62 protein-coding genes and 3 pseudogenes (1 of these 65 running past the window's edge) are annotated in these 56,849 nt (G+C 48.0%); 33 read left to right on the top strand and 32 right to left on the bottom strand.

Annotated features, from left to right (window positions below):
* The 5 genes from AB5062_RS06650 to AB5062_RS06630 all read left to right on the top strand — a co-directional run.
* Positions 1–436 carry the 3' portion of a DUF5119 domain-containing protein gene (locus AB5062_RS06650; protein ID WP_007571970.1) on the top strand. 593 nt of this gene lie to the left of the window's left edge, so the window shows 436 of its 1,029 coding nt (coding positions 594–1,029); the start codon falls outside the window, past its left edge; it ends in the stop codon at positions 434–436.
* Positions 437–494: 58 nt separating this feature from the next.
* The gene (locus tag AB5062_RS06645) at positions 495–1,523 is read left to right on the top strand and encodes a fimbrillin family protein (RefSeq protein WP_007571968.1); all 1,029 of its coding nucleotides are present in this window, start codon (positions 495–497) and stop codon (positions 1,521–1,523) included.
* Positions 1,524–1,668: 145 nt separating this feature from the next.
* Complete coding sequence (locus AB5062_RS06640; RefSeq protein WP_225719302.1) at positions 1,669–2,637, top strand: fimbrillin family protein; 969 nt, start codon at positions 1,669–1,671, stop codon at positions 2,635–2,637.
* 46 nt (positions 2,638–2,683) lie between these two features.
* A complete protein-coding gene (locus AB5062_RS06635; RefSeq protein WP_225719301.1) occupies positions 2,684–3,826 on the top strand; it encodes a fimbrillin family protein in 1,143 nt (380 codons plus the stop codon).
* A 160-nt stretch (positions 3,827–3,986) separates the two neighbouring features.
* Positions 3,987–6,206: a DUF4906 domain-containing protein gene (locus AB5062_RS06630; RefSeq protein ID WP_229108645.1), complete on the top strand. Its 2,220-nt coding sequence runs from the start codon at positions 3,987–3,989 to the stop codon at positions 6,204–6,206.
* A 389-nt stretch (positions 6,207–6,595) separates the two neighbouring features.
* Here the strand turns inward: AB5062_RS06630 and AB5062_RS06625 are convergent, their stop codons facing one another.
* From AB5062_RS06625 to AB5062_RS06590, 8 genes are all read right to left on the bottom strand, one after another.
* Positions 6,596–7,726, bottom strand: coding sequence for an acyltransferase (locus AB5062_RS06625; protein ID WP_007571958.1), 1,131 nt, complete (start codon positions 7,724–7,726; stop codon positions 6,596–6,598).
* 177 nt (positions 7,727–7,903) lie between these two features.
* Entirely contained in the window at positions 7,904–9,310 is a 1,407-nt protein-coding gene (locus AB5062_RS06620; protein ID WP_007571956.1) for an OmpA family protein, read from the bottom strand.
* Between the two features lie 52 nt (positions 9,311–9,362).
* Positions 9,363–10,820 (bottom strand): MobV family relaxase, encoded by a 1,458-nt coding sequence (mobV, locus tag AB5062_RS06615; protein WP_007571955.1) that lies wholly within the window; start codon positions 10,818–10,820, stop codon positions 9,363–9,365.
* Between the two features lie 222 nt (positions 10,821–11,042).
* Positions 11,043–11,885 (bottom strand): hypothetical protein, encoded by an 843-nt coding sequence (locus AB5062_RS06610; RefSeq protein WP_008654966.1) that lies wholly within the window; start codon positions 11,883–11,885, stop codon positions 11,043–11,045.
* Entirely contained in the window at positions 11,875–12,465 is a 591-nt protein-coding gene (locus AB5062_RS06605) for a hypothetical protein (protein ID WP_007571950.1), read from the bottom strand. The genes AB5062_RS06610 and AB5062_RS06605 overlap by 11 nt, the downstream gene beginning before the upstream one ends.
* Positions 12,462–12,860 carry a hypothetical protein gene (locus AB5062_RS06600; protein WP_171059043.1) on the bottom strand — a complete coding sequence of 133 codons (399 nt, stop codon included), beginning with the start codon at positions 12,858–12,860 and terminating at the stop codon, positions 12,462–12,464. Before AB5062_RS06600 ends, AB5062_RS06605 begins: the two co-directional genes overlap by 4 nt.
* Positions 12,861–12,870: 10 nt before the next feature.
* Positions 12,871–13,323 carry a hypothetical protein gene (locus AB5062_RS06595; protein ID WP_007571948.1) on the bottom strand — a complete coding sequence of 151 codons (453 nt, stop codon included), beginning with the start codon at positions 13,321–13,323 and terminating at the stop codon, positions 12,871–12,873.
* Between the two features lie 26 nt (positions 13,324–13,349).
* Positions 13,350–14,399, bottom strand: a complete 1,050-nt coding sequence (locus tag AB5062_RS06590; protein ID WP_007571947.1) for a hypothetical protein — start codon at positions 14,397–14,399, stop codon at positions 13,350–13,352.
* A gap of 234 nt (positions 14,400–14,633) precedes the next feature.
* Here AB5062_RS06590 and AB5062_RS06585 point away from each other — a divergent pair, with 234 nt between their 5' ends.
* Complete coding sequence (locus AB5062_RS06585; protein ID WP_007571946.1) at positions 14,634–15,281, top strand: recombinase family protein; 648 nt, start codon at positions 14,634–14,636, stop codon at positions 15,279–15,281.
* 335 nt (positions 15,282–15,616) lie between these two features.
* Positions 15,617–15,949, top strand: coding sequence for a multidrug efflux SMR transporter (locus AB5062_RS06580; protein WP_008654963.1), 333 nt, complete (start codon positions 15,617–15,619; stop codon positions 15,947–15,949).
* A gap of 100 nt (positions 15,950–16,049) precedes the next feature.
* Here the strand turns inward: AB5062_RS06580 and AB5062_RS06575 are convergent, their stop codons facing one another.
* Together AB5062_RS06575 and AB5062_RS06570 are read right to left on the bottom strand one after the other, a co-directional pair.
* Positions 16,050–16,286: a winged helix-turn-helix domain-containing protein gene (locus tag AB5062_RS06575; RefSeq protein WP_007571944.1), complete on the bottom strand. Its 237-nt coding sequence runs from the start codon at positions 16,284–16,286 to the stop codon at positions 16,050–16,052.
* Positions 16,287–16,496: 210 nt separating this feature from the next.
* Complete coding sequence (locus tag AB5062_RS06570) at positions 16,497–17,861, bottom strand: MATE family efflux transporter (RefSeq protein WP_007571943.1); 1,365 nt, start codon at positions 17,859–17,861, stop codon at positions 16,497–16,499.
* A 217-nt stretch (positions 17,862–18,078) separates the two neighbouring features.
* Between AB5062_RS06570 and AB5062_RS06565 the strand changes: the two genes are divergently transcribed.
* Positions 18,079–18,360 carry an HU family DNA-binding protein gene (locus AB5062_RS06565; protein WP_007571941.1) on the top strand — a complete coding sequence of 94 codons (282 nt, stop codon included), beginning with the start codon at positions 18,079–18,081 and terminating at the stop codon, positions 18,358–18,360.
* Positions 18,361–18,457: 97 nt separating this feature from the next.
* Positions 18,458–18,850, top strand: coding sequence for a hypothetical protein (locus tag AB5062_RS06560; RefSeq protein WP_007571940.1), 393 nt, complete (start codon positions 18,458–18,460; stop codon positions 18,848–18,850).
* A 59-nt stretch (positions 18,851–18,909) separates the two neighbouring features.
* Here AB5062_RS06560 and AB5062_RS06555 read toward each other — a convergent pair whose 3' ends face one another.
* The 4 genes from AB5062_RS06555 to AB5062_RS06540 all read right to left on the bottom strand — a co-directional run bounded on the left by AB5062_RS06555 (position 18,910) and on the right by AB5062_RS06540 (position 22,101).
* On the bottom strand, positions 18,910–19,224 hold the full coding sequence (locus AB5062_RS06555) for a hypothetical protein (protein ID WP_007571936.1): 315 nt from the start codon (positions 19,222–19,224) through the stop codon (positions 18,910–18,912).
* A gap of 469 nt (positions 19,225–19,693) precedes the next feature.
* Positions 19,694–20,383, bottom strand: a complete 690-nt coding sequence (locus tag AB5062_RS06550) for a hypothetical protein (RefSeq protein ID WP_007571930.1) — start codon at positions 20,381–20,383, stop codon at positions 19,694–19,696.
* Between the two features lie 426 nt (positions 20,384–20,809).
* Positions 20,810–21,337, bottom strand: coding sequence for a hypothetical protein (locus tag AB5062_RS06545; protein ID WP_007571928.1), 528 nt, complete (start codon positions 21,335–21,337; stop codon positions 20,810–20,812).
* A gap of 380 nt (positions 21,338–21,717) precedes the next feature.
* Positions 21,718–22,101 (bottom strand): single-stranded DNA-binding protein, encoded by a 384-nt coding sequence (locus tag AB5062_RS06540; protein ID WP_007571923.1) that lies wholly within the window; start codon positions 22,099–22,101, stop codon positions 21,718–21,720.
* 213 nt (positions 22,102–22,314) lie between these two features.
* On the opposite strand from AB5062_RS06540, the gene AB5062_RS06535 reads away from it, so the two are divergent.
* Positions 22,315–22,509 (top strand): hypothetical protein, encoded by a 195-nt coding sequence (locus AB5062_RS06535; RefSeq protein WP_080715528.1) that lies wholly within the window; start codon positions 22,315–22,317, stop codon positions 22,507–22,509.
* A gap of 349 nt (positions 22,510–22,858) precedes the next feature.
* Here the strand turns inward: AB5062_RS06535 and AB5062_RS06530 are convergent, their stop codons facing one another.
* The 7 genes from AB5062_RS06530 to AB5062_RS06500 form a co-directional block, all read right to left on the bottom strand.
* Entirely contained in the window at positions 22,859–23,074 is a 216-nt protein-coding gene (locus AB5062_RS06530) for a hypothetical protein (protein WP_007571920.1), read from the bottom strand.
* Between the two features lie 36 nt (positions 23,075–23,110).
* Positions 23,111–23,398: an LPD11 domain-containing protein gene (locus AB5062_RS06525; protein ID WP_007571918.1), complete on the bottom strand. Its 288-nt coding sequence runs from the start codon at positions 23,396–23,398 to the stop codon at positions 23,111–23,113.
* 472 nt (positions 23,399–23,870) lie between these two features.
* Positions 23,871–24,128 (bottom strand): hypothetical protein, encoded by a 258-nt coding sequence (locus AB5062_RS06520; RefSeq protein ID WP_007571911.1) that lies wholly within the window; start codon positions 24,126–24,128, stop codon positions 23,871–23,873.
* Between the two features lie 4 nt (positions 24,129–24,132).
* A complete protein-coding gene (locus AB5062_RS06515) occupies positions 24,133–24,429 on the bottom strand; it encodes a hypothetical protein (protein WP_007571910.1) in 297 nt (98 codons plus the stop codon).
* Between the two features lie 12 nt (positions 24,430–24,441).
* Positions 24,442–24,774, bottom strand: a complete 333-nt coding sequence (locus tag AB5062_RS06510) for a hypothetical protein (RefSeq protein ID WP_007571909.1) — start codon at positions 24,772–24,774, stop codon at positions 24,442–24,444.
* Positions 24,775–24,788: 14 nt separating this feature from the next.
* Positions 24,789–24,965 carry a hypothetical protein gene (locus AB5062_RS06505; RefSeq protein WP_007571908.1) on the bottom strand — a complete coding sequence of 59 codons (177 nt, stop codon included), beginning with the start codon at positions 24,963–24,965 and terminating at the stop codon, positions 24,789–24,791.
* Positions 24,966–24,983: 18 nt separating this feature from the next.
* On the bottom strand, positions 24,984–25,280 hold the full coding sequence (locus tag AB5062_RS06500; RefSeq protein ID WP_007571905.1) for a hypothetical protein: 297 nt from the start codon (positions 25,278–25,280) through the stop codon (positions 24,984–24,986).
* Positions 25,281–26,032: 752 nt separating this feature from the next.
* On the opposite strand from AB5062_RS06500, the pseudogene AB5062_RS06495 reads away from it, so the two are divergent.
* From AB5062_RS06495 to AB5062_RS06455, 9 genes and pseudogenes are all read left to right on the top strand, one after another.
* A pseudogene (locus AB5062_RS06495) lies at positions 26,033–27,337 on the top strand (RagB/SusD family nutrient uptake outer membrane protein); the annotation flags it as partial.
* 43 nt (positions 27,338–27,380) lie between these two features.
* Complete coding sequence (locus AB5062_RS06490) at positions 27,381–28,142, top strand: glycerophosphodiester phosphodiesterase family protein (protein ID WP_004308129.1); 762 nt, start codon at positions 27,381–27,383, stop codon at positions 28,140–28,142.
* Between the two features lie 971 nt (positions 28,143–29,113).
* On the top strand, positions 29,114–29,464 hold the full coding sequence (locus AB5062_RS06485) for a reverse transcriptase N-terminal domain-containing protein (protein ID WP_004308130.1): 351 nt from the start codon (positions 29,114–29,116) through the stop codon (positions 29,462–29,464).
* On the top strand, positions 29,442–29,639 hold the full coding sequence (locus AB5062_RS06480) for a reverse transcriptase domain-containing protein (RefSeq protein ID WP_008775183.1): 198 nt from the start codon (positions 29,442–29,444) through the stop codon (positions 29,637–29,639). The genes AB5062_RS06485 and AB5062_RS06480 overlap by 23 nt, the downstream gene beginning before the upstream one ends.
* 120 nt (positions 29,640–29,759) lie before the next feature.
* Positions 29,760–30,050: a helix-turn-helix domain-containing protein gene (locus tag AB5062_RS06475; protein ID WP_008771115.1), complete on the top strand. Its 291-nt coding sequence runs from the start codon at positions 29,760–29,762 to the stop codon at positions 30,048–30,050.
* A 336-nt stretch (positions 30,051–30,386) separates the two neighbouring features.
* A complete protein-coding gene (locus AB5062_RS06470; RefSeq protein WP_004308132.1) occupies positions 30,387–31,667 on the top strand; it encodes a fimbrillin family protein in 1,281 nt (426 codons plus the stop codon).
* An 81-nt stretch (positions 31,668–31,748) separates the two neighbouring features.
* Positions 31,749–32,201 (top strand): hypothetical protein, encoded by a 453-nt coding sequence (locus AB5062_RS06465; protein WP_004312652.1) that lies wholly within the window; start codon positions 31,749–31,751, stop codon positions 32,199–32,201.
* Between the two features lie 2 nt (positions 32,202–32,203).
* Complete coding sequence (locus AB5062_RS06460) at positions 32,204–32,695, top strand: hypothetical protein (protein WP_004318655.1); 492 nt, start codon at positions 32,204–32,206, stop codon at positions 32,693–32,695.
* 320 nt (positions 32,696–33,015) lie between these two features.
* The gene (locus AB5062_RS06455) at positions 33,016–33,228 is read left to right on the top strand and encodes a hypothetical protein (RefSeq protein WP_129585771.1); all 213 of its coding nucleotides are present in this window, start codon (positions 33,016–33,018) and stop codon (positions 33,226–33,228) included.
* A 36-nt stretch (positions 33,229–33,264) separates the two neighbouring features.
* Here the strand turns inward: AB5062_RS06455 and AB5062_RS06450 are convergent, their stop codons facing one another.
* Positions 33,265–37,230, bottom strand: a complete 3,966-nt coding sequence (locus AB5062_RS06450) for an ATP-binding protein (protein ID WP_004308134.1) — start codon at positions 37,228–37,230, stop codon at positions 33,265–33,267.
* A gap of 151 nt (positions 37,231–37,381) precedes the next feature.
* Between AB5062_RS06450 and AB5062_RS06445 the strand changes: the two genes are divergently transcribed.
* The 6 genes from AB5062_RS06445 to AB5062_RS06420 all read left to right on the top strand — a co-directional run bounded on the left by AB5062_RS06445 (position 37,382) and on the right by AB5062_RS06420 (position 40,585).
* On the top strand, positions 37,382–37,609 hold the full coding sequence (locus AB5062_RS06445) for a hypothetical protein (RefSeq protein WP_039849173.1): 228 nt from the start codon (positions 37,382–37,384) through the stop codon (positions 37,607–37,609).
* A gap of 523 nt (positions 37,610–38,132) precedes the next feature.
* The gene (locus AB5062_RS06440; RefSeq protein ID WP_004308135.1) at positions 38,133–38,567 is read left to right on the top strand and encodes a hypothetical protein; all 435 of its coding nucleotides are present in this window, start codon (positions 38,133–38,135) and stop codon (positions 38,565–38,567) included.
* Between the two features lie 4 nt (positions 38,568–38,571).
* Positions 38,572–38,916, top strand: coding sequence for an IS66 family insertion sequence element accessory protein TnpB (tnpB, locus tag AB5062_RS06435; RefSeq protein WP_074759520.1), 345 nt, complete (start codon positions 38,572–38,574; stop codon positions 38,914–38,916).
* An 82-nt stretch (positions 38,917–38,998) separates the two neighbouring features.
* Positions 38,999–39,943 carry a transposase gene (locus AB5062_RS06430; protein ID WP_004308137.1) on the top strand — a complete coding sequence of 315 codons (945 nt, stop codon included), beginning with the start codon at positions 38,999–39,001 and terminating at the stop codon, positions 39,941–39,943.
* Positions 39,940–40,131: an IS66 family transposase gene (locus tag AB5062_RS06425; protein ID WP_252199512.1), complete on the top strand. Its 192-nt coding sequence runs from the start codon at positions 39,940–39,942 to the stop codon at positions 40,129–40,131. The genes AB5062_RS06430 and AB5062_RS06425 overlap by 4 nt, the downstream gene beginning before the upstream one ends.
* Position 40,132: 1 nt before the next feature.
* Entirely contained in the window at positions 40,133–40,585 is a 453-nt protein-coding gene (locus tag AB5062_RS06420; protein WP_004318661.1) for a transposase, read from the top strand.
* 274 nt (positions 40,586–40,859) lie between these two features.
* Here the strand turns inward: AB5062_RS06420 and AB5062_RS06415 are convergent, their stop codons facing one another.
* On the bottom strand, positions 40,860–41,102 hold the full coding sequence (locus AB5062_RS06415) for a hypothetical protein (protein ID WP_010537621.1): 243 nt from the start codon (positions 41,100–41,102) through the stop codon (positions 40,860–40,862).
* Between AB5062_RS06415 and AB5062_RS06410 the strand changes: the two are divergent.
* The 6 genes and pseudogenes from AB5062_RS06410 to AB5062_RS06385 all read left to right on the top strand — a co-directional run.
* A pseudogene (locus AB5062_RS06410) lies at positions 41,032–41,481 on the top strand (DNA methylase); the annotation flags it as partial. The gene AB5062_RS06415 and the pseudogene AB5062_RS06410 overlap by 71 nt on opposite strands.
* Before the next feature lie 207 nt (positions 41,482–41,688).
* Positions 41,689–42,813: a helix-turn-helix domain-containing protein gene (locus tag AB5062_RS06405; protein WP_118496572.1), complete on the top strand. Its 1,125-nt coding sequence runs from the start codon at positions 41,689–41,691 to the stop codon at positions 42,811–42,813.
* Positions 42,814–43,159: 346 nt separating this feature from the next.
* A complete protein-coding gene (locus AB5062_RS06400; RefSeq protein ID WP_004308143.1) occupies positions 43,160–44,365 on the top strand; it encodes a hypothetical protein in 1,206 nt (401 codons plus the stop codon).
* 96 nt (positions 44,366–44,461) lie between these two features.
* Positions 44,462–44,668, top strand: coding sequence for a hypothetical protein (locus tag AB5062_RS06395; protein WP_224202417.1), 207 nt, complete (start codon positions 44,462–44,464; stop codon positions 44,666–44,668).
* A gap of 41 nt (positions 44,669–44,709) precedes the next feature.
* Positions 44,710–44,910 carry a transposase gene (locus tag AB5062_RS06390; protein ID WP_004318667.1) on the top strand — a complete coding sequence of 67 codons (201 nt, stop codon included), beginning with the start codon at positions 44,710–44,712 and terminating at the stop codon, positions 44,908–44,910.
* 130 nt (positions 44,911–45,040) lie between these two features.
* Positions 45,041–46,015 carry a transposase gene (locus AB5062_RS06385; RefSeq protein WP_224202418.1) on the top strand — a complete coding sequence of 325 codons (975 nt, stop codon included), beginning with the start codon at positions 45,041–45,043 and terminating at the stop codon, positions 46,013–46,015.
* Position 46,016: 1 nt separating this feature from the next.
* Here AB5062_RS06385 and AB5062_RS06380 read toward each other — a convergent pair whose 3' ends face one another.
* The 7 genes from AB5062_RS06380 to AB5062_RS06350 form a co-directional block, all read right to left on the bottom strand.
* Entirely contained in the window at positions 46,017–48,176 is a 2,160-nt protein-coding gene (locus AB5062_RS06380; RefSeq protein WP_004308145.1) for a BACON domain-containing protein, read from the bottom strand.
* 83 nt (positions 48,177–48,259) lie between these two features.
* Positions 48,260–49,150 (bottom strand): hypothetical protein, encoded by an 891-nt coding sequence (locus AB5062_RS06375; protein WP_004308146.1) that lies wholly within the window; start codon positions 49,148–49,150, stop codon positions 48,260–48,262.
* A 54-nt stretch (positions 49,151–49,204) separates the two neighbouring features.
* The gene (locus AB5062_RS06370; protein WP_004308147.1) at positions 49,205–49,711 is read right to left on the bottom strand and encodes a hypothetical protein; all 507 of its coding nucleotides are present in this window, start codon (positions 49,709–49,711) and stop codon (positions 49,205–49,207) included.
* Complete coding sequence (locus AB5062_RS06365; protein WP_004308148.1) at positions 49,712–50,620, bottom strand: fimbrial protein; 909 nt, start codon at positions 50,618–50,620, stop codon at positions 49,712–49,714.
* A gap of 47 nt (positions 50,621–50,667) precedes the next feature.
* Positions 50,668–51,534: a FimB/Mfa2 family fimbrial subunit gene (locus AB5062_RS06360; RefSeq protein ID WP_225680065.1), complete on the bottom strand. Its 867-nt coding sequence runs from the start codon at positions 51,532–51,534 to the stop codon at positions 50,668–50,670.
* Positions 51,535–51,829: 295 nt separating this feature from the next.
* Entirely contained in the window at positions 51,830–52,990 is a 1,161-nt protein-coding gene (locus tag AB5062_RS06355) for a hypothetical protein (RefSeq protein WP_004318672.1), read from the bottom strand.
* Between the two features lie 108 nt (positions 52,991–53,098).
* Positions 53,099–53,926 (bottom strand): hypothetical protein, encoded by an 828-nt coding sequence (locus tag AB5062_RS06350; protein ID WP_225693909.1) that lies wholly within the window; start codon positions 53,924–53,926, stop codon positions 53,099–53,101.
* Positions 53,927–53,999: 73 nt separating this feature from the next.
* On the opposite strand from AB5062_RS06350, the gene AB5062_RS06345 reads away from it, so the two are divergent.
* Positions 54,000–54,386, top strand: a complete 387-nt coding sequence (locus AB5062_RS06345) for a hypothetical protein (RefSeq protein WP_185981525.1) — start codon at positions 54,000–54,002, stop codon at positions 54,384–54,386.
* Positions 54,346–54,858 carry a hypothetical protein gene (locus AB5062_RS06340; protein WP_171033839.1) on the top strand — a complete coding sequence of 171 codons (513 nt, stop codon included), beginning with the start codon at positions 54,346–54,348 and terminating at the stop codon, positions 54,856–54,858. The genes AB5062_RS06345 and AB5062_RS06340 overlap by 41 nt, the downstream gene beginning before the upstream one ends.
* A 7-nt stretch (positions 54,859–54,865) precedes the next feature.
* Here the strand turns inward: AB5062_RS06340 and AB5062_RS06335 are convergent, their stop codons facing one another.
* Together AB5062_RS06335 and AB5062_RS06330 are read right to left on the bottom strand one after the other, a co-directional pair.
* Entirely contained in the window at positions 54,866–55,432 is a 567-nt protein-coding gene (locus AB5062_RS06335; RefSeq protein WP_004318675.1) for a DUF3575 domain-containing protein, read from the bottom strand.
* Positions 55,433–56,020: 588 nt separating this feature from the next.
* Positions 56,021–56,849 (bottom strand): annotated as a pseudogene (locus AB5062_RS06330) (hypothetical protein); the annotation flags it as partial.

The following is a 56,849-nucleotide window of genomic DNA, read 5'->3' as shown; positions in this document are numbered from 1 at the left end:
GTTCGAAAGCGGACAACAATACGTGGCCTTGGCACGCGGAGCCTTGGCAGGCATGGCCGAAACGGTCTATCTGAACGATGGGCATACCGGAGAAACCGCAGCCACGGTAATGTTCGACTGTACGCTGGAAGATTACGGAGCGGAAGCGCTGGTACAGTCGTTCGGCGTACCCGACTATCCGGGTGAACATTACGGACGAAACGGTACGGACGGGCGAAGGTACAGCCTGAACTTGGAGGTGAGAATGGTGAACGGCAAGTTCAAGACCTTCGAGTTCGATGTCACAGACCAAGTGAAAGGACAACCACGGGGTGGCGTTATCGTCGTGAGCGGGCTGTCGATTTCCAACGACGAGGGGCTGGAAGGCGGAGGCAGCTTTGACGTAGATGTGGACGGCTGGGGAGAATGGGTGGACATACCGCTGCCCATTGACTGAAACGAATAAAACAACAGGTACTAAATAACCAAATTTTTAATTTAATTTTTTACATCTTATGAAGAAAAGTTTTTTTGTGCTTGGAGTGGCTGTAGCAGCACTGGCAAGCTGTACGAACGAAGAAGTTGTGGATATGCCGCAGAGCCGGGCGATCCAGTTCGGAACTTTCGTGAACCATTCAACGAGAAGTAGTGTGACTGAAACAACGGAGCAGAATCTTCAGAAGTTCTTCGTATTCGGAAACTATGATGATTCATGGACTTCCGTATATACCAATGTTCAGGTAGACGGAGGCACTGTAGGAGCGGAGGGGACGGTTTGGAATCCCACACAGACTGCTTATTGGATAAATGGCAAGAAGTACCGTTTTGGCGCTTACTCCAATGGTGGTAATAAAATTGAGAATGCAGAGTTTAATGCAACCTCTCGAGTGTTGACATTCCCAAATTACTCGGTAGACAATACGAAAGATTTGATTGTGGCTATACCCCAAGAGGTGACTGCAAAAGAAGCTAATAATGGTCCGGTAAACTTATCTTTCTACCATATGTTGTCGCAGGTGAAGTTCACGTTCAAGAACACGGACGCTTATGACTACACCATGAAAATCTCCGACATCAAGGTGAATGCAGTAAAAACAACTAATGTTACAGCGACTTATGCCGAAAGCGGGAAACCAGATATCAATTGGACTACTCAAAGTGTTTCAACAGAGGACTATGATTTCGGAGCATTAGGGGATATTGCCGAAGAATTTAAGGACGCTACCCACACTACGACCTGCTTTGTCATTCCACAAAGCAACGAAAATCTGGAAGTAACCTTTACCGCAACTTTCTATGATGCAGCAAATAAACAATTAAGTGAAAATCAGTTCAAAGGAAAATTGGCATATAAAGGCGATGTTAGCGGCACAGTACAGAACCAATGGACTGAAGGTTTCAAATATAACTATACAGTAGAAATCAACGGTAGCACGATTGATCCGGAGTTGAAGGAGCAGGTAATTGAGTTCAAAGTTATTGATGTAGATGAATGGGCTGACGCATCAAATAGTGATGTAACCCCGGAAAACGCCGGAGAGTAATCGCTTGCATCAATAGCCGAAAAGACATCACATCAGGCTATGAGGGGTTGAATGTCCCCTCATAGCCACTAACGGGAGTGTTGCTCCTTATTTACGCTACCGGTAGCGTCAGAAATAACCGGATATAAAGAAACAATGTATGATTATGAATAACAACCTATTCAAAACCTTGTTCATACCGGCTGTCGCCTGCCTGCTGGGAGCCTGTACGGAAAGCACGGGCCCGGACATGGAAACAAGCGGCAACAGCGGGGCGATCCGTTTTGCCGGTCCCGCCGTGACACGGGCCGCCATCGACGACGCGGACGGAATGTTGACCGATGGAAACTCGTTCAGCGTATGGGGGAACTACACCGACGGAACGGGCGGTACGGCCACGAGCGTGTTTAACGCCGAAAAAGTGACATACGTTTCCGGCATGTGGGGTTACGAGGGCACGAGATACTGGCTCCCCGGTAATACCTACGACTTCTACGCCCTTTATCCGTCTGTGGAAACGCTGGGCGATGCCGTGTCCTCCGCCACCTGCACGGACGGCACATTTACCGTCAAGGGCTTCGACGCCACGAAAGGACACGACCTGATGACGGCGAAAAAGACGGGTATCTCCGTCATGGCAGGCCAGACAGAGCCTCCCGGTCCGGTAGCCCTCAAATTCCAACATTTGCTGGCACGCATCACCTTTGCGGCACGCAGTGAGGGTGGCAACGCCACGGTACATTCCATCTCCCTTGAGGGGCTGGATGTCAAGGGAGATTACGACAGCGGCAAGGAACCCCTGTGGAGCAACACGGCAGAGGGAACCGTCAGCGTGGAGAAAGAGACTTCCGTAACTCCAGCCGGAAATGCGGACGTGTCGGGCGACCTGCTACTCATTCCGCAATCGCTCACGGACGGGGTGAAACTGACTGTCACCTACGATACCGATGCCGAGAGGGGAAAGACCGCTTCCTACACCTTGCCTGCCACCACCGTGAGCATGTGGGAGGCGGCGAACCATTACCGTTACTCGTTCACCCTCACCGGCGGAGGCTATATCGTGTTCGACCCGCCCACGGTCAACGCATGGAGCGACGCCATAGGCGGGAACGTAACCATCGACGTGACCCAATAACCCAATTATAAGCTATCTGTAACTTGACGATAAAATGAACATCCAAATGAAGCAACGATACATACTTCCGGCTCTCCTGCTTCTCTGCTCCGCCTGCCAGCAGGAGGAATGGGCGCAGCCCGAAGCCGACAGTCCCGACGCCATCCACTTTGCCGCCCCGGTCATTACCGTGGAGAAACTCACCCGGAGCACGTTCCACGACGCATTCCCCACCGGCGGCACGTTCGGCGTACTGGGCTACTGCGTGCCTTATCAGCGTGGCAGTAACACCGAAAAGGACTGGGCATCGGGCAGCGCGAACTGGGGTAACAAGAGCGGCAACGCCTTCCCCGACGTGTTCTTCAATCAAGCCGTCACCTACAACGGCTCGGCCTGCACTTATGACTATAATAACAGTGGCGGCCCGCGAAAATGGTACAACACGACGGAAAATCCGGCGGCGACCTCCCCCGACAGCTATCGGTACACCTTTTTCGCCTATTACCCGAAGGACGGTTTTACAGTGGAAAGTCCCGCCAGCGCCACCACACGGGGCGTGCCGAAACTGACGTTCACCATGCCGTTCGGCGAGACGGGCGATGTAGCGACTACCACGTTGAACGACATGCAGACACCCGACGCGATGGTTTCCGTCGTCTATAACCACCTGCGTACCACGGGGAACGTGGGCTTCAATTTCAGCCACATCATGACGGGCTTGGGCTTCGCCGTGAACAACTACAATTACGGAGATGAAAAGAAGGAAACTGTTACCGTCAAGCGTGTTACCTTGTCGGGCCACTTCACCCGCTCGATTACCATCGATTTCAGCAAGAATACCAACGAAGAGGGATTCTACACCTACAGCGGCACCTATCCCGGCACATACGAGATATATAACAACGAGACAGGGCTTGCAGTAGCTCCCAACAGTTCCGTCAGCCCGATAGGCGACAAGCACCTGCTTCTGTTGAGCAACGCCACGGACGGCACTTATTTCGGCAAGGACGTGGAGGTTTCCGTCGAATATACCTACAAAGGGGCGGATAAGACCGCTACAGCCGAACGTCCGACACAGTTCCAGCCCCGTGCGGGTGTCCGCTATACGGCGCAGCTCAACTTCGTGGGCGAAACCTTCGCGCTGAACTTTATTGCCGCCGATAACGAGTTCTGGGAAGACGGGGGCGACAGCGACGTCTCTATCCAATAAAACAACAACCGAAAACAGCATAAAGATGAAAAAGATACTTTATTATTTCCTGCCGGTGGCCTCCATGCTCTTGCCGGCAGCCTGCACCACGGAGGAGGACTTTGGCGGCGGTACCGTTCCGCCCGGCGACGGATTCACCATCGAGGCCGTCTGCCAGAACATGCTGCCGCAGCAAGTCGTCACCCGCTCGGCCATCGCCAAGGACGACAAGGAGAAGCGCATCAACCAGCTCTACCTGTTCTTCTTCGACGAAAACGGCGACTATCTGGAATCGAGCAACACGAAAGTATTCTCGCCGTATATGGCTCCGTCGGCGAATACGACCAATGTCAGCATTCCTACGGACGTGTTTAAAGATCCGGCACTCGCAAAAAAAACTACCATCTACGCTTTGGCCAACGTGACTCCGGAGGTGGTAACTGATGCCAACGGCGACGGTTATCCCGATAATTTCCCCCAATATAGCAAAGACGGGAAAAAGCCCAAGGAGCTGCTCGAAGCGTTCGTGTACGATCCTGCCAATTATACTCCTAACACCCGCGATGACATCACGACCCTGCCCAGCACGGGAATGCCGATGGCGGGCAAGAGCGCGACCGTGAACCTCACCGAGAAGGGAAGCCTCACGATGCAGCTCAAGGCACTGATGGCCCGCATCGACATCAACATCAGTATCGATTCCGACCACTCGGACGAGAGCGGACAACTGCCCCGCCTTTCCATTGCGGAATGGGGCGTGTACAACATGCCTACCGCCGTACCCCTGACCGAGCCTGCCGATGGCCAGACCAGCCTGACTACCGATGAGCCATACCGCAATGTAGAAAACATACAGAGCGATGCCGTCGTTTACAACCACGGCGGGGCCGCCTCCCTGACCTTCTACATGTTCGAGAACATGATTGAACCGGACGAAGATCCGGAAAACTATCAGTATCCGGCTGGAGTAGAGGACGATGTTGACAAGCAGCGGTGGAAGCCGAGACTTGTAGGCGAAAACAGTAAGGCTACCTATTTCAAGATGAGAGCCTACTACACTACCTATAACGGCGACCCCTCCCTGCCCGCAAATCAGGATAACACCACCATCGAGGCCGAATATACCTTCTATCTCGGAGGCAACCCGGTGAATGACTTCAAGGTGATACGCAACAGGCACTACGCCAACAACATCGTCATCAGCGGACTGACCCATGTGGGCAACAACCCGGACCACATCACCTTCGATGCCCGCGTCAACATCACCGAGCAGAACAACCCGTTCTACCTGTCCATGCTGCGCGAGCGTGACCACGACGCCCACTTCTGTATCACACCTTTGGACGTGTACCTCTTCGAGGAAGATGAGAATCCAAAGATGAAAGTCAGCATAGCCGACCCGGAAAGTCACACTTGGATACGCATGGAACGTGTGCCAGCCGAAAATATGGAGAATGGAACACTCTCTGCCGACATGAGTACAGATACCCATTTGGCGACCGGACAGAAATGGACTGCGGGAAACGGCAAACGCAAATACTTCACCACGGACTTGGTGACCAACACCCTTGCCCAAAACACCGAATACACCATCAGCAGGAGCCGTGACCGCATCTATTTCTACTTGGACGAAAACCTAAGCACGAAAGACCGCACCGCCACCGTCAACATCTCGTACACCGACAACAACACGCAGACGCCACGTACCCGTACCATTGAAATCGTACAGCACGGTCTGTTGCCGGTACAGTGGTATTATGAAGGCAGACTTCAAGGCACTATCTACGTGGAAGCCTATGAGGAATATATATCCCATTACGACCCCCTGAACGAGTTTGAAGGGGATTATATCTATGACGGTTTGGAATGGGGTTGTAATGGTGAATACATCGGAGGTCCGCTAAATAACGAATGGACGGAAGGAAACAAACATGGGGCGGCAGCTACCCGGCGCATTATTACCCAAGCTGGACAATCAGAAATGAACCTGAACGAAAAACCCCGCTCAGCGGCGGAATATTGCTATAACAAGAACAAGCGCAATGCCAATGGAGCCGTACAGGGCATGAGCAATTCTTCCGGTTGGTTCCTGCCCGGTATCTCCCAACTGGAAAGTATTCTTACCTCTTATTACAATACATACACGGAGTTCCAGAACAATTTCTACTGGTCATCGGCGGCAGCAAAAGATAGAACAGGAATATGGCCTGCGTATATCTATCCAGAGAGCACCAGCTATGCCCGTGCCACCAAGGCCCTGCCAGACGGTGGTTATGCAGAAAGTGATTGGGACGATATATACACGAATGATAACGGCACTACCGGTAAAGCACCCCGCATCAATAGACCTCTCCGCATCCGTGCAGCCTACGTACCGCCCAGTGGCGTAACTATCCAGTGACAACCGCCAAACTTTAATTCCGTGTCTTACTCACTGCCCGTCTGTAGGAAACCCCTCTACAGGCGGGCAGTGCTGTTTTTATTCTCCCGGTATGTCTTTGGCCTGTACAACCGACATGCACACGCACGTTTTATACGTCGGTCGGGATAGAAAAAGGTGTGACAATATCAAAAGAACCTATTCAACAAAAAGAGGTTTGTAGCCTCCCCAAAAGCCCCTCAAACCTATGGCAAAGGCATCAAGGGGCTTTTCTTCTATCAGCGAAACAGTAATAGACATTTGGGTTCGCGTTATCTGATTGTGTCGTCCGCAAAACACCTTCGGCGTCGGAACTTTATCTGTCATCCGACAGAAATACGATAATAAATATAGGATTTCTTTACCGCTTTTTATTTCTTCTTCAAGAAACGTTCCGTGAGCCATTTGCGCACCGGGAGATCATAGCACTTCAGGCAGGCATAGGCAAGCGCGAACGCCCCGACGAACGTGAGCAGCATGTAAGGAAGGCCTTCGGCAAGTGTCGCCTGACGGTTGAACGCCCATGCCGTATAAATATAGACCAGCGGATAGTGGGTGATATAGACGGGATAGGATATGTCGCCCAGAAACTTGCATACGGCAGCGGAGCGTTTGCCCGTTATCCTGCCTCCCGCTCCCATCGAGACGATAACCGGGAAAATGCAGATGATGCAGAAAGCCTCGTAAAGCCCGTTCATCCAATACCCGTCCTCCCCACCGATACGGGGCGCGGAAAGCACGGCGATTATCATCAGGCTGCACCACCCAAAAGCATTCTTGCGGGTGCGTATCAGCCAGCCAAGCCGGGACAGGAGCAGTCCGCCAAAGAAGGGGTACATCAGCCGGACCAGTCCCACGTACTGCTGTTCCCAGTTCAAAGCCCATCCGCCCACGATGTCGCCGGCAGGTGCGGTAAGGCAGCGGTGTACCGTGAAGCACGCCGCTATCGCCACGAGGACAGTCAATGCCGTCTTGCTGAACTTGCGGATGAACAAGGCGTACAATATGTTGCCGATGTATTCGTAGTAAAGCGACCATGCCGGCCCGTTCAGCGGGTGCATTTCCATCCATCCCCGGACGTCCCACTTCAGCGGCAGAGGCAGTAACGTACAACCCAGCAGCATGACCAGCAGCACCGCACCGGCGGACACGCCCTCCATTGCCGGATAACAGGGGGCATCCTGAAACCAAAAGAGCGCGGCTCCCACGATACTCCCCATGATCACCATAGGCTGTAGCCGGATAAGACGACGCTTGAAGAAGGTTCCCGTGCTCATCCGGTTCCAACGGTCATCGTATGCGTAGCCGATGACGAAACCCGAAAGCATGAAGAAGAAATCGACTGCCAGATAGCCATGATTGATAATCTGGTTCAGATGGTTGCCGCCGGAATGCGCTTCCAGCAGATGAAAGGCCACTACCATAGCAGCCGCCACACCGCGCAGTCCGTCCAGAATCTCGTAGTGCGGCTTCGAGGTCAGATAAGAGTTTTGCATGTTCATGAATTATACCGGTAAAAGACTGAATGCAAAGATAGTATATAATAAATAATTACGATGTTCGTTACCGATTAGAAAATATCAAACAGTCAGATTTCCGTTTAAAAAGAGAGCCGATCTTCACAGACAGGCTCTCCATAAACGAAAAAAAATGTTTTTATATCGTATGAACAAAAAGTATTATTTGAGATGCAGCATAACCTTTGTATGGCGGTTGGCCTCATTGGGCGCATAATCGGAAATGCCGCCTTGGTGAGTTTTGGTTATCTTGTCGCCCGACACCCCACGTTTGATTAATTCTTCAGCGATATAATCGGCTCTTGATGCACTCAAGACATTGTTTACGGATGCTGTTCCGGTCATACTGTCAGCTGCACCAATGACGCTTACCGATAACCCGTACTTCTTCGCTACTCTTGCCAACTCGTCGAGATTAAGCGTCTGGGAGGTATCCGTGAGACGCGCCGTATTGAGTTGGAAGAAGAAATACACGGGTGAGCCGATACACTCTTTTCCGTTCTGCATACGAGCCAAATATTGCATACAGAGTGTGTCTTGACCCGCACAAAGGGGAATTGTGTCGGCAGATTGTGTACCCTTCCCATCCAAGGGAGATTTCCCGTCCCACTTCCGGTTCTTAAGTCTCGCTTGAAGCGAGTTCAGACCGCTGTAATTGTTTTTGGGATAACGGTTGCCGTCGAATGCATCGTCGTCATCAAAAAGATGGCTGTACTTGTCGAGCAATCCTTCGATTTCCAGAATCTTTTTCAGCTCAGCGAGTGTCCGTCGGTCTCTGTCATGCTGCCCTGCATAAAGACGGTTCTCTTCCGACAAAGCATTTACGCGCTCGACAAGCCACTGATCGCGGCGGATATAAGGACTTGGGTCTATGGCGCGTTTCCAACCGACCCTGCCGATATGAAAAGAAAATCCGGCGGTAAGCGATAACATGTGGTCACCAAAACGGTTCTCCTTACCATACCCGTCGAAATCTTGGAAAGTGGTTGCGCCGGAGAGTTCCACGAGGGCGCTTACCCTTTTGGAAATCCGGTACTGCCCCTGTATACCATAAGAGACTGCAAACGGGTTATGCCCGTTGGTCGCATGATGCAGCAGCCCGATACCGGCAAAGGGAGCCAGATGCCAGCGTACCTGTTCCTGACGGGAATAACTGCCGCCGAGCACATTCCATAGCAGATCCGCATGGAGGTGGTGGTATTCCTGCACGGCCAGCGTACCGTCCTTGAACTGCAAGCCGCTATAATTTATGCGTGCGCCTACCCACGGGGTGAACCACTTGCCAATGGCAAGGCTATACGAGGGTTTCAACCTCCCGAACAGGTCTTCGCAGCCAAGCGGGGTGCCGAGAAAGGCCGTCGTGCCTCCGGCGATACTGACGAACCAGTTGCCGTTTCCCCGTGCCGGGACGACCACTCCGTCAAGATATGAGGGCTGTAACGGCTGCAGCAGTTCAGTGTCATCGTAACGGAACATGCAGCGTACAGTATCCTTCTCCGTGGGTTGTACATCCGCACGGGCTTGCAGCGTACAGAACGCCGCAAAGATAAAGATGATATTCTTTGTCATAATTCCAATTTTTTAATTGTAATCTATTCAGTTTTCAGGCAATCTTTGCCATTTATCGTTTGGGCTTTTTGCCGATGGCCGGACGCATCATGCGGCTCGCCATTCTCATGCAGCGGAGCGCCCATGCCCGGTTGTCCTCGTCGTCATCGCGTCCCCATTTGAGGTCACTGCCGCCACCACCTCCGCCACGTGTTTCGGCAAATGTAGTGGCATCATCGACCATGCCGAGGAACAACAGTGTGGCGCAGTGCATGACTTCCGTGCCTTGTTCTGCCACGGAGCGCACGAGGGTGCCATCGAACAGTTGCCGTTCGGAGGGCTTCATACGTGCCGACAGTTCCCGCCACTCATCGACCATGTTTTCCAGCATGGCATCCTTGAGCAGGCTGTCCACTTTGGAATGTACATCACGGGTGTATTCGTAGGCTTCTTCCTTAAGCTGTTCCGTGCGTTCCTGAATGGCATCCATATTCTCTTTGAGGTCGGAAAGCTGTCGGTCGGCAGTCTGTAACTTCTCCTGTTTGTCTGCCAGTTTCCCTTGGATAGCGACCAGTTCTTTTTCGAGTTTCTCTTTCTCGGCGGATATGGCCAAGGCATCGTCTTTTCGGGAGTTCATGTCATTTTCGAGTGCTGCCAGTTGGGCCTCCTTTTCGGATTTCTCTCGTCGCAGGTTTTCCACCATTGAAGTGAGACCCTTTACCCTGCGCTCTGCCAGCCGTATATCCGAATGAAGATCGGAAAGCACTTTTTGGTGGCGGTCAATATTCTCCTCGATAGTTGTACACTCTTCCGAGAGCATACGGCGGTATTCTTCCGTCGTCCTGTGCCGTGCGCCGGTCTCGGCGACGCTCCGGCCTCTCGCCATTCCCCATTTCGTGTTGACCTCGGCGAAAAAGTCCGTATGGAGCTGTTTCATTCTCGCACTATATTCGAACTTGTCCTTTCCGGCGAATATCTCCTTGTACGCAAACTTCCCGTCTTTGATTGGCAGAAGCGTGCAATGCACGTGCGGATTCAACTCGTCGAGGTGTACAATGAAGGCGGCAACATTCTGCTCTCCGTATCTGCCACAAACGAATGAATAGACATCCTTTGCCCAACGTTCGATGTCGCTCTTCCTTTTGATGCTGGTATTGTCCGCACCTTTTTCAAAATCCACCTTCTGCGTACCGAATGCGAGTTCGTGCATCCGCTCCCGCGAACCTCCAAAGATGATGTTTACCACCGTGCGGTATTTCGGTTCGATCAGTCCCTCGTTGGGGTCCTTTATTCCGCGACGGCCCAATATGTCCGCCATCCGTTCCGGGATATTACGGCTCGTGTCAATAGGGCGTATCTTGCCTCCGGACGCAATCTCGAAGTTCAGATGTTTGCGAGTGGGATCGTAGTTGCCCTTACTCATGGCGTACTTCTCTGCCTCTTTGCTGCGATTGCGCAGATGTTCGTTGCCTTGGGCGGCGGTGATTCCTTTCGACACTTGAACGTCAAGAACCTGTTTTGCATTTGCCATACTGCTTCCGTGTTATTTCGGACAATCCCCCGTGTCCCCAGCTTGCTGCTTGTACGGACACCCTTCCCACCGACGAATGTCGGTCGGGGTATTAGGCTCCCCCTTCCCTTTGTTCAGTGGCAGACGGGCAAGCCCGGATGCCTGCTATAACTGGAAGGATATTTGAACCTGAACCGGGGAGAATTGCCCGTGGTTATACAATCTTTGTCTGCGAATCCCTGTTCAACTTTCTTCCTGCGCCTTCGCTAAAAGCGATAGAAAGGGTTTACGAAGCGATTCGAGGCGTTCCGTCTCTTCGTCCATACCGAAATCCGTTCCATCCGGCTTTCCGTCGATAACAAGCTCTGCAAGCTCTTTCGAGGCTTCGATGAACGCCGCCCATTCCCCACCGAGATCGGACCGGAAGAACTGCACGAGCGGTGAGCCGTCGTCGAATCTCGACTTGCGCAGAACCCGCCATAGGGCGGCATGGGCGATACACTCCAAAACGGTCTCACGCAATTGTTCTTCTGATCGGAGGGTATGCACGGATGTCGTGCCGGAATGGTTGTCCGGATAGGCCCGGCTGTCCTGTCCGGTTATCTCCGCCAAGGTCTGACGCATGATTTGTCCGCATGATTTGCCGACATCGAAAGAAGTTGCTTTGCCAATCACCCAATCGTACAATATTCCTTGTATTCTTGTGGCAAAGTCCGTTTCTTTCTGCCCACTGTCCGGCATGTCAGGCGTGCCGATTCGCAGGTGCATGGTAATGATGACGCTTTTCGCCAGCCGGATACGTTCCAACTGCCCGAATGCTTCGAGCGTGTCCAGAAACGAGCGGACGGTGGCGCGGTGCCAATGCCACTCGGATGCAAGGTCGGAAACGGTCACATGGCACTGGCAGGGACCGAGGTCGTAGTCTTGTTTCCTTAAAAACGGGGAGACGAAACCTGCCAGCGATTTATCCAACAGGTCGCAGTAGGCTTCTGTTCTTGTTTTCCGCTCGCCGACTTTTTCTTTCAGATAGTCGAACACTTCCGTGTTGGCCAGTATGGTGGCGGGTGCTTCATTTCTATTTCTCATTTTCGTTCTGTTTTTGATGATTCATATCGTGCGGATTGTATGGACTGCCATTATCCGCATTATCATGGCAGTCTTGCGTGATGATACTATGATAACTGTCGGCTAATGCTCCGGGATATTCCAGCCATTCGAGGAATTTGCGCATGTCTGTCCTTTCGGACATGACCCTTGCCGACGGGTAGAACAGGGCAGCCAAAAGAATAAAGGCGATGGTTACGGACATCGTGTACAGATGCGGCACGAAGCCGATGACCAATGCCAAGAGCGCAAACCAGACGAAACGTTTCGGCCGGTCGAGCAAACAGCGCATCCATCGGTCCGCCCGCCGGAAAGAGGCCCATGCGGCACACACAATGGTGGATGGCACAACACCGAACTCGCCGGGGTGTCCGCTCGTATAGACATAATGGAAGAGGAGCAATACGATAAGCAGCACATGGGTGTACAACCTGCGGGCCTTTTCGCTCCATATCATTTTATCGTAGAATTTTGCCATGAAGTAACGTCTGCTCCTGTACAACAGTGCCGGAAGGACGACAGGCATTGCAAGAAACACAAACTGTAATATAATCCAAGTCATAACAGGTAATAGGGTTTTGAAGGTATGTGAACGGGCCGTACCACGAGTTCCAAGCGGACAATCCCGTGGGTGGCCAAGCGGATAATGTTCTCGGTGTCTTCAGCTGTCAGGGACGATGCGCCTTTCTTCATCCGGGACTTGAATATGCCGTTCTGCTTGCGGTATGTAGCCAGTGCCGCGTCCAGATCATGCTCCGGAATCGTCCACGTCATGCCCCGGTCGTATGTGCCATGCGGTTTGCAAGCACGCAGTACCAGCGTGCGGGAAACCAGGAAATCGGTCCGGTTGTTCCTCGGAATGACGTGCTCCTTGTAGAGGTTGTCATCGGCCACCTCTATCCATGTGCGGTATGTGTCGATGCAGAAAATCATCTGGCGATATATCGTGTTTCGCATAGGAACTGTTTTACATGAAATCCAACAGCACGTCTTCCAGCTCCTTCTTGTACTTGAAGCTGCCGTTTCCGGTGTGGAGTTTCAAGTCGAGAGACAGGTCGCCGTACATCAGTTCCAACGAATCGTAAACGGTCGCGATGACGCGGTTTACCTTACCGTCCGCGTCTGTCCGGGCGTTCATCTTGAACATTTGTCCGAAAGCGGGATTGGAGTAGGCACAGGTGCTATGACCGGATTTTTCCAATCCGACCGGCACATGGTGGTAGAGCGTGATCAGCTCCATGTCGTCCTCGAATATGTCCATGACCTCCTCCAAATCATAGGGGTCCCGCAACGGGAACGTGAGCAGAACGTAGTCGCCGTAAAACTGCGGCTCCTCCATTGTCGCCACATTGAGAAGCTGCGGCATTTGCAGGGGTACGAACGACATGAAGTCATCCAGAAAGTGTCGTAACATAATCATATATCGTTTATTTTATGAATAGGCTTTTACAAAGAGGCGATGAATATCTCCATGAGCATACCGGGCAGCTCGTCCAACCGGTTGTTCTCTGACGACAGGATTTTACGCAGTGTCTCGAAAGCGCCGGGTGTTTCGGTCGCAATCCGGTCGAGGGCTTTCTTATCCTCTGGGGAAAGAAGCGTCATACAGAGGCCGTCCAAGGAAGCGTAGGGCTGGAGTATCATCCAGATGTAGGCGTGCGCCTGTTCGGGTGTCGCGATTTCGCCCCGATGTATGTCGTCGAGACAGGTACGCACGTTCTGTATCAGTCGGCGGTCGGCACGCAGGGCCATGTATATCAGGGCCTCCTTGTAGGTAATCTCTTTGCGTCCGGCAGCGAGAAACACCTCGGAACAGCACTTCTCCGTGTCGCGGGTAATGTCGGCCATGTTTGCACTGCCGGAATCGTGCAGACCGGACAGAAAAGCGCGAAAAACGGCGTCTTCTTTCTCGATGAATCTCTTGAGGTCACGACTGTCGTGTATGCCGTTGTTCAGGGTTCCGGCAAGCAACTTACGATATGCCGACAGCGTTTGCTCCTTGTTGCCACGGTAGGCAGGCCGTTTATCCAGCGCTGCGAAAAACGGGCGGATCTCCTCGGCGGAACGGTGTAGTTCCACGTCTCCGGCATAGGGAGAGAACCGCTCTTTTAAGCTCAACACTTCCTTGTAGGTGCGCGGTTTCGACAGGGCCAACCGGGAAAGTTCCGAGCAAATGGAGTCGTGTAACAGACGACATTCTTCCCGTGTGCCGGAATGGGCCTGACGGGCCGTGTCCTGCCGAATGGCTGCAGCCACGGAATCTTTCAAGGTTTGCCATTCCCCGATACATACAGTCAGCTCTTCAAAGGAAAGTTCTTGGGACTTGCGTATCTCGGAGAGGTACTCTCTGTACAGACCGGCAGGCGTGTCTTGGGGTTCCGCCAGTGATTTGCCGTTCGGACTGTCGCATGACGGGAATGTGAAAACGGCAATCGAAGCGGCAGAAAGTCCAGCAATGGGAAGTATGATTTTTAAGTATGATTTTCTACTATTCATTGTTCAATTTTGAATTTTACAGCGCAAATCTAAGTATTATTTTCAAGATGGCAAGTGTTGAAATTTGTTTTATAAGCTATTTTTAACATTACACTTAATAGTTTGATTTTCAATGAAAACAAGTGAAAAAAACGGGAGATTTAAGTGCTTTATTCGATTTTCCGTTCAAAGTATGGTTTAGTTTAAAATAAAACTGTTATATTTGTACTTGTTATCATAGAAGTGTACAATGAGATGGCAAAAGTAGGTTACATATTTAAGGCGGATCGTTACGACGGGTTCGAGGCTGACAAAGAATGGATGCAGAAGTACGGCTGTGTACAAGTGATAGAGGAACCGGTCGAAAGCGAGGCGCTACGGCCTAAATGGAAACAGCTTGTGGCGAGCCTCGAAAGGGGTGACGAGGTAGTGGTGGCCAAATTCAGCAATGCCCTCCGAGGGTCGCGCGAACTGTCGGCTTTCATTGAGTTGTGCCGTATCAAGGTGGTACGCATCATATCCATCCATGACCGGATCGACTCACGGGGTAAACTGTTTCCCGAAACGACGGTTGCCGATGTGCTGGAGATGTTCGGGGCGCTTCCCGAAGAGGTGGCGATACTGCGATATTCGTCCGCACGTGTCTTGAACCTGCAACAGAACGCGAAGATTCCGAAGAAAACGATGAAGGCTATGGATAAGGCCGACAAGGAAAATACTATTGTTGACATGTATGTCAACGGCCATTCATTCGAGGACATCATGGCGGTAAGCGGGTACAGCAGTCGGAGTTCGGTATTCAGCGTGCTCCACAGGCATGGGGTAAAACTCAACAGGGGGAAATTCAGCGGCCCCTTGGGAACCCGGAAAAAGAAAAAGGACGACAGTCCGGCGGAAGAATAACCCGTAAAACGAAAAGGGCGGCGGCAACTACCGCTTATAAACGGTTTAACTGTCGGAAAACAAAATTGAAAGGGATTCGCACTCTTGGTAACAAACAGCAGATGTTTAATTTATTAATACAGGTTAAATAAAAACGTAGTATGGAAGTAATATTGATAATCGTTGTGTTCTGGGTAGTGGGTAAACTTCTGAAAGCGGTGTTCGGCGGTTTTAGCAAGAGCGACTACCGGCGTGACCAGTAACACGTATGAGGCAACGGCGGCATTGTCTTGCCGGTTCTTTCGTGTCAGGAGTCGGAATATGATTCGTATAAATCAAAAGATGAATGTAGATAAATGAAAACTTACCTTATCTTGTTTTTGGCTATCGTTTTTGAAACTGTAGCCACTTCTTTCTTGAAACAGAGCGAACAGTTTACCAAACTCGTTCCGTCCGTATTGACCGTTCTGGGGTACGCGGCGGCTTTCTATTGCTTGAGTGTCGTACTGAAGAGCATTCCGGTAGGCATAGCTTACGCCATTTGGTCGGGAGTGGGTATCATTCTTATCGCGCTTATCGGCTTTTTCGTTTTCAAACAGCACCTCGACCTGGCTGCCATCATCGGGCTGGTCCTGATTATTGCCGGAGTGGTCGTCATCAATGTCTTCTCCAACTCGGTCTCTCATTGATGGAAGTGTCCCGTCATTGTGTTCTATACCAAACGAAAAGAAAGAAATCATGTTTTTCATCAGCATGGTTTCTTTCTTTTTTCAGCATTATAGGAAGGAGTCAAATATATACATTCAACATAAGATACAAGTATGCCTTTTCGTCCTTACTGTTATGATGTTCAAGTTCGAATTGTACCTTATCTTCACGGGCCAACCAGCCAATAGCACTACCCAACTCGGCATCATCCATCCCTGTAATTTTCTTTATCTCTGAAAATTCCCATTTACGGAGATGGTCACTATTCAATAAACGCCAAACTTTACCAGCGTTCTCGCCAATGATGTATTTATCCATAAATTATAATATATTTATTGTTATATGTATATAATATGCTATGCAAATGTACAGTTTTGATAACGAATTATTGCTTACGACCCATTAATGTTTATTAATACATCATGCATTTGGCGGAATTTTTATTCCGGATAACTGCTCAGAATGCCGCTACCAATCTTTAAACTTTTTTGATAGCGGCATTTTACATGGAACCTAAATCCGAAAAAATTACCTGCAAATTATGGCACGTTGCCGGGAATATATCCAAAATGTAACGACAATCACTAAAGTCGTCAGAATTTCAGACAACGGTAAGGCGAGCCAAATTCCTTTTACTCCCATTATGGCAGGTAATGCCATGAAGCACGGAACCAGAAAAACAAGTCCGCGCAAGACAGCAAATGTGATGGCCGGCTTTACTTGTTCCATGCTCTGATAATATCCGATAATGGAGAGGTTCAAAATAAAGAAGATGAACCCCGTGCCATAATAAGGGAATCCTTCTATCGCTATGCGTGCGGCAGTATTGTCAATGCGCAAGAATAGTCCGACAAGCAATTCAGGAAACAGGATAAAGGCGGCAGTAGAAATGACTCCGCAAACTAATGCCGCAAACACGGAAACGCGTAAGGCGGAACGAACTCTTTCCGTGCTTCCTGTGCCGAAATTGTAACTGATAATAGGCTGGGCAGATTGGGCAATGGCGTTACCTATCATGAAGACGAACGGGAGATAATAACAGCTTACTCCGAAAGCACCTACTCCGTCATCTCCCAAATGGCGCATGAATACCTGGTTGCCGATGAACAGCAATATCGCCATTGTCAATTCGCCTAACAAGGCGGATGATCCTATCTTACACTGCATTCCTATATCATGGAAGAAGAATAAAATCTTTTTTCTACCCGGACGAAGAGAATGCAAACGAGTGTCACGGGCATAGAACAACAAGTAACCCATCGCCACCGCTGCCCCGGCCAAACAACTCAGGGAGGTAGCAAATGCCGCCCCCATCACTCCCCAGCCCAGCGGGAAGATGAACAGCCAGTCGAGAACGACATTCACCGCTGCGGCTATGATGCTGCACCACATGGCGAGTTTCGGAGCGCCGTCCAGGCGCATGGCAAACAAGGCGACGGCAATCCACAACTCGAACAGCAGAGACGGGGAAAACCAGACCAGATAATCGACAACCAGCGGCAGCAAATGCTCCGACGAGCCAAGCATACGGGCGGTTTCTTCGGGAAACGCCAGAATGAATCCTCCGACGGTTACGGATATGAGCGTCACGAAAAGCATGGCTTGGGTGATGGTCGCACGTGCCAAAACGGTTTTTCCTTTCGACAAGTAAATGGAAGCGATTACGGAACAACCTGCCCCCATCATCAGTCCAACACCCATGAGTGACATCAGTAGAGGGACGCAGATATTTACAGCTGCAATCCCGTCGCTGCCCACGCCGTGTCCCACGAAAATCCCGTCGATAGTCGTTACCGCCGACATACTCAACATTCCCAACAGAGTGGGGAAAAACAGTTTCTTAAACAGAACGGAAACTCTCTCATTCCCAAAATCAATCACTTTTTCTTTCATACGTCTTTGTATTTTATATTATATGGTTTACTTCCGGCAGAAAACGACGGAAGCCGGATAAGACGATGGTTTTACCCAGTCATCTTATCCGGCTTCCATAGCCCTCCGATGAGGATTATAAAATGTCCTTTGCGTTATTTCGCCGCAAAGGTGGGCCAAAGATTTGACTTATCCAAAAAAAGTTGCATTTTTGTACATTGCTATTTAATTCTTATATATGACAAAAGCAGAAATTGTTAGCCGGATTGCACAGCAGACCGGAATAGAGAAAGAGGTCGTAATGACCGTGGTCGAGGCATTCATGGAGAATGTAAAAGATGCGATGATTGCCGGGAACGAAGTGTTCCTGCGGGGTTTCGGTAGCTTCATTATCAAGCAAAGGGCAGAGAAGGTGGCCCGTAACATATCAAAGAACACAACTATTGTGATTCCGGCTCATTCCATCCCCGCCTTCAAACCGGCAAAAGTATTCCTGAATGCCGTAAAAGAGGGAAAATAAAGGACGTGTAAAAGTTTCATTTTATTTTGTAGATTTGTATCTATTAGCGATTTAAGAGGGATTAAGTTTTTAGTCTAAAAGATAATACAGAATTGTTATGATTAAAGAATTGAGAGTTGGCAATTACGTTGCTTATAAAGGTAAACCATCTTTGGTTTGTGCATTGGATTATGATCCTAAGTTGAGAAAAGAGAATATATCCGTTGTTTATAAATGGGGAGAACCTCCGTATAAAACAAATGGAGACATTCAGCCAATATTACTTACTGAAAAATTGGTTTTGCAATGCGGTTTTAATCAGCTTGACGATTATACATTTGACAATGATGAAATGGAGATTACACAAGACTGGGATGATCAAACTGTATATTACATTACCACTCATGCTAATGAATATACGGTAAGCGGACACCGCATAGAATACTTACACCAGCTCCAGAATGCGTATTTTTGTTTATCTGGTGGAAAAGAATTAGAAGTTAACCTATAAAGAAAAGAGGCTTTTAGAACTGCCTCTTTTTCTTTATATCATGCGAGGGTATTATATATTTAATCCGTCACCTCCCAGTAATAGCTTAACTCGTTCCCTTTCAGATTCTCTTTGGCGTATTGGTCGGCTTGTTCCCAAAGAGTATTGTAAAGTACCGCCATATCCGGTCTGTTTTCATAGTATTGCCATATCTTATGGTTAAGTACCAATGTCAGTTCCGTCAAGAACTTATAGTCCCCTTTCCACTCCCTGAAAGCCCGGTTGAAAGTGTCCAAAACAGCCGCCAACCCAAATCTGTCCGCTATTGAGAAGTCTTCCCAAAAGGTTGTTTGTAACTCATAACCGTTCTCTTGCATAAATTCTTTAAATGTCATACGCTCTAAATTTTAAGTTTGAACTATTTTTTGTTTTTCCCTTTGGTACAATCCTGTACCGAAAGGTTGATTATTTTTCTGCCTATAGGATTGACGGTCGGTCCAGGCAAGAAGGCTGCGAAAAATACACTCTCCAACAAAGTCGGGGAGGAAGATTTTTCGACAGCAAGCGTAAGCGGTTCTTGACAGGACAGACAAGCGGCAATCGAACTTTGCAGAAAAAATAAGCGGGCTTTCGGCATGGAGTGTTGGGAAACGGCTGTAAGGAGGATAAAACGGGGGAAGCTAAAATGTTATAAAAGGATTACTTTCCGGCTGGATAGTCACGGTACAAAGGGGAACGGACCGCGTTTCGATAAAAGGGAAAGAGCCATGAAGATATAAAGGGGGAATTCCGGCAAAAGGATTCAGGACACATCCATTGTCAATGTATCCCGAACCTGCACCGGTCATTATCTGTACCGAATGTTTAGGAAACCCATTTGTAACCTTCGTCCGTCAGTTCAAAATATTCGTCCATTCCCGGTTTCACAAAAAACATGATTTCAAAGGCTTCGTTGCTTCTACCTTCGGGTATCGTCATGTTGATTTCTCCATTGCGGGCTGTTCCTCTTCCCGTATTGAAACCTAAGTCTTCGTCCGCATAGGCGTAATGGAATTCCACATCCGGAAATATCTCGGAAAGTTTTTGGATAAGCAGTGGCACTCCATTCCATGCCGTATCGAACCAAAGTATGTTCGGCTCTTCAAAGTCTTGGTGATAGGCATTCCATTTTGTACCCCATGTGGCGGTAGACCACTCGTACCAAGTGGGATAACCGTACTTTTTCCGATTTTCCAAATACGATGCTCCAAGTTGCAGCGCTTCTTTTCTGTCCTTTTCCGCCAATCCTTCTATCCATTGAATGGTTCTCAAAGCATCATCGTCCAATAAAAAATAGAATGGCTTCAACTGCATTGCTTCAAGGTATTTCATACCCAAATCTCCACTGCTGCTTTTTTCTATCAACAGTTCTTCAGGCATAGGAATGATGTTGTTGAAGTCGATGTAACAAGGCGTATTGTCATCATCGGTTTTACCTTTTAAGAAATTCATTACTTTTTGTACTGTTTCCCGGTCTGCGTTTATTTCTAAACGGTTTGTCACATGATTAGGCATAATCTTAGTTTTTTGAAATTGTTAATACTTATTTTCCCTTTTGTCGGTTCTTTCTTCCTGAACCGCTTTGGGGTTTTACGGATGCGGTACACGGCTGTCGGGAAAACTTCATACGGTGGCTTTCCTTGGAAAATTACTCTTACCCCGGTAAGGAAGAATTTTGCAAGAAATGCACTTCAAGCCACCGGATCAAGTGCGACGGCCTACCTTTGCATCTGGTAAAACCAAACCGGTGATGGAAAGAAGAAAAGACGGGAGATATACGAAAGACCGGGGTCGGTATAAAAGGCGGATATTGCTCCGTGAGTAGTGATAAAAAGGAATGGAGCTGATTATAAAAGGAGACGGTTCTGTGTTTCGCCCATTCGATAAAGGATACCGCAACCATCTCTGGCGGATGCGTTGCGGTATTTTGTGGACAGCATTTTATGCGGCCTTGTCCGGCTTGCGCTGCCTTGTTTTCCAGCCGTACACGGCGGCTACATACGGATAGAGGGAACGTGTTCTCCGGCGGAAACCTTCTTCGTCGATTTCACGGTTGTAAATCTTATCGGCGATACGCTCCGCTTCATCACGGTCTTTGGCGATACGATACAAGGTGTAGTTCGTACCGTCATGATGGCCCATCCGTCCGCGAATGTTATAGCCGTCGCCGTACCATTCTGCATCGTCGCACTGGGATTTCAAAATATCGGCAATGGTGCTGCCCAATATTTGATAGCCTTGTCTCCGGCCGTTCCATAATCCCAAGTTGCCGAACACGACAATAATGCCGTCCACTTCTTTATTCAGGTTGCTCCGTTCGTCGTCCAGCCAGCGATATACTTCTTCTGCCCATTCTTCATCGCTGACCTCGTAACAGTCATCGTCCAATATTTCCCGTTGTGAATTTTGATAGTATTCTTTTGCCGTTTCGTCCAACAGGTCATAGCTTGACCAAATCATCTGTTTCATACGTCTTGAATTTTAAGTTTGACTTTTGTTTTTTTATCCCTGCCTTCGGAGGGTTTCCCTCGTCCGGCGGGATTTGATTTTACGTGCGGACCACAAGGCGGACAGAAGGGAAACAAGGCAAGGAGGAAGCGGATAGTCCTATGGACGATTTCATTTGTGTTGAACAAGTATTGACGAGCTTGCGAGTTGATGGTTGTTAACCTCAAATGAAGCCGCGCCTTGCCGGTTCCCGACCGCCTTAACTTTGCACGGGAAAATCAATGGACGACGGCGGACTCTTCGTGTGGAGTATGAAGGAGTATAAAAGTATAGACGTTCCGGAACGGTAACGAGCAAAACAAAAGCGGCCTTCGGGCCGCTTTGTCTCAAAAAGGCAGGAATTACTTCTTGCCCTTCTTCGGTTTCTTTGCCGGTTCCGCAGGAACTTCCTCCTCTTTATCGACAGCCGGATAAAATTTGACTGCAACCGTCACGATGCGGTTGTGCAGCACGCCGTCTTTGTCGGTCCATTCTTCGGGTTTAAAATAGCCCTCCACGGTAAGCAGCGTGCCCTTGGTGAGCTGGTCGAACGACCCGGTATTCTCGTTCTTGCGCCACGCTTCAATGTTCATGAAAGCGGATATACGCTTGGTATCTTCGCCGTTCTTCTCCTGACGGGCCACTGCCAGCGGGAAACGTGCGACACTTGTGGTGGTGAACTGACGGACTTCGGCATCTTTTGCCACGAATCCGGTTACTGCGAAATTGTTCTCGATCTTTTTCATTGCGATTGCTTTTTGAAGTTAATAAATCAGTTTTACGGTGCATAAAAGTAGGTGCAGTAAAGGGCTGCACCAAGGATAGCGCATAAATACTCTTTATTTTGGAGGCGAAGCCCCAAACCGCAAGCCCGATAAAGGAAGATTTGTGCGATACGCCATTGGTCAAGACCATCGGGTCGCGCCCGTCTGCATACTAACTTTGCAACGAAAAACGATATGGCGACTTCAAATAGAAAGCGGTCGCGAAAAAGTCGAGGCGAAACAATCCGCAGCGGACTCGGAAACATGAAAGACCTGTCCGTCCACCGACACAAGACCGCTCCCGTTCCGGCAGGTGGGCGGGAAGAACATCAGGCGAGAAAGTGTATCGGCTGTTTGGGGTTGAAGCGGCAAGAACGATATACCGTTTAACAACCATATACGCTGCATCGTGGAAAATACTATCGGACGAAGATCCGGCAAAAGGCGTGTGCGACGTATCGATATCGCTGTCTCTATCCGGCAAGAGAAATGAGGGAAAGAAGAGGTAAAGGAAAAATGGCCGAAGTCTGCCTTGAAACAAAGCGGAGAAGCCGCCTTTGCATGAGTGGCCGTTCGATATAAAAGGATATGGCGCAGCCGAAATGTATAAAGGGGTATTTCCGAAGGAAACGGTATGAGTGTCTGTTCGGAAATAAAAGAGGGTATCGCACCCGCGTATCTGTTTTAGATTTTAGCCGGTGTAACCGGGCTGAAACTGGTACTCCAGCCCGTACTACATTTACCTTTTTTCTGTTTTGGTCTGTAATTCTACCGGCTCGTCATCCCATGTCAGTTCTTTGCCGAGAAGTTTGTAAACAGTCCCTTTGGGGAGTTCTATCTCGATTGGTACATTGTACACTTCTTCCAAATACTCCCAATGCCCACACCGGCCCCGAACGGGCTTTTCGGGCATAATCCATTCTGTTCCGTCTTTATTTACTGCCAACCATGCCATAATATCACATTTTTAGTCTGTTCCTTAGTAGTAATTTTATTCTTCTTGAGCTATCATTCTCTTACTGTATTCCAAAATTTTATCCATCGTAAGCCACTCCGGTTTTTCTCCCTCCTTGAAGCTATCATGCAGTTTTATCATAAACTCAATTTGCAATTTTTCGTCGCCAGCCCATAAGGTTTTGGGGTGTCTGTTACCGTAATTGAGGTAATACTCGCAGTCTGACCGTAAGCGGTCTAACAGTTGGTATCTGAAAACCGAATCCCTGTGTATTACTTCGTCTACCGTTACTCTTCCATTTGAATTTGTTACATCGTTTGTCATAACCTATAAAATTTTGAGTTTTCTTTTTCCCTCTTGTAGCACCTGCTACTTTCGGGCCTGATTTAATTATGTCGCCTCGAAAGGTGTCATAGCTCTTTATGCAAGGTTTCACGATTAAATACTACCCGTGCGAAGCGGAGGGTGGAGATTTTGTCGTGAACCGTCAGGCTTTGACCTTGCATACAAGAACGGCATGACAAGTACCTTTGCGACACAATTTATATCAGGCAGCCCGAAAGCGATGTGCGAACACAGGGAAGAGAAGGTCTCGTGTAAAAGGTTGATGGGCGATAAAAAGGGTTTGCAGCGAAAAGAGAAATATAAACGGGTATTCCGGGGCAGTATAAAAATTGATCGTGAGGATAAAAGGGGGATTGTGCCAGCATGTCTATTGCGAGAAAGAGGAACGGGCTGAAGCTGGTAGTTCCGGTTCAGCCCGCAAAGCGCATTGGAGGTCTTTTGCCTGTTCCTGTCAGAAATGGGCTACCATAATCCGATGTTTGAAAATCCTGTTTTTATCGCTCGGTCGCCGTTGCTTTATCCAGATATGGTGTGCTCCGTATCCGAATATGAAATAGTCGTCGAGCGTGGTTTCGTTCTTCAAGCGTTCCATACTTGCCCGAAGTTCGGTTTCGTCAGTTGCAAAAAGAATCGTGTTCATGATTCGGAAATAGATTTCTTCCGCTTCATCGCTATAGCGGCAAAAGACGTGTTCGATTGTTACGTTCATGGTTCTATTGGTTTGATTGAGGTGTTTCGGGTACATTAGTCATTATTGATTCTCCGTCTTGATTGAAAATTTCTATTGTCGGGTTGCCGTCGTTTTCTTCGGGGAGCATAGATTCCGATGTATCGGTCAATGCTTGCCACTCTTCATAGCAAAGACGGTTGTCAATGATGTTCGACACGTCCTCACAGTTCCATGAGCGGACGATTGCCTCGGCTTCTTCATAACTGTCCGCTTTCACACTGAAATAATCCCGTTCCCAACTTGTAACCTTACGGTCTTGATAAAATTTGTATTCTCCCATATCCTTGTTGTTTTAACCGCTTACTTCTACAATATCCTCTATTCTGCCGTACAGTATCGAGCGTAACGCTGTTTTGTCAATCGCATAATACTCGTGAATACTTCCGTGCTGTTTGACGAAATACCGTTTGAGGATGTCGGAAAAGTCAAAGTGATAACCGCTCAAGGCAATTCCACGTTTGAAATAGATACTTTCCCATACGTTACGGGTAATCCAGTTCTTTTCTTCCCGGTTTAACTTGCCTCCGTTGTTCAGGTGTACCCGCAATTTGTAAACCTTGCTGTCCTGCAATGTCGCCAGTTCGGGAATGTCCCATTTGACGAATTTTGTTGCTATCTGTGTCATACGTTTGCTATCGTTTAATCATGGATAATCACTTCATCACGGTATTCTGAAATTTCCTTGCCGCTTTCAAGGCGGACAACTATGGTATTGCCATAGTCGCCCACGATTGTGCCTTCCATGTAACCTTTATATGGATTGAGCAACGTGCAGGACAAACCGATAATATCGCTATCTTCTTCGTATTCGTACATAGTGAATTGTGTTTAGGTTTAGGATAACTTAATGTTCCATTTACCTTGCGAGAATATCCGAAAGCTCACGTATTCGTCCTCTAACTCGTATGTCAGTATGCGGATATAGATTTTGTCTTTGGCTGCCAATAAGGCTATTAATTCGTTGATTGCTTTTTCCGGGTATTCCCAGCGGGAATCAAATTCGGCATCTACCGTGTCGCCATACCGGTTGACAAAGCCGTTGAAATTATCGTCCAGAAATGCCTCTATCTTATTGAGGTCTTGTTTGTTTTCCGTACTTGCGTGGAAAATGTTTGTTGCGTAGTTTGCCATAACTTTGAATTTTAAGTTTTCTTTTTTCCCTCTTGTAGCATCCAGCTACTTTCGGGCTTGATTTAATTATGTCGCTTCAAAAGGTGTCATGGCTCTTTATGCAAGGTTTCACGATTAAATACTACCCGTGCGGAACGGAGGGTGGAGATTTTGTCGTGAACCGTTAGGCTTTGACCTTGCATACAAGAAAGACATGACAAGTACCTTTGCGACACAATTCATATCAGGCAGCCCGAAAGCGGATGTGCGAACACAGGGAAGAGAAGATCTCGTGTAAAAGGTTGATGGTTTATAAAAAGGGGGTTGCAGCGAAAAGAAAAATATGACGTGGAATGTTTTTTTCTTTTGGCTGTACAATGGGACCGGAGTGTTTTACGAAGTTCGGGAAAAGGTTTAGTTTAGTCCATTAGCCTATATATATGCTAAATCAAAGTAAACTATATTTAGGCAGCCAAATTTGCCTGCCTATAAGTTTTTCCTTATCTTTGTATGAACTAAAGAATACTTGCTTTTTTCTTTTGGCTGCAGTGGTTCTTGGAAGCTCACATGCAACCATCGGACGAAAAAAATCTGGTGGGAAGCTGTTCAAGAAGTCCCGATTATAAGCAAGTGCAAAGAAAGAAACAGAGTGAAAACAAAAAATTGGGAAATACCTTTAATTAACGATTTTGTTTCTTGTTTGTTCCTTAATTAAAATCGTGAAATTTTCAACAATCTGATTTTCAAATCATTATATAAACTATTTTTGAGAGATTGAATTTATTGACAATAAATATTCGGAAGCAGCTAGATTACTTCCTGGCGTATGGGATTCAAGTAAGAGAAACAGGGCTACCTCTTCTGCTGCCTTGGCTTTCAAGGCTCGGCTGTTGCTTTATGCCGCCTCGCCGTTAGTCAATGGGAATAGTGAGTTTTATTCCGACTTTAAAAACCCCGACGGCACTTTTCTGATTAACCAGACTTATGACCGGGAAAAGTGGAAGAGAGCGATGGATGCTGCCAAAGAGGCCATAGACCTTTGCGAAGAGAACGGTTACAAACTTTATGGAAATTCGACCAATGACTTGGAGCAAGGGAAGAAAAACTATCATGAAGCCTTTGTCGGTGATGGGATCAGTGGTAGCGGATTTAACTGGAATGAAGTCCTGTTTGGCTTTGCTGAACAGGGAACTATTTCCTACTGTATCAAGAATATGGCTCCTCGTGTTGAATTTACAAGTTATTCGACCAAAGGTTTTAGAGGGTCCTTATTCCCGACGTGGGATTGTGTGAGTAGGTATTATACCAAGAACGGTCTACCTTGGGCAGATGACCCCGAGACTAAGAAGCTTGATCCGTATTCCATTGCACCAGGTGATAGTACGGTACGTTTTCACAGGAATCGTGATCCGCGCTTTTATGCCTCTATTGGCTTTGATCGTGGAAATTATGACGTGCAGGGAAAGACAATAGTGCTCAAATGCAGACGTGGTGAAATGCAGCAGAATAATGGCAATGCCAAGGATGAGTATCAAACGGACAACGGTTATTATTGTCAGAAATGGGTGTCTAAATATGATACCTATAATAGGACTACCGATCAAATAACCTACAACCGTTGGTGCTTTCCTTATATGCGTCTGGCCGAACTCTATCTGAGTTATGCAGAAGCGGATTTCGAATATAGCGGCACACTGAGTACTGCCAGTCTGTCCTATTTGAATAAAGTACGTGAACGTTGCGGATTACCTACCTTTGCAGATTCATGGGCAAAAGCCGGTGGTATTCCTTCAGGAGAGAAGTTGCGCGAAATATTACATGATGAACGCTCCATTGAATTGGCTATGGAAGGCAGACGTTTCCATGATATGCGCCGTTGGAAAATTGCCCATACTGAAATGATGCGTTATCAGAAATCCTGGACATTATCCGGAAAAACCGCTGATAGTTTTTATAAACTTACGGACATGAAAGAAACCGGCGTTCGTAATTTTACCGCTCCCAAGAACTATTGGCTTGCTATTCCACAAGATCAGATAGAAGTAAATCCCAATCTAGTGCAGAATCCGGGATACTAGAGAATCAGCTCTTATATAACTAACAATTAGAGGAAAGGACAAAATGAAAAAGGTAATGTGTTTATTGGCAATTATGTTTATGATTGCCAATACTTCGGCACAAACACGGGTGATTGCCCATCGTGGTTTCTGGAAAACCCAAGGATCAGCACAGAATAGCATTACATCTTTGTTGAAAGCGGATTCTATAGGATGTTATGGTTCGGAGTTTGATGTCTGGCTGACAAAAGATAATGGTTTGGTGGTTAGCCATGATGGGATTATTCAAGGGCATAAGGTTGAAGAGTCCACTCTGAAGGAATTAACCGGGTTATGGTTAGCGAATGGAGAATGCGTACCCTCCTTAAAAGAGCTTCTGGAAACAGCTAAGCGGAAAACATCTTTGAAGCTGGTGCTGGAGTTGAAAGCTCATAGTAAACCCGAACGGGAGATAAAAGCTGTTGAAGAGATCGTTTCGATGATAAAGAAGATGGGACTCGAACCCCGGATGATATATATCACCTTTTCGTCTCACGCATTAAAGGAACTGATCCGTCAGGCTCCCACAAGCACTCCTGTATATTATCTGAAAGGGGACTTATCTCCACAACAACTGAAAGAATTGGGTAGTGCCGGACCGGATTATCACTTCTCTGAATTTTACCGTTATACCGATTGGATTGAAAGTTGCCATGCCTTGGGGCTAAAAGTGAATGTATGGACGGTTAATAAAAAAGAGGACATGCAATACTTTTGGGATAAAGTCGACTTTATCACTACAGATGAGCCGTTGGGACTGTTGAAAGATATAATGAAGGTCAAATAGATATATTTTCTGAGATAATGTATAGTCCAACTGATTACCTTTAATAATCTGTTGATTATTTATGTTTTTGGAAAATGAGTTTCAAGTTTTCAAACGACTGTTCATGTTGATACAGTTGAATGCTGATTGAAAACAAAACAATAGCGGAAACAATGAATGTCAATCTTGTATAAGAAGGCAAACGTCCAAATTTATAGTTCAGCTCCATTAATCGAACTGAATAGGGGTATTTATTAAATAATATAAAATTAGCCAACTAATTCATAGCCAAATTATTGCGAATTAGTTGGCCTTTTTGTATCTTTAGGTATTCCGTGCGACAAGAAGTCGTACAAGTAATTGTTCAGCACTGTGCCTGAACCTATTGTTCTGTCAATAGTAGTCTAAAGAGGCGTGCTTTACCAGTCATGGTTTAGTGCGAAGCCCTCTTGACAATGCAGTCCTTTACAGAAATATCCAATGTATAGGCTGTTAGGCTGACTGATATGAGTAACATATGTGAATCGCTACACCATCGTAATAAAGAAATAGCTTACGGATATTTATAAGCTATAGCCAAAAGGTGGGTAGTCAGGATAGTCTTTTGGGAATGTAAGGCTACACGGACATCATACTGGCGGTGGAGGGGCGGGCTCTAAGTCGGGCGTCAGTTACTTGTACGGAACTTGGTAAACCCGTATTTCTCCTGTCTATGTCAGGCAGGTAAGCCAATTGCAAGAAAAGCCGAATGTGGTGCGGGTAAAGGATTGCGGAGAAAGTGAATGATTCTGTGTAATGCGGAGGATAGAGGTTTAAACATCACCCCATGCGAAATCAGGCAGACTTCCGCAGGGTAATTCTTTGTGAAACGATTGTAGAACTTTAATAAAATGAAGAAACTGCAAATGAGCAAGGCAAAAGCCGAGTGTGCATCTTTAACCGTACGAAACACGACATGAAAAGATATCGATTCTTCCAAATATGAGCGTAAAGTGAGAAAACTGCAGGTCCGAATAGCAAAGGCCCACAAAGAAAAGAGGTACAACAAGGTAAAGGCCTTACGGTACCTACTTGCCACTTCCTACGAAGCCAAGGCATTGGCGATAAGGAAAGTAACTTCCAATAAAGGTAAACGTACGGCAGGGGTTGACCATATGAAGTGGGACACTGATGCCAAGAAAATAGAAGCTATATGTTTATTGAAAAGGAGAGGATATAAGGCCTTCCCGCTGAGGAAGGTCAACATAGCCAAAGCAAATGGCAAGACAAGATCTTTGGGAATACCAACCATGAAGGACAGAGCCGTGCAGGATATATCTTATGGCTTTAGAACTTATAACTGAAAGTGAAGCGGATGCGAACTCATATGGGTTCAGAAAGTTTAGAAGTACTGCGGATGCAATAGACGCACTTCATAGATGGTTGAGTAGAGACTGTTTACCACAATGGATACTGGAAGGTGACATTAAGGGTTGTTTTGATCATATTAATCATGAATGGCTTCTCAACAATGTGTAGATTGACAGGCTGGTATTAAGGAGATGGCTGAAAAGCGGAGTAGTATTTAATTGCAAAGTATCAATAGATACGCTACACTTTTTCTTTTCGTTGGCAAATCTTAATCCGTATCTTCGTTGCATGAAAGAAGATATACGGATGCGCCAAAAATGGCTTGAGCTATACGTCGAAACGGGTTCTGTGACAAAAACTGCCCTTCGGTGCGGGATTACCCGTTCCACGTTATACCGTTGGATAAATTGCGAGAAAGAACAAGGCAAGTCGGAATTGTCCGATAAGTCTAAACGTTCATCAAGACTTGCCAATATGAAGATAACACCTGAAATTGAAACCATTATCCTTAATCTGTGCGTGAGACAAGAAGATGGGGAGCGCAACGGATTGCCAACTATCTGCTTAGGAAGAGAATAAAGCTCTCAGGCATGACGGTGTGGCGTGTGTTGAAAAGCATCAGGTCAAAGCTGTTGTGAAACGTTGCGAGAAATTTATTTCTTCTTCCAGCCGATTTTTTCCATCGGCAACATCCGGATAACCATATACCCCCGCCGTTGTTCATAGCGGCAGGAAAAACATGCCTGACGGCGATACGTGACGCACGGCACTCAAACCCTCTATTCCAACGTGAAACTGACCGCAGAGAGGGATGCCGCCACGGGCGACCTCGTGTGGAAGTCCAAGGACAACACGACACTTGTGGGGGGATTGTCGGATGAGCACTACTACCTCTACTATCCCTACTAAACGGATATGAGCGGAAAGACTGCCACTCCCACAGGCTCAGCCTTGACCGACACGGAATTCTTCGCCCCGTTGGTTTCCGCTTGGCAGCCTCAGGACGACCAAAGTACTCATGCGGCATATACCGCCTCCGACTTGATGACTGCCGAAGGCTCCGCAACGACAGGGGAAGACAACACCCTCCACCTCTCTTTCACCATGAACCATCGTATGGCATTGGCCGTCATCGAGATGCCGAATACCGTTAAATACAAGTTTACCGACGAGAGGATTCCTGATTACGCCGTGTCACCCGCCACTACATTCTCTGGCATTGCCCAGCCGCTGCGCGTGAACGATGGTACATACCGCTACTTGGTGAATCACGCGACTCCCGCACCGACTATCGAAGGACATTATGACGAGGGAAGCAAGGAGTTCACCATAACCCCGTCCGGCCTTTCTACCGGCAGTTACAAGAGATACAAGGTGGACGGCGCGGTGACAACTGTAAAGGACTACACGATGCAACGGGGAGATTACCTGCTCGCCGACGGCAACCTGCTGCCTAAGGGTACTACCCTGACCGAGGAGCAGAAGGCAAGCGTGGCGGCCATCGTCTTCTGGACACCGGCAGAGACCAATCCTGAAGGACGGATCACGCCGGCGTCTCTGGATTTCGACAAGATTATGGTGAAAGAACATCCCAATTGCACCCATGGCCTTGCCGTGTCGATTAAAGATGCTCCGGGCAACGTCTCGTGGCAAAACGTTAACGACTGGGTGGCGGATTTTCAAAGAGGAACAGATTTCAATCCTGTCGATAAGGATGAGTACGTAAACATTGCCACTGGTTTCGATGCGACCGGCAACATAAACAGGATACTCGGTTACCAGAACACGAAAGTGCTGTGGGCGTATAACGGATATTGCAAGACAAACGGCAAAACCGATGCCTTGGTCAATCCTGCTGAGGTCCTGAAAACATTTATCGCAAATAATCCAGCCCCGGCAAACAGCACCGGATGGTTCTTGCCGTCGGTAAAGGAACTGCACATGCTATGTTATAAGGATGTCGATAATATTGCGTACACACGGGACAACACAGAGACGAGGGATATAGTCGAAGTCTCCATCTCCGCCGTTGGCGGTGACGCATTGTCACCGCGCAATAACCATAAACGTTTCTGGTCTTCTTCGGAGAGCCCCAGTAATAAGAATGGCGCTTTTAGCGTGTATTTCTACAATGCCTTCGCACAGCTCAGCGAAAAGGACGGCGCACTCAATGTGCGTGCCGTGTGCGCTTTCTAACCACATAAAACAAAGAAAAATAACGATGTGAAAGGAACAGGATATTCCGGACGATGGATGCGCATCAGCGGCTGGTAGCCGATGTTGATGCTCGCGGGCGGGCTACTCGTCTCTTGCGGCAAGATGGAAACGGGAGAATCTACTACACGTTTACCCGATGGCAAGTACCCATTGCGACTGACAGCGGAGGTGGCGCAACCGCACCCCCGTGCCGGCGGCAAGGAGATAGGAGTGATGCTGGATGGCATGCTCAGCCTCCAAAGGTACGTAATGGACGCCTCGGGCAATACTGTCCCAAAGGATGCTGAAAACACCATTTACCGGAAGAGCACTACCGAGACATGTGTCACGGCACGGACTCCGAATGCCGATATCGACCAAAGTGGCGGGTATGCCGGCTTCGGCCTTCTATACGTCACCGTAGTGGGAGGTTATGACCAAGCCGTCAGCCTCCGTTTCAACCACCGCATGGCAAAAGTAGAGTTCACGCTCATGGCGGGCGAAGGTGTCACGGAGGAAAAACGAATGAAATAGACGTGGTGCAGACGGTGCCGGGCAACACCTGGATTGATGGCGGCGAGGAGAATGTGGCGGTAGCCAAAACAATACACTACACTGCCGATGAAGTGAAGGCTGGGGACTACATCTATTCGGGCAGGAGCACTTCGGACGGCGGACTGCGCAAACGCTATCCCAATGGGAAAGCTCAGGTCATCGCAGACCCGAAGCCGCAATCCGTAGCGGGCAAGACGGTCGCCGGTGTCGTCTTCTGTATACCGAAAGACACTGACCCCACAGGCAGACTAACCCCAGCCCGACTTACTGATGATAAGATTATGATGAAAGATTTTCCGAATGCCGAAATTTGGAATTATATAGTCAACCCATCCCTCGTCGCTGCCGGCGGTCCGACGCCAATTTATACCACCTCTTACTGGTCGTCTACGGAGGCATATTATAGCCCTAACAATGCATATGCCATACACTTTCCAGATGCCACTCTGGAAAGTAATGATAAGTACTTATAAAGTTAGGTTTCTGGCCGTGTGCGCTTTTTAATCACATTAAAGAAAGAAACTGTAGCAAAGCATTCTACATTCGATTCCGGCGGCGGTGCTCCTATCGCTTGCCGCCTGTACGCAAGAAGAGCTCCCGGGCAACCAAGACAAGGCGCAGCAACTTACTTTCTCCGTTACCGATGGTGGATATACGTCGGCTGTTCGCAAAACCACCCGTACTGTGGAGAATGGCTGCCAAACCAAGTTTTCCGAAGGCGGGGCCTGCGGCCTATACGTGGTGCGGGGCACTCAAACAGTCTATTCCAACGTGAAACTGACAGCCGAGAGGGATGCCGACACGGGCGGTCTCGTATGGAAAACTGAAAGTCCGACACCGCTCACAGGCGGGCTGTTGGACGAACACTATTATTTCTACTATCCCTATCAGGCACGAGCCTCAATACTGGGGCAGGGCGGCTGTTCGCCTTCATCATTACGGTGAACGAGTTAACCGTGCCCGGCTTGTCGGTGCGGAGCGAAACATACACCATCTCCGACAATAAGACCTGCCATATCCTGGAGTCTGTCTGCCCGTGATGTTATCCTCTCATCGAATTCCTGTACTCACTCGGGCTCATTCCATAGTACTTCCTGAACACCTCCCTGAAATATCTGACATCGGAGAACCCCGAGTCATCCGAGATTTCCGTTATCGAACAGTCTTTTTCCCTGAGCAGTTGTGCCGCATATTGCAGCCGCATGGAGCGGATATAGTCAGCCGGGGCATGGCCGGTGAGCGCCTTCAACTTGTTGAAAAATCCGGTGCGGCTCATGTTCTGCATGCCACAGAGCATGTCCACACAGAAACCGGGGTTGTCGATATTCTTCATGACGCATTCCCTTACGGAGGCCATGAATTTCCAGTCCCGGGTATTGTGGCAGTCCGGCGGAACCTGTCCGACTCCGTCCTCAAGACCGGCGTATGCCCGTTTGAGCAGTGCCCGGTTTGCCAGTATGTTCCTGATATTCGCCCTGAGCACGTTTATGCTAAACGGTTTGGTGATATAGGCGTCAGCTCCGTTTTCCAGCCCCTCCAGCATGTCCTTCTCATCTCCCAAGGCGGTCAGCAGCATGACCGGGATATGGGATGTCTCAATATCGGATTTGACGGACGCGCAAAGTTCGTCCCCTCCCATTTCAGGCATCATAACGTCCGAAAGTATCAGGTCCGGATTGTATTCTCTCGCCACAAGCAGCGCGTCCCGTCCGTTGGAACAGGTTTGGACCAGGTATTCCTCTTTCAGCAGCCCCTCAAGGTAGGTCCGCAAATCGTCATTGTCCTCCACAATAAGAATACGCTGCCGGTCCCCGCCGGTCATTGTTGGAAGGATCTCACGCATGGGGCCGCAATCCGGTCCCATGCGGGTTTCCCCGGTATCCTGTTTCCTGGGCGAAGCAACGGGGCATGCCTTGTCAAGGCGTCTGCTCCTCAGGGGAAAAATAACACATACCATGGTCCCCTTCCCCTCGGTACTGGTAACGCGGACCCTGCCTCCGTGCAGCCTTACCAGCCTATGTACCATCATCAGTCCGACACCGTTTCCCGCCACTTGCAGATTGACGGCATTACTGCCCCTGAAATGGTTCCTGAACAGTTTCTTCCGTTCCTCAGGTGGAATGCCAATCCCCGTGTCTTCCACTTCCACACCCCATACATGCCGGTCCGCGAAGGCACGGACCTGGATACTCCCGCCCCGTGGAGTGTACTTCAGTGCGTTGGACAGTATATTCTTCAATATAGAGTCCATTTTGTCCTTGTCAAACCGGACATTCAGGTAAGGGAAGCCGCTCTCACGGGTGATATCGATGTCCCTGATGGAGGCATATGTGCGGAATGCCTCACAGGTCGTCTCCAGATAACTGTTGAGCTCATATTCCGAGACATGAAGTCTCAAGGTGTAGTTGTCCGTACTCTCGAAATCTATCAGGCTGGTGACCAATCCCAGAAGTCCGTCCACGCTTTTCAGGGCCATCCGTACATTGTCCATCCCCTCCGCCTTCACCATGTCTTTCTCCACCACCTCTTCCAGCGGAGCCTTGATCAGCGTAAGCGGAGTACGGACATCATGGGCAGTATGTATGAAGAAGCACGTCTTTTCGTCTGATATCCTTTTCTGCCTGCGCAACATGGCAACGCGAAAAGACACCACCCCAGCCAACACACACAATGACGCATATCCGGCAATGGCCCATGTACCCGCCCACAGCGGCCGGGCGACACTCAGACCGAGGCTTCTTTCCTCATACACCTTGTATTTCTCCTCATTGGAGACGGCACGGATACGCAGGGTGTAGTTGCCTGGGGGCAGGCTCGTGAACTGTATCCGCCCGCTCTGGACCGGATGGCTCCAGCCCTCGTAGAGCCCCTCCAATTTCCATGAATATAGGATGTTCGAGGGATAGTCGTAGTTGATGGAGACAGCTTCCAGGGAGAAGGTATTCTGGTCATATGCAAGTTCCAGCCTGACGGTATTGTCAATATCCTCCCTCAAGGGGGATCCCTTGTCCCCGGGATAGACGGGGCGGTAGGAGATCATGAAATCCCGCAGGAGCATCCGAGAAAAATGCGGGGCGGGTATCCTCATGTCGGAGGGGAACATGACGGCTCCGGTGTTACTCCCGAACACGAAGCTTTCCCCGTGCCGGAAAGTGGATACCCCGGCATTGAGGCATACGCTTGCCAGCCCTTGTTCTGCCGTCCAGTTTCTGAAAGTGCCGCTCTCACGCCGGAACAGGGCCACGCTGTTTTCGGTCCCCAGTAGCAGGGTGCCGTCCGCACGGGGGACAATGGTATGGATGTTATTGGATATCAGGGCGCAGTTCTCGGTCTGGTATTGGCGGACGAACCTGTCCTCCACGCTGTCATAGACGAGAAGTCCCGCCCCGCCGGTGCCGATATACAGGAGCCCGTCCGGTGCCTGGTACAGTGCATAGACATGAACCGCCTCGACTGGAAAGGCGATATGTCTGCAGGTCCCCCCGTGCCCGTCAAGCAGGTACAACCCCATGCCGGTACCGATCCACATCCATTCCGGAGCCTTCTCCAGTATGGCGGTGATGGGGCCCGGGACCGGGTACAGGCGTACTGTGCCGTCATGGGGATCGAAACGTTTGAGATTGTGGCAGCCCCCTGTCCATATACATCCTCCGGAATCTTTTCCGATGTCATTGATATACTGGTCTGGACGCCCCTCTGCTGCAAAGGAGGGGGGAAAGTATTCCACCCTCCCGGTTTTCTTTTCGATCCTGTACAGGCCCGAAGCGTACCCGCCGGCGCAGATGACACCCGGCGAGACCTCGCAGAGCGTCAGGAAGATATGGTTCCCGCCATCCTGTATCCCATCGGACCGGCTGAGAAAGGAGCGCCACCGTCCTACCGCAGGCTGCAGCAGGCTGATCCCGTTGCTGGTGGCGAACCACAAGTCGCCTTCGCTGTCTTCGATGACATCATGCACCTGATCGTTAACCAGCGACCGGCTGTTGCCCGGTGAGTGCCGGAACCATTCATAGCTCTGGTAGCGGTTATTCCGGATTGTGACTCCGGCGGGGTAGTTGGCAAGCCAGATACGGTCCCCGCCATCCACATAAATGTCATTGATATTGTCTCCGTTCATGCCGTTGTGGCTGGCGTAGTCGGCGGTTATATAGGGTTTGGGCACTAGCGAGTCCATATCCATCCTGTATACCCCCCTTCCGCCCGTGGCTATCAGCAGCTCCCGGTCATTGAGAGGGGTGATCCGGTTGACGGCCACATTCCGCAGCGTACTGCCTGCGGACACTCCGTATACAAGTATGCCCTTCCTGAAGGTTCCCACGAACAGTTTCTTCGAACCGGGGTGGTAGTAGAGTTCGCTGACCGGCGTCCGGATGCTGTCCGTGTCCGCAAGCGCCTCAAGGACACCGTCCCTTTCCCGTACCGGAAAAAGTCCGTTCACGGTACCGATGAAAAGGTTTGTACCGTCCGTCTCGCTGATAGCGGTTATATCACCTCTTAAACGGGAGACCAGCCGCTGCGCAATGCCTGTGCGGGTGTCATAGCGGATGATATGGTCACCCTGACAGAGCCATATGCGGTCCCCACGGTCCATATAGGCGTAACAGAGCATGCCCGTGGCGAAGTCATCCTGAAGACCGGGTATCCTGTATACCATCCGGAAACGGTCATGGAGGGTGTCGTAATGGAAAATACGGCCTTTCCTTCCCACAACCCACAGCGTGTTCTCCGTGTCGGTGTAGAGCCAGTTCAGATTGACTTGCGGGGCCACCTTCAGATTGCCGTCAAGAACAGTGTAATGCCTGATCCGCTTGCCGTCATAACGGTCCATCCCCTCCTGGGTGAGGAACCACATGTATCCCCTCCCGTCTTTTTGGATACGGTAAATCCTCCGGTTACTCAATCCGTCCTCTATTCCCAAGTATTTATATATCTGGGCTCCGCACATGGAGGAAATTCCCAGCATGAGGAATGCGGACAGTATTCTTCCCATATTCCGAACACGTGTCATTCTGATGTAAATTAGACAACAACTGTTGCAAATATATAAAAATATAAATTAATATACAAATTTAAACATAACCTCGGATGTCGGCATCAGGCGGTATGTCCTCAATGTCATGTACCCCGGAAAATAGCTGCATACGGGACCGGCCCATGATATGAACATATTCCGAGAGGCGGTTGTTCAATTGACCCGACGGAATTATGGCTTGCCGGGCTCGGGACTGTCCGCAAGGGTACGTTGGTCCGGTGTGCGGAATACCATCCATACCTCCGGTCCGAATTTATATCCGCGGGTGGTACAGGTGCCGGTCGAGGTTTGGCAGCCCCCAATAAAGCGGGCCGAATTGTTTGTAAGCACTCTTACCCTCATGCCCGATTTATAGATAATCTTCCAACAGTAAGAAGTTATAATTCGCATTTAAGAACAATGGCGGGCATTTCTTGTTAATATTATAATCATATAAAAGAGGCGCATCCGTTAGTGCCAGATTTGTTCACCACTTTCATCGTTGCGTATCGTATTGCGAGTTGTCCGTATCAGATGTTTATCCCCTCTTTCTTAAGACTTCCTGAGAACTGCCTGGGAAAGGACGGCTTTCCGCATTGCGACTTCATCCACAGCCCTTGGCGGTATAGCCATGCCTTTCACGGGGACTACGGTTGATTCATGCGACACAGCAGATTCCGGTGCTATAACAGGGTTGCCTACATACTTGTGCCTCTTTTCAGCTTGCTGTCCAGATCCGAGTTGCGCACTTTACCCGCAGGTTGGACGGTTGTACATAACAATATTGATCTTTTTGGGGGCTAAAAGTCGAATATCCCCTTAAAGTAAGCGCCTGAGTAAGTACATCTTCTACAGTTCATTTTCCCTCCTTACTTTTGCTGCAAAAAAAATAATATCCTATGATGCAGCGACGTAAACACATGATGAGCAGAGAAAAATTTATCTCCGTTCTTTTCCGTCAGCAGCAGAGTGGTTTGTCCATTGCTGATTTTTGTGAGAATGAAGGTTATAGCCGTAGTAGATTCTATCTTTGGAAACAAAAATACGGTATAACGGAGCGGGAGTTATTGGCAGAAGCCTCCCGCTTAGGGGTTAAAGACAGCTTTGTCCCCATAGTAATCAATGGCGACACGCCATCCCCCGGTATATCTCACGAGGCTCCCCTGCCATCTCCCCAGCCTAGCGTCCCCTTTCCCTTGAAAGGAAAGGACAGCTCTGAAATATCCTTGGAATTACCCAACGGATTGAAGTTGAAGTTTAAAGGGTCTTCCGGCTGTGAAGCTGCCCTGAATCTGATCTCTAAAATATATAATGCCAATGTTCTGCCTAAATGACAGCATGAGATATTTCCTGTGCCCCGGTTATACGGACATGAGGAAAGGTATGTTCACTCTTTGCGGCCTTGTGCATGAGAGGATGGGAGGCGACATCAGAAGTGGGGAGGTATTCATTTTCTACAACCGTTTCCGGACCAAGATAAAATTGCTCCATGCCGAACCGGGCGGTCTGGTCCTTTATGAGAAACTGCTTGAAGAAGGCACCTTCAAGATACCCGCCTATAATCCTGCCACCCGTTCTTACCCCATGACCTGGAGTGACCTGGTCGTTATGGTGGAAGGCATCAATGAAGATGTCAGCAAAGGCAGGCAAAGACGGCTTTCCAATTTGAAAAAGCATTGGTAAAACAGTTGTAAACAAACAGCTTGAAGGCTTGTTTTTCTTGTTGTTTTTGACTATCTTTATATCATCAAAAAAAAGATATTGAATGGCAAAAGAAGATGCAACCGGACAAGCTGTGGAACCCTCAATGGAGCAGCTGCTGGATATCAACCGTAAACAGAGTGAGATCATCTCAGCCCAGGCAAGGACCATAGAAGAACTCCGGGGTACGATAGTTGAGTTGAACGCCTCCCTGGCATGGCTGAAGAGGAAGGTGTTCGGAAAGATGAGTGAGAAATGCAAGCCTGTCGATAACGGAGACCCGAAGCTCCCTTTTGACTATGGCGACCTGGAACAGATAGAGGCGGAAATCGAAGATGCCCGGAGCAGGGCGGCTGAACAGATTACCGTCCCCAAGTCCCGGGCCGCCAATAAAACGCCGCGCCGTAACCGGGTCGTCATGGATAACCTTCCGGTTGTAACAGTCGTCATCGAACCGGAGAATGTCGATTTAAGCAGATACGTCAAGATAGGCGAGGAACATACCAGGACCCTTGAGATGAAACCCGGCTACCTCTATGTGAAAGACACGGTACGTCCCACATACGCCCTGAAAAATGAAATGGAGGCCGTTGATAACGGAGAAAAGGCTGTAATAACCGCTCCCATGCCACTGATGCCCATATATAAAGGTATGCCAGGGGCTTCCATGCTCGCTGAGGTCCTTTTACAGAAATACGAATATCATGTCCCGTTCTACCGACAAGTGAAACAGCTGGAACATCTGGGTGTGAAACTGTCCAAAAACACATTGGACGGCTGGTTCAGACCGGTCTGCGAGCTTCTCAGGCCACTTTATCTGGAACTCAGGAAGAAAGTACTGGCCGCAGATTACTTCCAGGTTGACGAGACCACGCTTCCGGTTATAAACCACGACAGGCATAAAGCCGTAAAAGAATACATCTGGATAGTCCGAGCGGCTGTGCCGCGTCTGCCTTCTTCCATTACGACAACGGATCGCGTTCACAAAAAGTTGCGGTCAGGCTTTTGAAAAACTTCAAAGGATATCTCCAAAGTGACGGCCATCCCATTTATGACGCCTTTGAGGATGGGGAGGACGTATGTCTGTGTGGGTGTCTCGCGCATATCCGCAGACATATAGAGCTGTGCAAGGAAGAAAATCTGGAATATGCCATGCAGGGACTCAAATTTATCCAGGATATGTATAATGTGGAATAACATGGCGGATAAACAGGAACTCCCGTATGAAGGACGTGCTGAATTACGCCAACGTCTATCCAAGCCGATGCTTGACAGCTTTGAACTCTGGCTTAAAAACACATACCCTAAAGTTCTAAAACGAAGTCTTATGGGAAAAGCCATAGCCTATGCCTACTCCCTGCTGCCAAGAATGAAACCGTATCTCCATGACGGAAGAATTTTCATTGACAACAATCGCTGTGAGAATGCCCTGAGGCCACTGGTCATATCAAGAAAGAACATGCTGTTCTGCGGAAACCACGAAGCGGCTGAGAATACGGCTATAATCTGTTCCTTGCTTGGCTCATGTAAGGAACGTGGTGTCAACCCCAGAGAGTGGCTGAATGATGTGATCAGTAAACTCCCCTATTATCTGGCTCCCAAATCAGACAGAGACCTGAAGGAACTGCTACCGGATGTATGGAGAAAATAATCAGGACAGTTCCGGGAAAATGCAGGAAAAAACGGGAAAAAGCGAGACTGACACTCAATGACAACCCTGAGATAAGTTGGTATATGGAAATTGAGATGCACTTACAATGGAGTGCATCCCACTGAAAAATTGAATGCACAAGATGTAGTTGAGCAGTCGCTTACCCCTTAAAAACAAGGAGCTGACGCATGTGTACAGCCCCTTATTTTTTGTATAGCCCGGCCTCCTCTGGCATATTGCCGTTGCTTCCATCTGTAACAAGCAAAATCAGAATCTATATGCGGAACTTTTTGTTCCCGTAGCTGAGAAAGTCCTTCGTGGCATATTTCACACTGAATGGTCCGTAGTCACCGAGAGCCGAATGCGCAATTTGCTTGTCCGGTTCTGTCACATGCTCGACAGGTTCTCCCGTAGTATCAGTATCCTTGTATGACATAGGCTGCATGCTGGCGATGGCTGACCCGGTAGCCGCCGCACGCAATTTCCTGAACGCATTGGAGAGGATTCCGTCCATCATTGACCAGTACAAGGCGAAGAACGAGGTGCAGGAAAAGGAGGTCTCACAGTTGTAGGAGATAGCCGGGAAGGTATGGAAGAAGGAGGACGAACTGAAACAGTTGAAGTCCGAACTTGCAGCACTCGACCGAAAGATACAGTTGGAGCTTGAGCCGCCTACGCCCGAAGTCGCCGAAAAGGAGAATGACGGACAGGAGGTCAAACCGGATGCGGAAGGTGTACGAAACGTATCTCCACAACACACCGAAGATGTGCCGCAGATACGCAGCTCGGTGAATGAACGCAGTCCGTCTGGCAATTTTATTGCCGACCACATCATCATCGGGCGGCCGGGATTCAACGTCCGTGACGAGTGCAAACCGAAAGGTATAAAAATGTGAACGAGTGTGCGGATATATATGGCAGGATTGGGAACATACCATTCCTTTTCCTGCTTTTTCCATCAATATGACATAATGGCAAGGATACCATACAACAAGCCCTCGATTATATCAAAATAGGGTGTTGAAAGTAAATCGTCATGGCAAATCCGCCATATATTCAGTATTTTCGCTAATTTTGCATTCAAAATAGTTAGGCATAATAAAATGGAACCATCTATATACAGTTATTCACTTTGTATTGCGCTACCGTTGATGTTGTTCTTCGGCTTTTATTTTTTGTTGGCTCCAACCTCGGAAAAAGCCATTTTCAATAATTATCTGCGTTCCCGGCGAATTATGGGGGTAGCCATACTGTTACTTGCCGCCAACTATTCGGTACATTTCTTTTTTGGAATCAGGTTCAAGAATACCGATGCCGCCATCCTGATGAACCTGTCCACCTATTTTTTGTGCTACTGGTTGTTCAGTTCGGCCCTCACCACTCTGCTTGACCGCTTTTATATCACCAAACGTCGGTTACGGACGCATATCTGTCTATGGATACTGTTTTCCATCCTTTCCGGCATCGTTCTGCTGTTGTTACCAAAAGGTGGTTTACAGACAACGGTGATGTTTGCCTTGGCCGCATGGTTGGTTATCTATGGGCTGTTCTTGACCCGTAGGCTTCTCCGGGCCTATCACAGGGTCATCCGCATTTTCGATGACACCCGTGCGGACGACATCGGTGCCTATATCAAATGGCTTTCCATTTTCACCTACTGGGCTGTCACATTCGGGGTGGGATGCGGACTGCTGACATTCCTGCCTGATGAATACGTCTATATCTGGATTCTGTCATCGGTACCGTTTTACATTTATCTCTTCCTTTGCTATCTGAACTATCTGCTGTTTTACGAACAGGTGGAAAACGCGATGGAAGATGGCATGACTTCTGAAGAGGAAGACCTGTGTGACACCACAAACCGGGAACAGGCACAGAGGCAGGATACTCCTTTTTTCCATGCCGAAATAGCGAAAAAAATCAAAGGTTGTATCGATGCGGACGGTTATATCCGGCCCGGCCTTACCATAAAGGAGCTTTCAGATGTGCTTCATACCAACCGTACCTACCTGTCCGAGTACATCAAAACTACGTATGACATGTCGTTCCGCGATTGGATTATCGGACTTCGTATAGAATATGCGAAACGTCTGCTTGCGCGATATCCGAGGTTGACGGTTGCCGACATCTCCGAGAAATCCGGTTTTTTGTCACCAAGCCATTTTATAAGGCTGTTCAAGGAAAATGCGGGCTGTACCCCTAAATGGAGGAAAACAGAGGCGGAATAATACGGTGTGTTATGGATGGAGGAATAGCCCAAACGACAAAAAATAGCCTAAACTACAAAACTAAAATGTTCTAAACCACAAAGATGTGCGATTCTGACAATTGAGACAATTTTTATAGGCAAGAATCGGGCTGAATTTAAATCTTTTCGCTTATTTTGCACTTGTCGGTTGAGCCTGCGTCATCTCCAAAAAGAGTAAAACAGGGTTTTATGGGTGATTTTAACGTGTGTAAAAGAAAATGCTACCCAAATAACTTCAAATAAAGACAACTCTATTTCAAGCGGCAAATGAGTTCTACAGCTTGAATTTGAATAATACAAACAATAGGATTCTCCTTTAAAAAGTCATGAAAAAGATTCATTTACTTCATTACTTATTGTTGTGCTACATGGTTCTTGCGGTAGCTACATCGTGCGGCGATGACGAGGATGACTACGCCCCCGACAATGTAAATGATCCCGAGAAACTAACTGATCCTTTGCCTACTACCGACCAGTTAGGCGTAACACACAACAACACGCTTTATTACCTTTCGTTCTGGAGCAAAGAAGACCATATGATATCCGAGAACATGATAAACCGTTACAAGGAGGCGGTTCCTTATGCTCCGGGAAAGAAGATGGAGGTTGGCGACGCGTTCTTCTTTACCCGGCAGGACATTGACCGGATTCAGTCGGATACCGATTTGCTGGCTGACATCAAGGATATGTTCCATAAGCGGAGCATCGTGATGATGATGGAGGGAGGAACGAACGAGGATTTTAATACCGTCTGCACGTTGCTGGATTGCTATAATCCTTATGCGAAGGAAGATGAGTCTTATTCGGACGAACTGCCGCTGTGGGTATTTTCTGGACCGCTTCCGTCGGCGAGCGGATTCTATTCCAAGCTCAATGCGCTCAGTACTGCTACCGGAGCTGATGGCAAAGAATCTGTACAGACGATTAATGAATACGGGCAGGGATTTCATTGCGACATGACAAGTCAAAGTTTACAAAGAGCCCTGGAACCGAAAGCTCCGTCAAACGGTTCGTCGGATTTGAAAAACTTGATATCTGCCTATATCGTTATCGGTCAAAATAGCTATACCGCACCTCCTGTTCATGGACATGAAGGTAAAGGGACAACCGATAATTTTCAAGTAGAAGCTAAGATATGGACCGCTTATAGCAAAGACCGGAAAGAACATTTTTATTTGGTAAATCTGGGTTTTATAGCCTATGTAGAACCTTCTTTTTATGGAGAATGGCATACCAAGGTCAGTACTCTGAAAATGAAAGGGTATGGCTTTTGCCTGACTGACGTAAATTTGGAATTCGCTCCGGTTCACCCGAATGGTGCCATTATTCATGCACATTCCCCGCAAACTACGGAACGCCAGAGCTCTTATACCAGCAGTGTCTCTTTCGAGTTAGGAGGAAGTGTCAGTGTCACTGGACCAGAGATTTCAGGAGGAATAAGCATTTCCAATAGCCATACGGAAACAATAAATGATATTGAAGTTATCAATAGAACCAATCCGGCCCAAGGAAGCCCACAGCTTAGGTGGTAGTTTAATTTACGCGAACCTTCTTCACATTTTAATATGTTTTGTTACGCGTCGAGTGCTGTCAATGGAGGTGCTAAGGCCGGGATAACCACTTGTAGCTTGTCCACAGATTTTATTATTTCTGTACCTGATGGAGCTGACAACGAATGGAAAGTAAGCATGTATCCAACACTGAAAACATATTTCTTTAGTGACCTTTTTGGATTCCATGATCAATATGAAACGCTATTTGATGATGCGGCAGAAAGCTGGATTGGCATCGAAAAAGTTTTTAACTTGCCGACTGTCGATCTGAAAGATGAATGATTTGTTACGTTGATATTAATAATTTCTAAAGTTATTGGATTATGAGAAAAACATTCTTGGTGATGAGCAGGCTTATCGATTTATTTGTGGATATCTTGCCTATAGATGAGCTTGGGTTTAAACATGTCAAACTTCAATCAGAAGGGAGACCACCGTATAATCCTGCAACATTACTAAAATTGTATTTATATGGTTATAAGCACTCAATAAGATCATCAAGAAAGTTGGAACACTTCCTGTAAAGTAAATGTGGAATTATGGTGGCTATTAGGAGGCTTAATGCCCTCTTTTCGGACAATTGCTTATTTAAAAAAAAATAATGCGGAGGCTTTTAGAAAAGTCTTTAGGCAGTTTGTCCTTATGCTAAAGGATATGGGTCTGATAGAAGGCGAAACCATAGGTATAGATTCTTTCAAGATATTTGCCCAAAATAGTCTCAGAAACAATTATACACAAAAGAAGATAGACAGACATCTTGAATATATAGATAACCGTATTGAAGAATTTGAAGTAGCTTTAGATAAGACTGATAAAGAAGAAGAAAAAGAACTTCTTAAATCTAAGATTAAATTACAACAAGACAGGCGTAAGAAATACGAAACTCTTGATACGGAATTGAAGAATAGTAATGATACTCAAATAAGTCTAACAGACAAAGATTCAAGAGCATTAATGTTAACCAATAATGTATCAGGGGTTGAATATGCGGTTCAAGCAGCCTTTGATAGTAAACACAAATTATTGGTTCACTCTCATATTGGAGCATCAACTGATAAAAGAGAACTATCAACAGCGGCATTGACCGTCCAGGAACTACTACAATTAGATTCGTTCAACACACTTAGCGATGCCGGTTATACTAGCGGCGACCAACTACAAGCCTGTAAATATTCAGGAATATGTACTTATTCATCGCCTATGCCATCAACATCACCTAATTCGAATTCCATACCACTGGCTGAATTTCATTATATAAATGACGGAGATTATTATATCTGCCCTTGTGGAGAACAAATGACAACAACAGGGAAATGGAGAATCCGTCCCAATTATAGATCAAAAGTATATAAAACATCAGCTTGTGTAAATTGCTCAATAAGAGAAAAATGTACTCAAAATCAAAATGGCAGAGTAATAGAAAGAAGTGAATATCAAGATGTAATAGATGAAAATAACGCCAGAGTTATGAATCATCTGTTGCAAGGGCGCGCAGCAGACATTCGTAATGTCGCACAACTTCCGCCTCTTCACCGCCCTGACGGGAACTGCCACAGCCCCCCAAAAACAGTCCAAACAAAAAGACTAAAACAGTTGATCGTTTCATGGTGCTGTTTGTTTAATGGTTAAATTACTGGTCATGCACACAACGGACACTACCGCCCAGCAGATAATGATAACCATAATATTCATTAAACCCTGCAGGTAACCCGGCCGGACTATGAATGTCATTACCGGCACCATGCATTAAGGCCCATCTATTACGATTAACCCTATATGTGGGCGCTGTTTTTCCAGCTCCGATATCAGGATTCCAATATATTCCTGTATGTAATACAGAGGCAGGAGAATGTCGTTGAGGTGATGAATATATCATTGGAGTTTGTGTCCAGATAGCTAAAACGCCTTCTTCATATCCACCATCGGGGGCAGATATGGCTGGAAAAGACTTAGCTATTCCCGCACCGCTTTCTATCAATCGAGTAAATACAACAGGATAAGAGCCTGTTATAGACTGTATCAGATTAATAACCTCCCAAGCCGTAGGGAGTCGCCAGCCATCGGGGCAGGCACGTTGGGGAATACTGCCATAATAAATGGGTCCGACCATAGCTGGTGCCAAAGAATATGAACGAGGACGAGCAGCCATATTAGGACCTCCTTCCCTACTGGCGTCTATCATCCAACAAACACCACCATTACCCATACGGGTAGTCTGATAGTTACTGCCACCGATACGCATAAGTTTCATGGAATTTCCGAAACCACAAGCCGGTTGCTGGCTTACATGCAAACGATATTCCAATTCGTTAGCAGAATTTCCTGTTCGTATGGAAAGGACAGCACTACGCATATTCTGGGTAAAGTTCTTACTGTTTGCCGAAATAGTAACCGTGGCTGGTACTCCCGCTGTACCCGAGGTTTGGCTGAGTGAAATCCATGAAGGTTTTCCGGTTATTTGCCAATTGGTATTCTCTGTAGTTATATTTACGGGTAATGAAGCGACACCTATTTGGATATCACCGTCAAAAGCGAACACCCGTTTGTCCACCGTCAGCCGTTTGTTCCCTCGTACTATTACTTCTTCTTGTACCTCGTTCCACGGCACGATACGGCATTTAAGGGTATGGTTTCCTTTGAAAGCTTCCTCGGGAGTTTGGGCCGGCAACCCGTCCACACTTTCCACTTGTACTTTATATTCATGATTACGCAGAATATCCATCGGCACTCCCGAACCGTAGTCCTTGAAGTCGAGGCGGTAGTAACCGTCTACCGACGGCTTAGAGCCGGTGAGATACGGCTTCACGTGCATAACCAGACAAAGGTCGTCCAGCGCATTCCCGCCCGAGGGGCGGTTCTTGTTGTCCACCTCGCACAGGTAGAACGTCTTTTGTGAGCCGTTGAAAATACCGATATTCCCGGGTGACACATCGCTGTTCAATGAGGTGAATGTACCCCGTGTCTGCCGTGCCCCGACGGGTACGGTGGGAGTATTCACTTGCTTGCCCGTCACATTATAGTTGTCCGGTGCAATGCGTCCTTTTGCCCGGTAATTGTACAGCCGCAGATCGTTGTAATAATAGAAAAAGCCTTTTAGGTCGGATTCAAGAGGATTGATAAGCGTGAACTTAGCTACCGCACGTATCATCGTCACCTCTTGGGGAGCGCCAGAGGGAGAGAAACCTTCGCCCACCGCTTGGTTGGGAAGCTCGCCCCACATGGGTATGCCATTCGTAAAGTCGGGTGCGGCATCCGTTCCGACATCGAATGCCAGGCGGTTCATTACCCCCTCTTTCTGTTCTCCGAATGCAGCAGCAAGGGTATTCACCTGCTCACGGACATTGGCAAGCACCACGAGTGTCTGATGTTCGGGAGCTCCCATCAGCTGTACACGTACGGTTTGTGTGCCGATATCGTATGTACCCTGTGCACGGTAGAAGAATGTACCTTTCTTTATATTCGTAGGATCTGCAGGATCAACCTTGAATGAAAGTACATCTACAGTATTGATTCCATTTTCATCTATAGCACGTGTCAGCGGCGCACGCGTTTCGGAACTTTGCGAGGTGTTCATTTCAGCAGCCTGTTTTGAAGCACCGGTTTTAAAGTTCAGGTAAATAACGGCTGTATGTCCGTTCGCTTGCGGCACCGACTGCTCCGCATCATCACTGCAAGCGGTCGGAAGGAGCGCCGCCATTGCAATCCACAGCACAGCTGAGGCATGTCGCCTCCACAGATATGCCACACGGGTGAAACCGGATAAACCGGAAGTCTGAAATCCTATATTCATTTTTCTTCTTTTTTTAGTAATATATCTATTTTTTATATCAACTTTCTTACAAACTAAATTGCATCGGTCATATACCGTCTTACTTATTTATCGGCGAACAGACGAACGGAAAACCCGTGGTGTTTAACGTCTCTGTAGTTCGCGAACGCAGAGTACGAGTAGAAAGACACGTTCCAAGCATTGCCGAGGAGGCTGGGAAACTCCGTGCTCGACCAATACCGACCATATTCGCCTCGGGCTTCGAGCAAACCACTCGAAATGAACGTTGGGAAGGAGATATAACCGGCAGCCGGAAAAATACGAACGACAGCCTCGGAAGTATGGCTATCCCACCAAGAATCATTATTGATAGTGCTAATGTTTCCTGTAAATGCGCTGCCCAAGTAAACACAATCCACTTTCAATAGGGAAGTAAAGTCATGGTTGGCAAACGAACCCACGCGGGTGTAACGGTAAGCACAAACCATATTATTATCAGTAGCAAGAGGGAAATCGGATAGGGAAGAATCATCGATAGGATTACCGGTACCTTGTTTGAAACGCAGAGCGTAACAAACACCGTTACCCGAAGAGAAATAATCGTTGGCGAAAGTTTTTTTGATGCCACCGAACTCAATAGCCTCGTTGACATTAGAAGTATTAGTAGGGGAATCATATTGGGTATTACCGCTGTAGGAGAAAACGCCCGTCAACTCCCAGCGGGAAGGCAGGTGGTAACCATAACCGGGATGCCCCAGTTTAAAAAAGACATCATCAAAGAGCTTCTTGGCATTTGGATTGTAAGTATCATTATTCTCTCCTGTGAGCACGTACCAATTATAATAACCGGATTGGTCATTGCTATGGCTCGAAGCCCAATGAAGATTAGGGTCAGTCTGGGCTGCAGTGGGAGAAATACCCGGAGGAACGGAAGAAATGAAAGGAGAATTATAGATAGAGCCACCGGCGAGGTTATATTCGGCAACATAATCCAAAGGCGTACCGATCTGCTTAATATTGATTTTAGTATAAAGTCGTCCAGCCCGTATCTACAGATAACCATCCTTGAATCCCTTGCCATTCGTGATGGCCTGCAATTCCTCCGTAACCGGATTGGTGAGAGTGGCGCCAGCCGCCCCACTGTTTTGACTGGGTTTCAGCCATGAATTAGAAACTGAAATTGTTGTTCCGTCGGCATTATAGGCACCGACCTTCCACCCACTGGGGTAATTGGTGCGCACAGAAAATTTGTTCTGTGTGCTTGTGGCATCGTGCTTGCCTTGAAGTGTCATCGCCGTTCGGGTCACTGCCAAGAAATGCCCCGATTCATTGAACGTTATATCTGTGAATGCGTCTATCACGATGGGCACTACTACGATGTTATGGTTGGTAAAGTTGTCCGGGCTGGTTACAGCCTCGTTCAAAGTGGCAAACCCCGGCCCTTTCACTTCCTTGATGGTGAAAATATAGCGGTGGTTGCGCAGAATGGGCATGTATTTACCCTTTTCGTAAGGACTCGTGCCACCGCCCTTGATACCGTCCCATGTATAATCCATTCAGTAGTAGTATTCTCTTCCTTGATAGGCAAGATTTATAACTATACAAGGACGGCTGCCGCCGGAGATAGCCGACTGTTCATTCAAATAATAAGTGATGACATTCGGAGATGCGGTGTTTGCAGTTCCCTCAAGCGGGTGCCCGCCACTGACTGCTGGCTGCGATGTGGCAGGCAGTGTGGGAGTCATGTATCCCGACTGTGAAGCGGTGGTATTGTATGTAGCAAGATCTACCCAAACGCGTCCGTTGCCTACGGAATTGACGAAGTAAACCTTTCCCGCAGCTGTCGTGGCTCCCGAAGTTGTAGGATTGATGATATCCACCTTCGCCAGCATGCGGATAAGCGGTATTTCCTGCGCAATGGTTTGCGACACACCGGCTTTCAGTTCAAAGCCTCCCGCCGGGGCATGCTCGCCGTACATGGGTATGTATGTGCCCGTACCTTCTTGTCCGAACCTACCCACGACTTCCACTTGCTTAAGAGCATCATAGGTGGAACCGGCTGTTATATTTGCCAGTTCTGTTTGGGCATTAGCTATGAGAGCTATACGTTTGTATCTGCCCGCAATAACGGGCACAGAGAAGTATTTCGTATCCGAAGAGCCTGAAAGTGTATGCAACGAGCTGCCCAGAATATCATATTTCACCTTGACTTTCTCCGTACCGCCTTCATCGGCAAACATCAGTACGGTAATCTCTGTTATCCCTTTCTCGTCTACACCACGAGTATTCGCCGCCCGGAAATCGGGAATCCTGACAGAAAGTGTCACTTCGGCCGTCTCACCTTTGCCGGACACGGGCGGAACAGGAAGAATGAGTTCGTCTTGCCGGCACGAAAGTACGAGCGGCAGTAATAACAGGACCGACAGCAGGTTGCGGAACGGTATGATGATTGAACTACTTGGCATAATATATTGTTTTATGATTTGCATTTCATGATTGACCGGTGCGTTTTTTACACTCCTCCGGGTTTTACATTCTGATTTTCCCAATTCCTGATCGTTATTTTCGCATGACCGTTTGTAAAGGTAATCTCGATAGGAATGGTTACTTCAATATCTTCCTCCATCGGTATGTGGTAGCGGGCAATAAGCCCTGCCAACGAAATCGGGGGCACGATATGGTTTCCCGTGGTGGGATCGATAATTTCCACCATGCCGGGGGTATCGGCCTTGAAACGGGGGATGTCAGTCGTGGCATTAGCATGGCGGTTGGTGACATCATATGCTACGGCAGGCTGGAATGTCTTGTTCCGGCTTACGGACTGGAGACGCCATGTGCCCGAGGTTTCGTCGAACACCGGTCGCAAGGCTGACTCCATGCCCGTGATGTGTACCACAGGCTGCACGCTCACACCATCAAGGTGAAGACTTACACGGATAGTGCCGGGGCTGAAATTGACAGTATGGTCTCCAGTCTCGTGCTCACTGACCGTAAGTGGCGTGACAGCGAAAAGAAGCCGATCAAGCGTGGGGATGGAAGCGGAAGTCTCCGCATGCGGGTGTGAGGCGGAAAGGTTCCTTATGGTTTCTCCTTCGGAAAAGCCGCCGAGCTTGGTCTGTGCATCCGAAGCATTCGCCCAGAGCACGACAGTGTAGTTTCCCTGCGGCAGATACATCTCAACACCCTGCAAACGGTCAAGTTCACTCTTCTCCAGCGTCTGCATATGCTCAATACTGCCATCGGGACGGTACACACACAGCCTCACCCTCTGAACACGCTCTCCGAAAAGGTCAGCGGCAGAGCCGCGAGGCTTGTAGGTAAATCGTAACAGGGTATCCAGAGGGCAGCCCTCCAGGGACTCCCTGATGCACCTCGACAAGACTAAGGTTAAAATACCGGAAAGCATCAGGAAGCGTATAGCTTTATACAATTTCATGCGTAGTATCTTTTAGGTGAATAACTGTGGTTATGACTTTATATGAATATACGTGTTATGATTTAACAGGTTATAGAAATACAGGTCGTGAGGTCAGGGCAAAAGACACCCACGACCTGCTTACATTCCGCCGTGCGAGAGGAACTGGTGAACTAGTAAAATGAGCTAAAAATCTCCTCTACGCAAACGGACTTGTAAAAGAAACAAACAAATACAATATACCTTGATGGTATGACAGTTAGAGATTAGGCTTGACAGGAACGACCGTCCAGGCTTTTACCGTCACCTTCAACCAAACGCTGACAGCACTGGTATTAGGTATTGTGGAAAGGTTGCTCTCGTCAAATGTAAAGTCGGCTTTCGAGATAGTATAAATCTTTCCTTTTTCCAGTTCTACAATATTGCCACTGCCATCTTTGAATCCTCTCACGGTGATAAACTGGTCACCTGTGCCGAAATTCACGCTGCTGCCGGCCTTAGCAGCCAAATTACTCAACTTAAATACGAGCTGGAGTTGCTCGTTCGCGTCAGTACTGTTACCGTTAGGAACAACCTGATATGCCCAACGTTGCCCTGCAGTTGGCGGAATGACTTCCTTTGGGATACCTGTAGCAGCGACGGCAGACTGGTCAAAGAGTTTTCCAGCGTTAGCAGGGGTGTAAAGCCCCTGTCCTTGAGCATAGGCAGCAGGAGTAGCACCATATTGTACTTTCGTTCCCACAACGGTACCGGCCAGGTTGAACTTTTCAAAGAAGTTATTCACATAGATTCCTTCCAGCGTAAAACCATCCACCGCACTGGAGGCCGTAGTCGCCAGACCTTCGATTTCGACACGTGCCACGGCAGGACCGATTTCCACTTCGGCATACTTGTCACCGTCCGTTATTCCAGGGGCATAAGGCAGGGCCGGACTACCGGTAGTCCATGTCTGCAGGGGTTTGTCATCGCCGCTCAACACCACATCCGCAACTGCAGACTGGCTTGTGATTTCCAGTTGTACAGCTTTCAATGCAGCTACGGTTCCACCTGTAGGCAATGAAGTTCCGGCAGGAATATTACCACATACCGTTACAGTGGTAGCCGCCGCGGGTACATCCGTTATTTGGGTACCGGTAGTCAGATTCGCAATCGTGATGGGAGTGGTTGTAGTCGCGTTCACATATTTCAGAATGCTGGTCCCGTCATGGAAGTATACATGCAGATTACTTACCGTAGCAACCGTTCCCGAGGCTACAGGAGGCTCGGTCGATCTCGTCAGCGTCGGCAACTCCAGCTTCATGAATACGCTTCTCGCTTCCCCGTTCTTTACGTCAGGCACTTCGATGTCATCGTTACTGCACGCGGTGAATGCTGCAGCCATAGCAACCATTGTAAACACGCTTAACAAACTTTTTTTCATAATCATTGTAATTAAATTGTTAATAAAAAAATAAACACTAATAAAACACTTGTTAATATTTAATTCGTACTTATACTTTTTTTCCTGTTTTGTTCTTTCTACTTTTTACTATTTCCCTTCCGCTATCCTGTCCAGTTCCATACGGAGCCCGAAGAACTTGGGAATGAGGTCCGACAGTTCCGGATCCAGGGGAATACGCAGGACAAGATTGGGATTCATGCGGCAGGCCGCAAGCATATGTTCCACTGCTAAGTAATCATCGCCCTGCCGGGCGCTTACCACAGCATGCAGGTATTCCTTGCGGGAATCTACGGGTAACTGGTCTAAAAGAGCGGAAGCCTCTTTATGATAACCGAGCTGTGTCAGGCAAAGGGCGGTGTTATAGTCAGGCCGTTTTTCCAATATCGGCAAGGCTTGCCGGTATTGTCGCTCTGAAAGGAGCCGCAAGGCTTCGGCATACTCTTCTCCCTGCGGAGTATATACGGGACCGCTTGCCGCAAGAGAGTCTGTCTCCGCAGAAGCTATGACATATTGGTCCAGAGCGGAACGGTCAACCAGGTCGCTAAGCGAGGCCACAATGAAGAGCAGCGTGTCCGAGGCGGCAGGCCGCCATGTGCTGCGGTCGGTGGCTTCCACGATAGACTCTAGCCGCACACGGAGCTTTTTCATTCCATCGGTGACGGGCAGAGAATATACATAGTTGTAGATATAATCATGTCCGGAAACTGAATCCGAATTCTGGCGGACCATCACGGAGTCGATATAGGGGAAGGGAATCATACGCCGGCGGATTTCATCACGGTTACGGTCATTCATCTCATTTTCGGCAATCCGGTCGTAGAAATAACGGTGGCGGGAGATGTCCATCGAATCGGTGGCGGTGAGGACATAGTTGTGTATGTTGGACAGGCTGCGCCCCCCCGTTATAAAGGTCACGGAATTTCGAAGGTACACGATCGGCGGTAAGCTCGCGTTCCAGCCGGTACATCGGCCAAAAGGAGGCCGTACGATGATATTTACGGTCATAGGAGGCCCACAACCCGAGCGTGTCACGACCAGCCACATAGCGCCGTACGCTTTCTTCGATCCGCTTGCGTTCCAGGCGGTGACGGAGTGTCGCACGGTTGGCCTGCGTACGCGTGTTCCAGAAATTCTGGCGTTCAAGGGCAAGGCGTTTCCACTTCTCGTAGGCAAGCTGACGGTCGCGCTCCTTGCCGTAAAGTTCATAGAAGAACCTCTGCCGGCAGGCGATATCCTTATTGATGCCTTTACGGTCAAGATACACACTATCATAAGCCGAAGGATCGACAATTCCATTAAGAAACAGCCTGTACGCCTTATAGTCCGCTTCCTGCATGCGGGTAAAGGAAGAACCGGAAAGCACAACAGGTGGTAGCGGGAAGCCTGAACTGTCAGAGGTGCAGAGCATCGGGGTGAGTGTGACACGCCAGCAACTGTCAATCAGGAGGGAAGGGACATGGATATTGAATTCCAAACGCACGGAACCTTCCCGCATGGTGACCTGCTTGACGACCGTGCGTGCAGCGACGATGTCAACACCGCCCAGGTGTATGGTTTTCCATACGTCATCCGTACTGTCGGAGACCTCTTCGAACTCACCGGGAAGAGTGTCCGAAGAAGTGGTGAACCCCACCTGTTCGGCAAGCACTCCGGAAGGTGCGCTCTCCTCGTGGGGAAGAAAAATATTAGGACGGCCGGACTGCATAAACAGCCGCATAGTCCGCGGTTCGCGGGAAGTGGAACAGGACACGGCCAGTAACACTCCCGCGCAGAAAGCGGCGGCCGTTATGTGGGATTTGAGATACTTATTCATCATTCAACTTTTTATATCTTGTTTCAACAGATAAGATGGTTTCAGAAAAGATAAACCAGATTAACGGCGGTACGTGTGGGTGTCACATAGACACCGGAGCCCTTGCCGGTACGCTTACCGCAGTTCACGCAACGGTAACGTTCCCAGTCGGCCCAGACAACACCGAGACCCAGTTCGAACTCCAGATTCCAGCGACGCGAAAGGGGGCGCACCAGCCCCGCAGAAAGCCCGCCGCCGAAAGCTGTGCCTTCGTAACGGTAGCGATGTCCGAACAGACCACCCGCATTATATATGGAGAACACACCGTGGAGCCCGATAAAACAACCCCTTCCGTAAGTTTCGCGCATCCAATAACGCACACCAGGCTGGACTGTGAAGTTTTTAAGCTTGCCGTCATCCCAAAGACGGAAAGGATTGTACTGTACGGGAAGATGGGCGGACCAATGCGTGGAAAAAGCCATGGAACCCTCCACATTCAGATTCCCCGTACCTAAACCCACCAGATTGGTTCTGACAGAATAAAACTGCGCGGAAACCTTGTCTGAATACACAAGGCAGGCCAAGACACAGGCAAAACATAAAAAGTACTTTTTTCTATTCAAATTCATAATTCAAACTAGGATAACTCAAACTTTAAGTGGATAAACAAAACATGCACCCAAAGTAAACGGATGAAAAGCTGTGTCATCATAATAAGACTGTTCTTATTCTACGTGCAACCTGTAAAAATGAAGTATTTTAATGAACAAGAAACAGTTTTATATTATCACATCTGTTTTGTTTTTCCTAGTTGCAAAAGTAATAACACATAAATCACGAGTTACAAAATGAAACCACAAATCTAACGTCCGCATTGCATAAAACATTATAATACAAAAACATAAAGACTTCGTTCTTCTTATTTTTCTAACACGACGCTAACAGATGATTTACAACCTTAAAAAATATAGGGCAATCAATAAGTTTCTGACAATTGACTGGAATAGTAACAGATATTATAATGAAAGCATCTTCATACTTTCCGGACATACCTCCCAGGAGAATTAAACCTGTTATGGCTTACCTCCATGACAAAACCATTCTACAATTACATCATTCCGGTATTATGGCAAAAACAATCTGAACATATTCTAGATTTAATTACCGGATGATGCATTATGCATTAGTCATTGGAACCTAGTATAAAGTTGAAATACCTATCCCAGAAGGCTTAAGAATAATTCTTTATTAGCTGTTTCCGTAGATTTAATACGTGATTTGAGCCGTGACTTGCGAGCGTATACATTAGCCACCGTATCCTTCATGAATAAGCTAATTACTTGCGGTGAAAATCCTACAAAAATATAGCATAATAACCTGGTGTCGGAAGCTTTCATAGTTGGAAAATCTTCCTTGAGCTTGTACATGGCATTGTCATGACAAGTGTTTACGATTTTTTCCAGTTCTTGCAGTATGCCATTGTTTTCTGCAAAATCTGTAATTATCTGCTTTACTTCATTAAATATGACTGACTGTTGCGATGTTGTATTTTCACGTTCATAGTAGGTCTTTCCAAGTTTATCGACAATGTCAAAGCGTGAAGCAGCCAATCCTCTTAAATAACTTTCCGTAGTCTGCTGTTCTTTCACGCGTTCAGTAAGAGCCTTGTACTCGGAATTGGCTTTCTCTGTCAATAACAAATAATGGTTGGTACGATCACGTTGCATGCGTAAACGTTGGCGGACGATATACCAGGCAATTCCAATAATAAAAAAGGTAGCGGCTGCTATAGCTATTTCCCAGACAGTCCGGTTTTTCATTCTGTATTGGGCGAATTTTGTTCGCTCTTTAAAATAGTCCCGCTCGACCATACCGGCGGAGAATTGCATGTTTGAGCGCATTATTGAATCGTTCAAGTAGATATAGCGATGTACATTGTCCGTTGCTTTTTCAAAATTTTTAGCCTGCGCTTCGATATGGTATGCAGTGTATTGTAGTTCTGCCATGTCGCAAATATCAGTAGTGTGCGCCTTTGCAAGCTCCAGA

This window comes from Phocaeicola sp. RTP21359st1_B8_RTP21360_211022 (assembly GCF_040911965.1).
Lineage (GTDB): Bacteria > Bacteroidota > Bacteroidia > Bacteroidales > Bacteroidaceae > Phocaeicola > Phocaeicola vulgatus.
Note: the sequence above shows the minus strand (reverse complement) of the source record. Positions and strands in the feature narration are given on the sequence as shown.

What these genes read in the sequence shown, in the direction of transcription:
- AB5062_RS06645 (WP_007571968.1), top strand. Translation starts at nt 495, where the DNA reads ATGAAGAAAAGTTTTTTTGTGCTTGGAGTGGCTGTAGCAGCACTGGCA.
- AB5062_RS06640 (WP_225719302.1), top strand. Translation starts at nt 1,669, where the DNA reads ATGAATAACAACCTATTCAAAACCTTGTTCATACCGGCTGTCGCCTGC.
- AB5062_RS06635 (WP_225719301.1), top strand. Translation starts at nt 2,684, where the DNA reads ATGAAGCAACGATACATACTTCCGGCTCTCCTGCTTCTCTGCTCCGCC.
- AB5062_RS06630 (WP_229108645.1), top strand. Translation starts at nt 3,987, where the DNA reads ATGCTGCCGCAGCAAGTCGTCACCCGCTCGGCCATCGCCAAGGACGAC.
- AB5062_RS06625 (WP_007571958.1), bottom strand. Translation starts at nt 7,726, where the DNA reads ATGAACATGCAAAACTCTTATCTGACCTCGAAGCCGCACTACGAGATT.
- AB5062_RS06620 (WP_007571956.1), bottom strand. Translation starts at nt 9,310, where the DNA reads ATGACAAAGAATATCATCTTTATCTTTGCGGCGTTCTGTACGCTGCAA.
- mobV (WP_007571955.1), bottom strand. Translation starts at nt 10,820, where the DNA reads ATGGCAAATGCAAAACAGGTTCTTGACGTTCAAGTGTCGAAAGGAATC.
- AB5062_RS06610 (WP_008654966.1), bottom strand. Translation starts at nt 11,885, where the DNA reads ATGAGAAATAGAAATGAAGCACCCGCCACCATACTGGCCAACACGGAA.
- AB5062_RS06605 (WP_007571950.1), bottom strand. Translation starts at nt 12,465, where the DNA reads ATGACTTGGATTATATTACAGTTTGTGTTTCTTGCAATGCCTGTCGTC.
- AB5062_RS06600 (WP_171059043.1), bottom strand. Translation starts at nt 12,860, where the DNA reads ATGCGAAACACGATATATCGCCAGATGATTTTCTGCATCGACACATAC.
- AB5062_RS06595 (WP_007571948.1), bottom strand. Translation starts at nt 13,323, where the DNA reads ATGATTATGTTACGACACTTTCTGGATGACTTCATGTCGTTCGTACCC.
- AB5062_RS06590 (WP_007571947.1), bottom strand. Translation starts at nt 14,399, where the DNA reads ATGAATAGTAGAAAATCATACTTAAAAATCATACTTCCCATTGCTGGA.
- AB5062_RS06585 (WP_007571946.1), top strand. Translation starts at nt 14,634, where the DNA reads ATGGCAAAAGTAGGTTACATATTTAAGGCGGATCGTTACGACGGGTTC.
- AB5062_RS06580 (WP_008654963.1), top strand. Translation starts at nt 15,617, where the DNA reads ATGAAAACTTACCTTATCTTGTTTTTGGCTATCGTTTTTGAAACTGTA.
- AB5062_RS06575 (WP_007571944.1), bottom strand. Translation starts at nt 16,286, where the DNA reads ATGGATAAATACATCATTGGCGAGAACGCTGGTAAAGTTTGGCGTTTA.
- AB5062_RS06570 (WP_007571943.1), bottom strand. Translation starts at nt 17,861, where the DNA reads ATGAAAGAAAAAGTGATTGATTTTGGGAATGAGAGAGTTTCCGTTCTG.
- AB5062_RS06565 (WP_007571941.1), top strand. Translation starts at nt 18,079, where the DNA reads ATGACAAAAGCAGAAATTGTTAGCCGGATTGCACAGCAGACCGGAATA.
- AB5062_RS06560 (WP_007571940.1), top strand. Translation starts at nt 18,458, where the DNA reads ATGATTAAAGAATTGAGAGTTGGCAATTACGTTGCTTATAAAGGTAAA.
- AB5062_RS06555 (WP_007571936.1), bottom strand. Translation starts at nt 19,224, where the DNA reads ATGACATTTAAAGAATTTATGCAAGAGAACGGTTATGAGTTACAAACA.
- AB5062_RS06550 (WP_007571930.1), bottom strand. Translation starts at nt 20,383, where the DNA reads ATGCCTAATCATGTGACAAACCGTTTAGAAATAAACGCAGACCGGGAA.
- AB5062_RS06545 (WP_007571928.1), bottom strand. Translation starts at nt 21,337, where the DNA reads ATGAAACAGATGATTTGGTCAAGCTATGACCTGTTGGACGAAACGGCA.
- AB5062_RS06540 (WP_007571923.1), bottom strand. Translation starts at nt 22,101, where the DNA reads ATGAAAAAGATCGAGAACAATTTCGCAGTAACCGGATTCGTGGCAAAA.
- AB5062_RS06535 (WP_080715528.1), top strand. Translation starts at nt 22,315, where the DNA reads ATGGCGACTTCAAATAGAAAGCGGTCGCGAAAAAGTCGAGGCGAAACA.
- AB5062_RS06530 (WP_007571920.1), bottom strand. Translation starts at nt 23,074, where the DNA reads ATGGCATGGTTGGCAGTAAATAAAGACGGAACAGAATGGATTATGCCC.
- AB5062_RS06525 (WP_007571918.1), bottom strand. Translation starts at nt 23,398, where the DNA reads ATGACAAACGATGTAACAAATTCAAATGGAAGAGTAACGGTAGACGAA.
- AB5062_RS06520 (WP_007571911.1), bottom strand. Translation starts at nt 24,128, where the DNA reads ATGAACGTAACAATCGAACACGTCTTTTGCCGCTATAGCGATGAAGCG.
- AB5062_RS06515 (WP_007571910.1), bottom strand. Translation starts at nt 24,429, where the DNA reads ATGGGAGAATACAAATTTTATCAAGACCGTAAGGTTACAAGTTGGGAA.
- AB5062_RS06510 (WP_007571909.1), bottom strand. Translation starts at nt 24,774, where the DNA reads ATGACACAGATAGCAACAAAATTCGTCAAATGGGACATTCCCGAACTG.
- AB5062_RS06505 (WP_007571908.1), bottom strand. Translation starts at nt 24,965, where the DNA reads ATGTACGAATACGAAGAAGATAGCGATATTATCGGTTTGTCCTGCACG.
- AB5062_RS06500 (WP_007571905.1), bottom strand. Translation starts at nt 25,280, where the DNA reads ATGGCAAACTACGCAACAAACATTTTCCACGCAAGTACGGAAAACAAA.
- AB5062_RS06490 (WP_004308129.1), top strand. Translation starts at nt 27,381, where the DNA reads ATGAAAAAGGTAATGTGTTTATTGGCAATTATGTTTATGATTGCCAAT.
- AB5062_RS06480 (WP_008775183.1), top strand. Translation starts at nt 29,442, where the DNA reads ATGGCTTTAGAACTTATAACTGAAAGTGAAGCGGATGCGAACTCATAT.
- AB5062_RS06475 (WP_008771115.1), top strand. Translation starts at nt 29,760, where the DNA reads ATGAAAGAAGATATACGGATGCGCCAAAAATGGCTTGAGCTATACGTC.
- AB5062_RS06470 (WP_004308132.1), top strand. Translation starts at nt 30,387, where the DNA reads ATGAGCGGAAAGACTGCCACTCCCACAGGCTCAGCCTTGACCGACACG.
- AB5062_RS06465 (WP_004312652.1), top strand. Translation starts at nt 31,749, where the DNA reads ATGTTGATGCTCGCGGGCGGGCTACTCGTCTCTTGCGGCAAGATGGAA.
- AB5062_RS06455 (WP_129585771.1), top strand. Translation starts at nt 33,016, where the DNA reads ATGCCGACACGGGCGGTCTCGTATGGAAAACTGAAAGTCCGACACCGC.
- AB5062_RS06450 (WP_004308134.1), bottom strand. Translation starts at nt 37,230, where the DNA reads ATGACACGTGTTCGGAATATGGGAAGAATACTGTCCGCATTCCTCATG.
- AB5062_RS06445 (WP_039849173.1), top strand. Translation starts at nt 37,382, where the DNA reads ATGAACATATTCCGAGAGGCGGTTGTTCAATTGACCCGACGGAATTAT.
- AB5062_RS06440 (WP_004308135.1), top strand. Translation starts at nt 38,133, where the DNA reads ATGATGCAGCGACGTAAACACATGATGAGCAGAGAAAAATTTATCTCC.
- tnpB (WP_074759520.1), top strand. Translation starts at nt 38,572, where the DNA reads ATGAGATATTTCCTGTGCCCCGGTTATACGGACATGAGGAAAGGTATG.
- AB5062_RS06430 (WP_004308137.1), top strand. Translation starts at nt 38,999, where the DNA reads ATGGCAAAAGAAGATGCAACCGGACAAGCTGTGGAACCCTCAATGGAG.
- AB5062_RS06420 (WP_004318661.1), top strand. Translation starts at nt 40,133, where the DNA reads ATGGCGGATAAACAGGAACTCCCGTATGAAGGACGTGCTGAATTACGC.
- AB5062_RS06415 (WP_010537621.1), bottom strand. Translation starts at nt 41,102, where the DNA reads ATGATGGACGGAATCCTCTCCAATGCGTTCAGGAAATTGCGTGCGGCG.
- AB5062_RS06405 (WP_118496572.1), top strand. Translation starts at nt 41,689, where the DNA reads ATGGAACCATCTATATACAGTTATTCACTTTGTATTGCGCTACCGTTG.
- AB5062_RS06400 (WP_004308143.1), top strand. Translation starts at nt 43,160, where the DNA reads ATGAAAAAGATTCATTTACTTCATTACTTATTGTTGTGCTACATGGTT.
- AB5062_RS06390 (WP_004318667.1), top strand. Translation starts at nt 44,710, where the DNA reads ATGAGAAAAACATTCTTGGTGATGAGCAGGCTTATCGATTTATTTGTG.
- AB5062_RS06385 (WP_224202418.1), top strand. Translation starts at nt 45,041, where the DNA reads ATGGGTCTGATAGAAGGCGAAACCATAGGTATAGATTCTTTCAAGATA.
- AB5062_RS06380 (WP_004308145.1), bottom strand. Translation starts at nt 48,176, where the DNA reads ATGAATATAGGATTTCAGACTTCCGGTTTATCCGGTTTCACCCGTGTG.
- AB5062_RS06370 (WP_004308147.1), bottom strand. Translation starts at nt 49,711, where the DNA reads ATGGATTATACATGGGACGGTATCAAGGGCGGTGGCACGAGTCCTTAC.
- AB5062_RS06365 (WP_004308148.1), bottom strand. Translation starts at nt 50,620, where the DNA reads ATGCCAAGTAGTTCAATCATCATACCGTTCCGCAACCTGCTGTCGGTC.
- AB5062_RS06355 (WP_004318672.1), bottom strand. Translation starts at nt 52,990, where the DNA reads ATGAAAAAAAGTTTGTTAAGCGTGTTTACAATGGTTGCTATGGCTGCA.
- AB5062_RS06345 (WP_185981525.1), top strand. Translation starts at nt 54,000, where the DNA reads ATGATATTTACGGTCATAGGAGGCCCACAACCCGAGCGTGTCACGACC.
- AB5062_RS06340 (WP_171033839.1), top strand. Translation starts at nt 54,346, where the DNA reads ATGCGGGTAAAGGAAGAACCGGAAAGCACAACAGGTGGTAGCGGGAAG.
- AB5062_RS06335 (WP_004318675.1), bottom strand. Translation starts at nt 55,432, where the DNA reads ATGAATTTGAATAGAAAAAAGTACTTTTTATGTTTTGCCTGTGTCTTG.